Genomic DNA, 48,106 nt, shown 5'->3' with positions numbered 1-48,106 from the left:
GCCAGAAGGCGTAGAGATGGTCATGCCAGGTGACAACATCAACATGGTAGTTAACCTGATTGCCCCAATCGCAATGGACGAAGGTCTGCGTTTCGCCATCCGTGAAGGTGGCCGTACTGTAGGTGCCGGTGTTGTTGCTAAAGTGATCGCATAATTTTTTTAATGTGTTCATTTTAGAAGGGCATCGATAGATGCCCTTTTTATACGTTGTCTTAAGAAGAACCTATCTCATCAATAGTTGTTCATTATTGGGCAATTAATAGCAGATAAATTGCTGTTTGATTGCTATTCTTAATTATTGGTGAGATAGGCTCTGATACAACGGATGGGCTTAAATATCATTAAGATACAAAAGTCCTGCTGAATTTTGGTGCCGAGTCAGATACAATTACAATTATCTTTGGGTTCGGTCTGATTTGTTTTGCTCTTGCGAGGCAAGCTGGCTATCTATTTACATCATAGTTACTTACATATAGTTACAGGTTGGTTTATGAGTGCGAATAGCGATGCTCAAGAAAGCGGGCGTGGTCTTGATATAGCAAAGTGGCTATTGGTGGCGATGCTACTGGTGGTTGCTATTGTGGGTAATTACTATTACCGAGAGTATAACCTGCCTCTGCGCGCGATAGCCGTGGTTGCTATTGTGGCCCTTGCAGGAGCAGTTGCATTGTGGACTGTAAAAGGTAAAGCTGCGTTAGCATTTGCCCGTGAAGCCCGCATTGAAATGCGTAAAGTCATTTGGCCAACTCGCCAGGAAGCACTGCATACGACTTTGATTGTTGCAGCTGTGACGGCTGTCATGTCTCTTATTTTGTGGGGGCTTGATGGTATTCTGGTGCGTTTAGTTTCATTTATTACAGGCCTGAGGTTTTAAAAATGTCTGAATCCCCAAAAAAGCGTTGGTATGTCATCCAGGCATTTTCTGGGTTTGAAGGTCGCGTCGCTCAATCTCTGCGTGAACATATCAAATTACAAGAGATGGAAGATTTTTTTGGCGAAGTGATGGTGCCGACAGAAGAAGTTGTTGAGATCCGTAGTGGTCAGCGCCGTAAAAGCGAGCGTAAATTCTTCCCTGGCTATGTCCTGGTACAGATGGTAATGAACGATGCGACTTGGCATTTGGTTCGTAGTGTACCTCGCGTAATGGGTTTTATCGGTGGCACCTCTGACCGCCCAGCACCAATCAGCGATAAAGAAGTTGATGCGATCATGAATCGTCTTCAACAGGTTGGTGATAAACCACGGCCAAAAACTCTGTTCGAACCAGGCGAAATGGTTCGAGTCAGTGATGGTCCGTTTGCAGACTTCAATGGTGTGGTGGAAGAAGTCGATTACGAGAAGAGCCGCTTGAAAGTCTCGGTTTCTATCTTTGGTCGTGCTACACCTGTTGAGCTGGATTTCAGCCAGGTAGAGAAAGCCTAATCTGGTGATTAAGTAAGCGCTTATGCTTGCAAAGGGTGTGAAATTAGCATATAATTTCGCGCCTTTTGTTTTTTATCCAGGCATCATTTTGAGATGATACTGAGATAATATTAGGTTAATTAAAGTTTTTAGTGACCTGGTCTTTAATAGACGGGGTTCAAATCGTCAGGGGAGCCTCATTTTGAGGCGATAAGACCCGCATAGAGGAAAAATAAATGGCTAAGAAAGTACAAGCCTACGTTAAGCTGCAAGTTGCAGCGGGTATGGCTAACCCAAGCCCACCAGTTGGTCCAGCTCTGGGTCAGCAGGGTGTTAACATCATGGAATTCTGTAAAGCGTTCAATGCTAAAACTGAAAGCATTGAAAAAGGCTTGCCAATTCCAGTTGTTATTACTGTTTACGCAGACCGTTCTTTCACTTTCGTTACCAAAACCCCACCAGCGGCTGTTCTGCTGAAGAAAGCAGCAGGCATCAAATCTGGTTCTGGCAAACCGAACAAAGAAAAAGTTGGTAAAGTAACCAGCGCTCAGATTCGTGAAATTGCTGAAACTAAAGCTGCGGACATGACTGGTGCTGACGTTGACGCGATGATGCGTTCAATCGAAGGTACTGCTCGTTCCATGGGCCTGGTAGTGGAGGGTTAATCAATGGCTAAACTGACTAAGCGCATGCGCACTATCCGTGAAAAAGTTGATGCAACTAAACAATATGACATCAACGAAGCTATTACTCTGCTGAAAGAATTGGCTACTGCTAAATTCGTAGAAAGCGTTGACATAGCTGTTAATCTTGGCATTGATGCTCGTAAATCTGACCAGAACGTTCGTGGTGCAACTGTACTGCCACACGGTACTGGCCGTTCAGTACGTGTTGCTGTATTTACTCAGGGTGCAAACGCTGAAGCGGCTAAAGCTGCTGGTGCTGAACTGGTAGGTATGGAAGATCTGGCTGAATTGGTTAAGAAAGGCGAGATGGACTTCGACGTTGTTATCGCATCTCCAGATGCAATGCGCGTTGTTGGCCAACTGGGTCAAATCCTGGGCCCACGTGGTCTGATGCCAAACCCGAAAGTGGGTACTGTAACGCCTAACGTTGCTGAAGCTGTACAAAACGCTAAAGCGGGTCAGGTTCGTTACCGTAACGACAAGAACGGTATCATCCACACGACTATCGGTAAAGTTGACTTCGAAGCTGACAAACTGAAAGAAAACCTGGAAACTCTGCTGGTTGCGCTGAAAAAAGCGAAACCATCTTCAGCTAAAGGTATTTACGTTAAGAAAGTTAGCCTGTCTACTACCATGGGTGCAGGTGTTGCGATCGACCAGTCTAGTCTGAACGCATCAGCTTAATGATTTAAGCTGAGAATAACGCTTTACCTTAGCGTCAGATTTGTCTAAAATCTGACGCTTCAAATTTGCCTGATCAGTGTGTTTTATCACACAGCCTTCGGAAAATAAGGCAGTATCGGCAAATAACAAGTTTTCGGTTGGAGCTTGGCCTGATCCAAGCCCCGTCCAAGACCGCAGGCGTAAGTAATTACTTAATATCCTGCGTAGACGGTGACAGAGCCAAATGAAATTTATTTTCTGGATTCTGCTCACCGTGTTTCAGCGCTCAGGCACAATTTGGTGTTTTGAGTGAAGTGAGTCCCGGGTTTGCCCGGTTAATCCAGGAGCAAGAAGCTAATGGCACTAAATCTTCAAGACAAACAAGCGATTGTTGCTGAAGTCAGCGAAGTAGCCAAAGGCGCGCTGTCTGCGGTTGTTGCGGATTCTCGCGGCGTTACCGTAGATAAAATGACTGAACTGCGTAAAGCAGGTCGCGAAGCTGGCGTTTATATGCGTGTTGTTCGTAACACTCTGATGCGCCGTGCTGTTGAAGGTACTGAGTTTGAGTGCCTGAAAGAAGCGTTTGTTGGTCCAACCTTGATTGCTTTTTCTAACGAACATCCGGGCGCAGCTGCTCGTTTGTTCAAAGATTTCGCGAAAGCGAACCCAGCATTCGAGATTAAAGCAGCAGCCTTTGAAGGTGAGTTTATCCCAGCGAGCAACATCGATCGTCTGGCAACACTCCCAACTTACGAAGAAGCAATCGCACGCCTGATGGCAACCATGAAAGAAGCCTCTGCAGGCAAACTGGTTCGCACTCTGGCTGCGCTACGCGATCAGAAAGAAGCTGCTTAATTGCTTATTTCCTTCGTTGCTTTTTAACGTATAAATTTTTTCTGAATTTTAGGAACACTTGTTATGTCTATCACTAAAGAACAAATTCTGGACGCAGTTGCAGAAATGTCTGTAATGGACGTTGTTGAACTGATCAGCATGATGGAAGAAAAATTCGGCGTTTCTGCTGCTGCAGCTGTAGCTGTAGTTGGTGGTGCTGCTGAAGTTGTTGAAGAAAAAACTGAATTCGACGTCATCCTGACTGGCGTTGGTGCTAACAAAGTTGCTGTAATCAAAGCAGTACGTGGCGCAACTGGCCTGGGTCTGAAAGAAGCGAAAGACCTGGTTGAAAGCGCACCAGCAGCACTGAAAGAAGGCATCAGCAAAGACGACGCTGAAGCTCTGAAAAAATCTCTGGAAGAAGCAGGTGCTTCTGTTGAGATCAAGTAAGATCTGTTTGAAGTTCGCAGCCTGATTTTATAAGGCTGGCGGCTGGCGATTTTTTAATCGCCAGCCTTTTTGCGCTGTAAGGGCATTGTCTGAAAGTCAGATTTGTCTGAAAGGCATCAATAGGGAATTAGTAGCATTTCACACTGTTTGGCTACTAATAAACCCAAAATACTTCATCCTATTGACGACTTAATATACTGCGTTCTCAGCTACTATCCACTCGGTAGCTCGGTAGTAAGGTAACGCAATGAAATGATGTAAGAGTAATAGTCATGAGTATTACGGAAAATATTCTGTTTTCTGTTCGAAAAAATAGTGTTGCAGCGTGCTGTCCTTAAGGGCGGACAGAGTGGGTCACTTATCAGCGAGCTGAGGAACCCTATGGTTTACTCCTATACCGAGAAAAAACGTATTCGTAAGGATTTTGGTAAACGTCCACAAGTGTTGGATGTTCCATACCTTCTTTCTATCCAACTTGACTCGTTCCAGAAGTTTATCGAGCAAGATCCTGAAGGCCAGAATGGACTGGAAGCGGCCTTCCGTTCAGTGTTTCCAATTCAGAGCTACAGCGGTAATTCAGAGCTGCAATATGTAAGCTACCGTCTTGGTGAACCTGTCTTTGATGTCAAAGAGTGTCAGATCCGTGGAGTGACTTTCTCCGCACCTCTGCGCGTTAAGCTGCGTCTGGTGATCTATGAGCGCGAAGCGCCAGAAGGCACAGTTAAAGACATCAAAGAACAAGAAGTCTACATGGGTGAAATTCCACTCATGACTGATAACGGGACTTTCGTTATCAACGGTACTGAGCGCGTTATTGTATCTCAGTTGCATCGTAGCCCAGGCGTTTTCTTTGATAGCGATAAGGGTAAAACCCATTCATCCGGTAAGGTACTGTATAATGCACGTATCATTCCTTACCGTGGTTCGTGGTTAGATTTCGAATTTGATCCAAAAGATAACCTGTTTGTGCGTATCGACCGCCGCCGTAAGTTGCCGGCTTCGATTATTCTGCGTGCGATGGGTTATTCCTCTGAAGACATCCTGAATCTGTTCTTCAAAAAAACCGTTTTCGAAATTCGCGACAATAAATTGCAGATGATCCTGGTTCCAGAGCGTCTGCGTGGCGAGACTGCTTCATTTGATATCGAAGCAAACGGCAAGGTTTATGTTGAAAAAGGCCGTCGTATCACAGCTCGTCATATCCGCCAGTTAGAAAAAGAGCAGGTAGACCGTATTGAGGTGCCTGTTGAATATATTGCGGGTAAAGTTGTAGCAAAAGATTACATCGACCAGAACACAGGTGAAGTCATCTGTACCGCTAACATGGAACTCTCTTTGGATCTACTGGCCCGTTTGAGTCAGTCTGGTTACAAATCTATCGAGACCCTGTTTACCAATGATCTGGACCACGGTGCTTATATTTCCGAAACCCTGCGTGTTGACCCAACCAATGATCGCCTGAGCGCACTGGTTGAAATCTATCGCATGATGCGTCCGGGTGAACCACCAACACGTGAAGCCGCAGAAAACCTGTTTGAGAACTTGTTCTTCTCTGAAGATCGTTATGATCTGTCGGCGGTTGGTCGTATGAAGTTCAACCGTTCGCTAGATCGTGAAGAGATTGAAGGTTCCGGTATCCTGAGCAAAGAAGACATCATTGACGTGATGAAGAAGCTCATCGATATCCGTAACGGTAAAGGTGAAGTCGACGATATCGACCACTTGGGCAACCGTCGTATCCGTTCCGTTGGTGAAATGGCTGAAAACCAGTTCCGCGTCGGCTTGGTTCGTGTAGAACGTGCAGTGAAAGAGCGTTTGTCTCTGGGCGATCTGGATACCCTGATGCCACAGGACATGATCAACGCCAAACCAATTTCTGCGGCGGTGAAAGAGTTCTTTGGTTCGAGCCAGCTGTCCCAGTTCATGGATCAGAACAACCCACTGTCTGAAATCACCCATAAACGCCGTATTTCTGCGTTGGGTCCAGGCGGTCTGACCCGTGAGCGTGCAGGCTTTGAAGTTCGAGATGTACACCCAACTCACTACGGTCGTGTATGTCCAATCGAAACGCCTGAAGGTCCAAACATCGGTTTGATTAACTCATTGTCCGTTTATGCGCGTACCAATGAGTATGGTTTCCTTGAAACGCCTTATCGCTTGGTTCGTGATGGCGTAGTGACTGATGAAATCCACTACTTGTCTGCAATCGAAGAAGGTAACTACGTTATTGCTCAGGCGAGCACCGTATTGGATGAAGAAGGCCATTTCGTTGAAGAATTGGTCACGTGCCGTCATTACGATGAATCCAGCTTGTTCAACCGTGATCAGGTTCAGTACATGGACGTTTCGACACAACAGATTGTGTCCGTCGGTGCTTCTCTGATCCCATTCCTTGAACACGATGACGCCAACCGTGCATTGATGGGTGCGAACATGCAACGTCAGGCGGTTCCAACTCTGCGCGCTGATAAGCCGCTGGTCGGAACAGGTATGGAACGTGCGGTAGCGGTTGACTCCGGTGTAACCTCAGTAGCTAAACGCGGCGGTGTGGTTCAGTACGTTGACGCATCCCGTATTGTTATCAAGGTTAACGAAGATGAAATGTACGCAGGTGAAGCGGGCATTGATATCTATAACCTGACCAAATATACCCGCTCAAACCAAAACACGTGTATCAACCAGACACCATGTGTTTCTTTGGGTGAATTGGTAGAACGCGGTGACGTACTGGCTGATGGTCCATCCACTGACTTGGGTGAACTGGCACTGGGTCAGAACATGCGTGTGGCGTTCATGCCTTGGAATGGTTATAACTTCGAAGACTCCATCCTCGTCTCTGAGCGTGTTGTTCAGGAAGACCGTTTCACCACTATTCACATTCAGGAACTGGCTTGTGTGTCTCGTGACACTAAACTGGGACCTGAAGAGATTACGGCTGACATCCCTAACGTGGGTGAAGCTGCACTGTCTAAACTGGACGAATCCGGTATCGTTTATATCGGTGCGGAAGTGAAAGGCGGCGACATTCTGGTTGGTAAGGTGACACCAAAAGGTGAAACTCAGCTAACTCCAGAAGAAAAACTGTTGCGTGCGATCTTCGGTGAGAAAGCGTCTGATGTGAAAGACTCCTCACTGCGCGTACCAAATGGTGTTTCTGGTACTGTTATCGACGTACAAGTCTTTACCCGTGATGGTGTAGAGAAAGACAAGCGTGCGTTGGAAATCGAAGAGATGCAGTTGCGTGAGGCTAAGAAAGACCTGACAGAAGAACTGCAAATTTTCGAAGCTGGCCTGTTTGCACGTATTCACTCTGTACTGGTTGCCGGTGGTGTTGAAGCGGAAAAACTCAGCAAACTTCCTCGTGGGCGTTGGCTGGAACTGGGCCTGGCTGATGAAGAAAAACAAAATCAGCTAGAGCAGTTGGCAGAACAGTACGACGAACTGAAAGTAGAGTTCGAGAAAAAACTGGATGCTAAACGCCGTAAGATCACTCAGGGCGACGATCTGGCACCGGGCGTACTGAAAATTGTCAAAGTGTATCTGGCTGTGAAACGTCAGATCCAGCCTGGTGACAAGATGGCAGGTCGTCACGGTAACAAAGGTGTTATCTCCAAGATCAACCCGATCGAAGACATGCCTTACGATGAAAACGGCACACCAGTGGACATCGTACTGAACCCGCTGGGCGTACCATCACGTATGAACATCGGTCAGATTCTGGAAACTCACCTGGGTATGGCGGCAAAAGGCATTGGTGACAAGATCAATGCAATGCTGAAACAGCAGCAGGAAGTTGCCAAACTGCGTGAATTTATCCAGAAAGCTTATGATCTGGGTGATGATACCCGTCAGAAAGTTGACTTGGGCACCTTCACTGATGAAGAAGTGATGCGTCTGGCAGAAAACTTGAAAAAAGGTATGCCTATCGCAACGCCGGTCTTTGATGGTGCAAAAGAGACCGAAATCAAAGAGTTGTTGAAACTGAGTGGCTTGCCGACTTCCGGTCAAATCACGCTGTTCGACGGCCGTACAGGTGAACAATTCGAGCGTCAGGTAACCGTTGGTTACATGTACATGCTGAAACTGAACCACTTGGTTGATGACAAGATGCACGCCCGTTCTACCGGTTCTTACAGTCTGGTGACTCAGCAGCCGCTGGGTGGTAAGGCACAGTTCGGTGGACAGCGCTTCGGTGAGATGGAAGTTTGGGCATTGGAAGCATACGGTGCGGCGTACACCCTGCAAGAAATGCTCACCGTTAAATCCGACGATGTTAACGGTCGAACCAAGATGTATAAAAACATCGTGGATGGTAACCACCAGATGGAACCAGGCATGCCGGAATCTTTCAACGTATTGCTGAAAGAAATCCGTTCGTTGGGTATCAACATCGAGCTGGAAGACGAATAAATCGTTTTCCCGCTGGTACTGCCCGGCCGTATGTTGAAACATAAGAATGTCGGGCAGTTTACCCGCCAGAGGTTGCACTGGTCCCAGTGGTTATACTGGTTATAGAGGGGAGTGGCATGGGCCACTCACCTAACAGGTCTAACTCCGACAGGAGCCATTTCGTGAAAGACTTATTGAAGTTTCTGAAAGCGCAAACTAAGACCGAAGAGTTTGATGCGATCAAAATTGCTCTGGCCTCTCCAGATATGATCCGTTCGTGGTCATTCGGGGAAGTAAAAAAGCCGGAAACTATTAACTACCGTACGTTCAAGCCTGAGCGTGACGGTCTTTTCTGTGCGCGTATTTTCGGGCCAGTAAAAGATTACGAATGCTTGTGTGGTAAATACAAGCGTTTGAAACACCGTGGTGTGATTTGTGAGAAATGTGGCGTTGAAGTAACCCAGACTAAAGTTCGTCGTGATCGTATGGGTCACATTGAGCTGGCATCTCCAACCGCTCACATCTGGTTCCTGAAATCTCTGCCATCCCGCATCGGTTTATTGCTGGATATGCCTCTGCGCGATATTGAACGCGTACTATACTTCGAATCCTATGTGGTTGTTGAAGGGGGGATGACCAATCTTGAGCGTAGCCAAATCCTGACTGAAGAACAGTATCTGGATGCACTGGAAGAGTTCGGTGATGAATTTGACGCCAAAATGGGTGCAGAAGCAATCCAGGCCTTGCTGAAAAGCATCGATCTGGAAAACGAATGCGAAACCTTGCGCGAAGAGCTGAATGAAACCAACTCTGAAACCAAGCGTAAGAAGCTGACCAAGCGTATTAAACTGCTGGAAGCGTTCATTCAGTCTGGCAACAAACCAGAGTGGATGGTTCTGACCGTTCTGCCAGTTCTGCCACCGGATTTGCGTCCACTGGTTCCACTGGATGGCGGTCGTTTCGCAACTTCAGACCTGAACGATCTGTATCGTCGCGTTATTAACCGTAACAACCGTTTGAAGCGCCTGTTGGATCTGGCTGCACCAGATATCATCGTACGTAACGAAAAACGTATGTTGCAGGAAGCGGTGGATGCGCTGCTGGACAATGGTCGTCGCGGTCGTGCGATTACCGGTTCTAACAAACGCCCTCTGAAATCCCTGGCAGACATGATCAAGGGTAAACAGGGTCGTTTCCGTCAGAACTTGCTGGGTAAACGTGTTGACTATTCAGGCCGTTCCGTCATTACCGTAGGTCCATACCTGCGTCTGCATCAGTGTGGTCTTCCTAAGAAGATGGCACTGGAACTGTTCAAGCCATTTATTTACGGCAAACTGGAACTGCGTGGCCTGGCGACGACTATCAAAGCCGCCAAGAAAATGGTTGAGCGTGAAGAAGCTGTGGTATGGGATATCCTGGATGAAGTCATCCGTGAGCACCCTGTTCTGCTGAACCGTGCACCAACCCTTCACCGTTTGGGTATTCAGGCATTTGAACCCGTTCTGATCGAAGGTAAAGCTATTCAGTTGCACCCACTCGTGTGTGCGGCATATAACGCCGACTTCGACGGTGACCAGATGGCTGTTCACGTACCGTTGACACTGGAAGCTCAGTTGGAAGCGCGTGCGTTGATGATGTCTACCAACAACATCCTGTCTCCAGCGAGCGGTGAACCCATCATCGTTCCATCTCAGGACGTTGTATTGGGTCTGTACTACATGACCCGTGACTGTGTTAACGCGAAAGGCGAAGGCATGGTTTTGACCGGCCCTAAAGAAGCAGAGCGCGTATACCGCGCAGGTCTGGCTTCTCTGCATGCCCGTGTCAAAGTGCGTATCACTGAAGAAGTGAGAGATGGCGAAGGTAATGTCACCACCAATACTGGGTTGGTTGACACCACTATCGGTCGTGCCATTCTGTGGATGATCGTACCAAGAGGCCTGCCTTACTCACTGATTAACCAGCCACTGGGTAAAAAAGCTATCTCTAAGATGCTGAATACCTGTTACCGCATACTGGGTCTGAAACCAACCGTTATTTTGGCTGACCAGACCATGTATACCGGTTTTGCTTACGCTGCCCGTTCAGGGGTATCCGTAGGTATTGATGACATGGTTATTCCTGAGAAGAAAGAAGGCATCATCGCGGAAGCTGAAGCGGAAGTGGCCGAAATTCAGGAACAGTTCCAGTCAGGTCTGGTAACGGCTGGCGAACGCTATAACAAAGTTATCGATATCTGGGCTGCGGCGAACGAACGTGTTGCTAAAGCGATGATGGAAAACCTGTCTTCTGAAACAGTGATTAACCGTAACGGTGAAGAAGAACAACAGGTTTCTTTCAACAACATCTTTATGATGGCCGACTCCGGTGCGCGTGGTTCTGCGGCTCAGATCCGTCAGTTGGCGGGGATGCGTGGTCTGATGGCAACGCCAGATGGTTCCATCATCGAAACCCCAATTACCGCGAACTTCCGTGAAGGTCTGAACGTACTTCAGTACTTCATCTCAACCCACGGTGCTCGTAAAGGTCTTGCGGATACCGCATTGAAAACGGCGAACTCCGGTTACCTGACCCGCCGTCTGGTTGATGTTGCCCAAGACTTGGTAGTGACTGAAGATGACTGTGGTACTCACGATGGCATCCTGATGACTCCAGTTATCGAAGGTGGTGATGTTAAAGAGCCACTGCGTGAGCGTGTATTGGGTCGTGTGGCGGCGGAAGACATCCTGAAACCAGGTACAGGTACAGCGGATATTCTGGTTCCACGTAACACGTTGCTGAATGAAAAATGGTGTGATCTGTTAGAAGAGAACTCCGTTGACAGCGTGAAAGTACGCTCCGTAGTAAGTTGTGAAACTGACTTTGGTGTTTGTGCGAACTGTTACGGTCGTGACCTTGCTCGTGGTCACCTGATCAACAAAGGTGAAGCGATCGGTGTTATCGCGGCACAGTCAATCGGTGAACCAGGTACACAGTTGACGATGCGTACGTTCCACATCGGTGGTGCGGCATCTCGTGCGGCAGCAGAATCCAGTATTCAGGTACGTAACAAAGGTCATCTGAAACTGATCAACGCGAAATTCGTGACGAACTCAGCAAGCAAACTGGTTATTACCTCTCGTAATACCGAATTGCGCCTGATCGACGATTTCGGTCGTACCAAAGAGAGCTATAAAGTCCCTTACGGCTCGGTATTGACCAAAGGTGATGGTGAGACAGTAACCGGCGGTGAAACCGTTGCGAACTGGGACCCACACACTATGCCAATCGTGAGTGAAGTATCCGGTATTATCCAGTTCTACGACATGGTTGATGGTCAAACCATTACCCGTCAGACGGATGAGCTGACCGGACTGTCTTCACTGGTGGTTCTGGATAGCGCAGAGCGTACCGGTAGTGGTAAAGACCTGCGTCCGGCACTGAAAATCGTAGACGCCCAGGGTAACGACGTTCTGATCCTAGGTACAGATATGCCTGCTCAGTACTTCCTGCCGGGTAAAGCGATCGTTCAGCTGGAAGATGGTATGTCCATCTCTGCGGGTGATACATTGGCGCGTATTCCTCAGGAATCTGGGGGTACTAAAGATATCACCGGTGGTCTGCCACGTGTTGCGGACCTGTTCGAAGCTCGTCGTCCGAAAGAGCCTGCTATCCTGGCAGAAATCAGCGGTATCGTTTCTTTCGGTAAAGAAACCAAAGGCAAGCGCCGTCTGGTCATTACTCCGTTGGTTGGTGATGAACCTTACGAAGAGATGATCCCTAAATGGCGTCAGCTCAACGTGTTCGAAGGTGAGGTTGTTGAACGTGGTGACGTGATCTCCGATGGCCCAGAATCTCCACATGACATTCTGCGCCTGCGTGGTGTTCACGCGGTTGCTCGTTACATCACTAACGAAGTACAGGAAGTTTACCGTCTGCAAGGCGTTAAGATTAACGATAAACACATTGAAGTTATCGTTCGTCAGATGCTGCGTAAAGCAACTATTGCGAATGCGGGTAGCTCCGAATTCCTTGAAGGTGAGCAGGTTGAATACGCACGCGTTAAGGTTTCGAACCGCAAACTGGAGCAGGATGGCAAAGTACCCGCTCTCTTCCATCGTGACCTGTTGGGTATCACCAAGGCATCATTGGCAACAGAATCCTTCATCTCTGCGGCATCGTTCCAGGAAACAACCCGCGTTCTGACTGAGGCCGCTGTTGCAGGTAAACGTGATGAACTGCGTGGCCTGAAAGAGAACGTCATCGTTGGTCGTCTGATCCCTGCGGGTACAGGTTATGCTTACCATCAGGATCGCATCCGTCGTCGTCAAGAAAACGATGTGGTTGAAGCGCCACAATTTAGCGTTGACGAAGCCTCTGCAAATCTTGCTGAGTTGTTGAATGCAGGTTTTGGTAGCAGCAGCGATAACGAATAATCGCGATGCGTAGCATACCTATAGCTAAATATAGATATAGCTAATCGTGAAAATGCCCTCTCTGGTAGAGGGCATTTTTTATTGGATGGAAAATTGAAATGAGACGAATTGTTTATATTATTGCAATGGCTTGCTTGGCGCTGTTGATCTGTTTTTCCAATTCGGCTTTATCGTAATATCACGATAATTGAATGTAGGATGTAAAATCATTTAATTTATAAATAGCAAGAGAATACTCTAATATGATATTTTTTACTGAGGATAGATGTGATGGATTTCCTGGGAATAATATTGGAAGTTTTTTATAACATTATAAAGTGCATTATCAGGTTTTTTGCATGGATATTTAAGGTTGCCATGAAGGAAGCTGTTGTTTCATTACTTTCCATAGGGATTTTATTCTGCATTATATTTTCATTAATAATTCCTAGGTTGATTTTGGGTGTTTTACTGTTACTAATGTTTATATGTTTGTTTTATAAATTCTGTGTAAAAATAAAGGATTATCTGAATAAGAAAGGGTTTATGGATTACTTTAAGTAAATATGATGTTAGTAATGCTATGCAATGAAAATTCATCTGATAAGGATAATGAACTAGTATACCAATCCAACTTCAAGATGCGTGTTATATTTCCCTGCGCAGCGGGGAAATATAAGGCCTCGCGTCGTCTTGTGGATTGCAACTTGAAGTTTATCGCGTATATCTTTTAAGAGCCTATTCCCTTAGGCTCTTAAGTTAAATATCTCGCTATAATGATTTGATGAATAAATTTATTTTTTGTATTTTATCGTCTTGATAAAAGTATCCCGTGCAGTTGGAGACCCAAGTCGTTCTGCTTCATCTAATAGTTTCAATGCCTTATCAACATCATCATGGTTAATAGCTCTTTTGATAGCGTCATTGAAATACCGTTCGGTGTCGTTCAGTACAGGTTTAACTACTGGGGCAGTAGTTTGTGGTACATCGGCCGGGGTTGTTCTTACCGGTGATGTAAATACTGTTTGTGTAGAACCAACTGTGATCGGTTTAGGTGCAGGTGGAGAAAATACCTGGCCTATCAGAACGTTGCCTGCATTGCTTTCTGATTGTACTTTTAACGTTAATGTACCTGTTGCTGTATGGCGAGCGATCGGATCTGGAATATCTGGCACAGAATTACCGACACCTTTAGCATAAGCTTTAGCAGGATCGACCATTTGTGTCGAAGTTTGTAAATCAGAACGGGTGGTATAAATCAGCAAATAAATTCGTTGTTGTCCCAATGCCGGTGTCAGCTTTAACACACCCTCAAGTCTATCGGTGGACATAATACTCGGTTGTTGATAGCGGAAGTAGTGGCTTGGATAGAAAGCCGCAGGGTGGAGTTGTTCATCAAAGACTAAAACATTCGGTGAGTATACTTGCTTGTCTTTTATCAGACTGTTCAGAGTGATTTCCAATGAACCCTGATTGGCCGGTAAAGCAAATGTGGCTACCGCACCTTGGATATGACCATCATTAAGCTGCTGTGATGCGCTATCAAGAATAAAAGTCTGTGTACTATGAGTATTAATGGGCTGCCACTGTAATTTCTGCAAGGTTGGCAAAGATAACGTTGGGGCAGAGTTGGTTGTCTCTATGCCTGATTTTGTTGTGTCAGACAGTGCAGTATCTGATGTAGCATAACTCGCCGGAATTAAGTTGCAGAGCAGGGCACTGAGACAAAGTGAGAGTAATTGCTTTTTCATTACCACCAAGCCTCAAATTGGGCACCAAATGTAAACTCATCGCTGTTCCCACGACTGAATTGATGTGCTGCTGTATCTTTGGCGGCAATGCTGTCGTCATAACCCCATTTTTCATTCCATTTGGAGTAAGAAGTAAATAAACGGATAGCCGGGCGTGACCAGATGCTGTCACCCGCTTGCCACTGTTGAGCCAGAGTGACCTTGAACTGGTTATTGTTTTCCTTAGTGCGTTGTGATTTCACGTGGTCATAACCCACCTCCATTAAGGTACTCATTATCGGAGTCCACTTATACATTGGGCGAACACCCACGGTGTACCATGTGTTGCCATTGTTATTGTCGAGGTCAATGTCTTGATACATGGCGGCATACATGAGATCCCATTTCTTGGTGATACTAATGGCTCCATGATTCAGGATGCGCAGCATATGCCCGTCATTATTCACATTAGCACCTTCGGCACGCCCATTACCGCTGGAAGTCATGGCATCAGTTGCGTACTGTAAGACAAATTTGTTGAAACCACCTAACAGGCTTTGGGTATGTTCGGCAGTCAGCATCACACCATCTTTGGATGCTTGCTTATCAAGCTGGTATCCCTTACGTGTATTAGCACGCCCATAATCGATACCAAATTCTAGTGTGCCACCGGCATTGACAGGTAAGTTGGCTAACCGTATATCAAAAATGTCATTTGAAGTATTTGGGGCCTCCGTGCGGTTATTATTAATCCACCCGTATGAACCGCCTGCTTCTGTATTACGGGTCACCGCGAAGGAAAGCTTACCAAACCCAAGGTCAATATTTTCCAATCCTGCGCCAGGACCGGAAATATCCCAGTAATAGAAGTCAATCATATGTACATCGTGACGCTGGTAGAAACGTTTACCCGCCCACAGTGTTGAACCAGGCAGCCAATCAATAATATTGGTTGCTTTCACGTTGACTTCACGAAAACCAGGGTTTGTATCTTCCCAGTCTTTTTGCTGACTGACGGAATAGGCTAAATTGGTATCAAAATAGAAACTTTTATTCCCTTCTTTCCATAACTCTTGCCCTAACTTAAGTTCGGCGTAGGTTTCACATTCGTTGCCGAGACGGTATTTACTTGCTGCACCAGTGGCTTTGGCACACTTTTGCTCACCGCCACTACCTGTCCAACCAATACCTGAACGGGCATAACCGTGGAAGTCAACAGCAAGGGCTTGCATCGAAAATAAACCGGTTAGCATAGCCAATGAGAGAGACAATATACGCATAATGATTCTCCTGTTATTTTTTATAGCCGCGGATCTAGATTCCGGGTTCTTTATGTAAACGCTGACATGCAGTTCCATCTTCACGGAAAAGATGACATCGGTGGGGAGCGAGTCCGATAGAGAAATCTGCACCTTCTTTAACGAGAACAATATCAGGTTGGCGGTAAACCAAATTTTGATGAATGGCAGGTATGCGGATGTGAATCTGAGTTTCGTTCCCCAGTTGTTCCACGATCTGTACTGTCCCCTCTAACGTAACATCGGCTACATCATTAGGCAAAAGATGCTCGGGGCGAATTCCCAAAGATACATTGCTACCGACAGTTAGCCCTTTGCTTTCAACTGGCAACCAGACTGGCTGACCGTTAGGCAGGATGATCTGTACCTGATCAACAGCAATCGCTGAGACTTTGACTGGCAGGAAATTCATTTTCGGTGAACCAATGAAACCTGCGACAAAGCGATTGGCAGGATAGTGATAAATTTCAAGTGGCTTACCGACCTGAGCTATATTGCCTCCATCCAGAACCACAATTTTATCTGCCAGAGTCATGGCTTCGGTTTGATCATGGGTTACATAGACCATTGTACGTTGTAGTCGTTTGTGTAGACGTGAAATTTCAATTCTCATCTGTACACGCAAAGCCGCATCCAGATTAGAAAGCGGTTCATCCAGCAGAAAGATATTGGGTTCAGCAACGAGAGTTCGGCCAATGGCGACTCGCTGGCGTTGGCCGCCGGACAGTGCCTTAGGACGGCGTTCCAGTAAATGGGCAAGCTGGAGGGTTTCTGCAACTTGTTGCACTCGTTTGTGGATATCGCTTTTTTTGACACCCGCCAGCTTCATGCCGAATGACATATTGTCTGCAACAGAAAGATGGGGATACAGTGCATAAGATTGAAAAACCATGCCGATGCTGCGTTTGGCGGGTGGAACATCATTCATTCGTTTTCCGTCTATCAGCAAATCACCGGACGTAACGTCTTCCAATCCTGCGATCATCCTTAGCAATGTCGATTTCCCACATCCCGATGGGCCGACAAATACGACGAATTCCCCTTCCTGAATATCAAGATTAAGATCTTTGGAGATGATAGTTTCACCATATGATTTAGATACATTGCGGAATGTGACGCTAGACATTTGTTCCCTCCCTCGGATTTGCCACCTCAGTTTTTTGTTCGTTTCCGATTCGTCTTCGTTTTCTATTTGTCGCAGCGAGAAACTTAATGAAAAACTGATGGCTGGATTGTGTATAAAATAACAGGCGCGAAAATCCTCCATCCCAGCATTTTTAGTGGTGGAGGAGCCAGGATGACGAGATTAATGCGATTGAGAAAGAAAGAAGAAAATTGTCAGGTAAGATGTGATTTAAATCGCAAAAAAGGATGCTGTCTTGATGTTAACGTTCTGATTTTAATTATTTTTGTAAGCTAGTTCACACTCATACGGTATGAGGCGTAGGACTGGGGAGGATGAGTCTTTTTTACATTGATTGCACACTGGTGACATTTTATCGCGATGTAACAAAGATAATTATCTTGAACTAACAAATGAAAAAGGCGGAATGATGACCAAGAAAATTTTAAAAGTGGGGACTCGTACCCTGATGCTTTCCGTTTTAACAACATGTGTATTGTCTGCTTCGGTTTTTGCAAAACCGGAAGAAGGAAAGTTGGTCATTTGGATCAATGGTGATAAAGGTTATAACGGACTGGCACAGGTTGGTGAGAAATTTGCAAAAGAAACGGGGATTCCTGTCACCGTTGAGCATCCTGACAAACTGGAAGAGAAATATACCCAGATTGCAGCCAGTGGAGATGGGCCGGATATTATTTTCTGGGCACATGATCGCTTTGGTGGCTATGCACAGTCAGGGTTAGTTGCTGAAATCACGCCTGATAAGTCATTTATTGATAAGCTATTTCCCTTTACATGGGATGCCGTTCGTTATGACGGAAAATTAGTAGGATACCCTGTCGCAGTTGAAGCCCTTTCTCTTATCTACAATAAAGACTTGATTAAATCTCCGCCTAAAACATGGGAAGAAATCCCTGCCTTGGATAATGAGCTGAAAAAGCAAAATAAAAGTGCACTGATGTTCAATTTGCAGGAACCGTATTTTACTTGGCCGCTGATTGCTGCTGATGGTGGATATGCCTACAAGGCAGAGAACGGTACTTATAATGTTAAAGACAGCGGAGTGAATAATACGGGTTCTAAAGCGGGGCTGAAATTTCTGGTTGATTTAGTCAAAAATAAACATCTCAATGCCGATATCGATTACTCCATCGCTGAAGCTGCCTTTAATAAAGGTAAAGCAGCAATGACGATTAATGGTCCTTGGGCATGGGCGAATGTCGATAAAAGTAAGATCAATTACGGTGTTACCCTATTACCAACCTTTAAAGGAAAACCCTCTAAACCTTTTGTTGGCATTTTAACTGCGGGAATTAATGCGGCCAGTCCTAATAAAGAGTTAGCCAAAGAATTTTTGGAAAATTATCTGCTTACCAATGAAGGGTTGGCAACGATGGACAAAGATAAACCACTGGGAGCGGTGGCTTTGAAATCCTATCAGGAGATCCTGGCGAAAGATCCACGTATTGCGGCCACGATGGCAAATGCCCAAAACGGCGAAATTATGCCGAATATTTCCCAAATGAGTAGTTTCTGGTACGCAATGCGTAGCGCTGTTCTTAACACGGTCAGTGGGCGTCAGACAATAGATGCTGCCCTTAATGATGCTGAAGCGAGAATGACAAAATAAACGAGTGACAGGCTCCTGAGTTTAAGGAGCCTTAGCTCTTATTGTGATGATGTTGGATAGTCACAATTGTTGGTAACAGGAAGTGCAAGATGTCAGCGACATTAGAAAAAACAGTATGGTGGCAGCATCCTGCCCTGAAATGGTTTGCTGTAGGTATTTGCCTACTTTTTACAGGTTATCTGGTTGTGCTGATGTATGCACAGGGAGAGTACCTGTTTGCTATGGTGACACTGGTATTACTGGGAAGCGGTATCTATGTTTTTTCTAACCGGAAAGCATATGTTTGGCGCTATACCTATCCTGGGATTGCTGGAATAGGGATATTTATACTGTTTCCGCTTATCTGCACGATTGCTATTGCTTTTACAAATTACAGCAATACCAACCAGTTAACTTTTGAACGTGCTCAAACGGTATTAATGAGTCGCCACTATCAGACAGGGGAACCATTTAATTTCAAACTCTATCCGGTATCTGAACAGTGGGTTTTGGCTTTGAGCGCTCCTGATAGCACCCACTTATTGGTATCTGAGCCTTTTTCTCTTGCGGGAACGGAAGAAATTATTCTGTCTCTTCATGAACAGGAGAAAAAACTTGAAGGCAATGCTGCGACATTGCGTACTATTACTCAATATCGGCAGGCATTGAATCAATTGGTAGTCGTTCTTCCTGATGGCAGTAAACTGAGAATGAGTTCCTTACGTCAGTTCTCTGCTATAAATCCTCTTTATTCCCTTGATGAAGATGGGATTACACTGACCGATAAACAAACTGGTATACGATACCAGCCGAATATGGATACAGGGTTCTACCAATCCATTAATATTGAAGGAGAATGGACTAAGGAAACGTTAAGTCCTGGATTTACGGTTTCTATTGGTTGGAAAAACTTCTTACGGGTGATACAGGATGAAGGTATCCAAAAACCTTTTCTGTCCATTTTTGTCTGGACAATGGTTTTCTCCCTGGCGACAGTGGTATTGACGGTTACCCTGGGGATGGCTCTCGCGTGCATTGTACAGTGGGAAGCGCTTAAGGGACGAGCGATTTACCGTGTACTGCTTATTTTACCTTATGCTGTTCCTTCGTTTATTTCCATTCTGATTTTCAAGGGATTGTTTAACCAGAGTTTTGGTGAAATTAATCTGGTGCTAAATGGGTTGTTTGGTTTTAAACCGGATTGGTTTACAGATCCGACATTGGCTCGAACCATGTTGATTATTGTAAATATGTGGTTGGGTTATCCCTATATGATGATTCTTTGCATGGGCTTGCTGAAATCTATCCCTGATGATCTTTATGAGGCATCAGCACTTGATGGCGCAGGGCCGTGGCAGAATTTCACCAAAATTACTTTTCCATTATTGATTAAGCCATTAACGCCGTTGATGATTGCCAGTTTTGCTTTTAATTTTAATAACTTTGTCCTGATTCAATTGCTAACCACGGGTAAACCTGATCATATTGGTACATCGACCCCAGCGGGTTATACCGATCTTTTAGTGAATTATACCTACCGTATCGCATTTGAAGGTGGTGGTGGGCAGGATTTTGGTCTGGCCGCAGCAATTGCAACATTGATCTTCTTATTGGTGGGTGCATTAGCCATCATCAATTTGAAAACTGCCCGCATGAAATTTGATTAAGGAGAAAAGAAGATGGCGATGGTACAACCCAAATCGCAACGATGGCGGGTATGGGGAACACATGTATTAATGCTGGCTTTTATTGCCACGATTTTGTTTCCTCTGCTGATGGTCATTGCTATTTCTTTGCGTCCGGGTAATTTTGCTACAGGCAACCTGATTCCAGACACCGTTTCATGGGAACACTGGAAGCTGGCACTTGGTTATAGCGTGGAGTCTGCTGATGGACACGTCATGCTTCCCCCATTTCCGGTCATGCAATGGCTTTGGAATTCTGTAAAGGTTGCCTTGATTACTGCCACTGGCATTGTGGCATTATCAACGACGTGTGCTTATGCATTTGCTCGAATGCGCTTTCGTGGAAAAAGTACCTTACTCAAAGCGATGTTGATTTTTCAAATGTTTCCGGCGGTACTTTCTTTGGTGGCACTATATGCCTTGTTTGATAGATTAGGAGAATATATTCCTTTCCTTGGTCTCAATACCCACGGTGGTGTGATTTTTGCCTATTTGGGCGGAATTGCTCTGCATGTATGGACGATAAAAGGTTATTTCGAAACGATAGATCGTTCTCTGGAAGAAGCGGCTATGTTGGATGGGGCGACATCGTGGCAAATTTTTCGTTTGATACTGTTGCCACTTTCTGTACCTATATTGGCTGTCGTATTTATTTTGTCGTTTATTGGCGTGATTACCGAAGTACCTGTTGCATCTCTATTATTACGTGATGTGGATAATTACACGCTGGCAGTGGGAATGCAGCAATATCTTCACCCACAGAACTATCTCTGGGGGGATTTTGCTGCTGCGGCTGTGCTTTCTGCTATCCCTATCACGGCGGTTTTCTTACTTGCCCAACGTTGGTTAGTCGGTGGGCTAACGTCGGGAGGCGTGAAAGGCTGATCCTCTCCCCCAATCATATTTATCTATATATGATTGGGGCGTTTTCTGGCTACTTGGCTACATATATACCAATCCAACTTCAAGATGCGTGTTATATTTCCCCGCGCAGCGGGGGAAATATAGGGCCTCGCGTCGTCTGGCGGATTGCAACTTGACGTTTATCGAGTATAGCTGTTAGCTCAGTAAGTTGTTAACCCTGTTTTCGGCACTCTCCGATTGTTTGTAACAAGTCATTGATATGAGCATCCACAAACATAGTTTCCAATGTTGCGGTAAGTTTTCGTCGCCAGTTGGGATATTCCTCTGTTGTGCCAGGAATATTAACGGGGCGTTCCATATCCAGCCAATCTTCAGGTTGTAATCCTAATAAGGCACAGGCGCTATGAGCTATATAGCGGTGTATGCTTTGATTTATAACATGTGACATCGGATATTCTGTTTGTTTCAGTGATGCCGTTCCCTGCAACGAGGAGAAGATATCTGTCTTGAGCGATTCTACTGATAAATAGCCGTGACGGTTTAAACTGGTTAATAACGCTTGCTTGCAGCGTTTACGTTCCGAATATAAATCAACAAGAAGAGTTTTATCGGGGTATAAACCGATATCTTCTCCTAAGGTTAAATCTTTATTTTGCCAGAATCCGCGTAAAGTAGGTAAGTCATGGGTAGTAATGGTTGCCATCGCTTGCTCGGGATATTCATCGGGAGAACGGTATTCACCTTGCTCATTGCGTTCGAAATAAAATACCTTATAGGAATAAACACCCCTGTCCCGTAACTTATCGACAATTTCTTCTGGCACAATACCTAAATCTTCGCCTATCACCAGGCAATGATTGCGCTGGCTTTCCAACGCCAATATTGCCAGCAGATCGTCAACCGGATAATGGACATAAACGCCTTTGTCGGCAGTTTCTCCTTGTGGTATCCACCAGAGTCTGAGCAGTGACATCACATGATCGATGCGTAATGCACCGCAATGACGCATATTGCTGCGCAATAATTCAATGAAAGGTTGATAGGCCTGAGTTTTTAATACATGGGGATTCATTGGCGGAAGTCCCCAATTTTGCCCCAATGGTCCCAGAATATCGGGGGGCGCTCCGACGGATGCTTTAGTGCAATAGATGCTTCGGTTACACCAGGTTTCTGAACCCCCTTGTGCAACACCAACGGCAAGATCACGGTAAATACCAATTGGCATGTGATGGGTTTGGCTGGTAGTGAAGCACTCAGCAAGCTGGGTATCAGCTACCCACTGTAGCCAAAGGAAAAACGCTATCTCCTGTGGATATGAATGGCAGAATGCCTTAACCGCGTCATTTTCTGGTTCACGGTATTCTTCCGGCCATACAGGCCAGCCCCAATAGACATTATTTTCCCCATATAACTTATGGTGTAGGGCATCATAAGCAGCTTGATAATAAAGATTTTTGCCTCCTTTGGTCACAAACTGTTGGAAAGCGATCTGTTGGGGATCATCGCCAGAGCGGCGCTTAAATTGCGGATAAGTCAGATGCAATGCAGCCATTTTTAGAGATATTACTGTGGTGTAATCAACCCATTCTGCCTGACGGGCTTGCTGGAGTTTGGATTGTGTTTCCGCTGAATGCCACCACTTTTGTGCTTCGGCGCTACAATTAAAGTCGTCTATCTGATTTACAGCAATATAGATGATATTGAGCCAGTGGCGGGAAGACGGACTGTAAGGGCTGGCGTTTTCAGGCATTGCCGGGTAGATGGCATGAAGAGGGTTCAGGCCAACAAAGGCACCACCACGCAGTGCCAGTTCTTGCAGCATATATTTCAGGTCGCCAAAATCACCAATTCCCCAGTTATTTTCTGATCTCAGGGTATAGAGCTGGACACAAGCCCCCCAAAGTTTTTCTCCACGTGTTATGGCATCGGGTTCGTAACAACGTTTAGGGGCAACAATAAGTTGTGTCGAGTATTGCCAAGCGCCAGTTTCTGGTTTCGCCTCCGATATCAAGTTCAGCGTGTGGTATCCCAGGGGGAGATTGGCAGGCAACGTGAGCTGATGTTGGCAGTAACCCTGAAATATCTGCCCTTGTTCAGTGTGTATCTGCCACTGGTAATTATTTGTATCCTCCAGAGGCAGGATTATTCTTTGTTCCTGAATAACCACCTTAACATTAGGTAAGGGGGAAGCGCGTAAATGAGAAACCGGCCTCCCGACCGGTATATCTGTACTCATGGTTTCCAATATCCGATACCTGATTTCAGCAGGGATCGCCTGAGGTTTCCCATAGGCATTAATATATTCGCTGACAATGCCGGCCTCAGTTGCCAAATCATTGAGGCATTTTTTTTCCATACAAAACCCCTAGTTAGTTTGCCAGATACGTTGTTGATAATCCTGAATAGCGCGGTCAGAACTAAAGTTACCCATTCGGGCGGTATTGAGTACAGTACTGCGTGTCCAGCTTTGGGCATCGCGATATCGAGTGTCAATTTGCTGGTGGGCGTGGCAATAAGAGGCAAAATCAGCCAGCACTAAATAAGGGTCACCGCCGTCAGTCAGGCTATGTAACATAAGATTAAATGCGTGCGCATCTCCATGGCTGAACTCACCCTTGGCGAGAGAGTCAAGGATAGCTTTTAGATGGTGATCCTGCTGAAGGATATCTTGCGGATTGTATCCGCTGTTCAGTAAGGCCTTAGCTTCTTCCACGGTCTTGCCGAAAATAAAGATATTGTCATTTCCGACGTGTTCGGCGATTTCGACATTCGCACCATCCAGTGTTCCAATAGTGAGTGCGCCATTTAAGGCTAACTTCATATTGCCTGTACCGGAGGCTTCTTTGCCTGCGGTAGAGATTTGCTCTGATACATCAGCCGCTGGGATCATCAGTTCCGCAGCGGAAACATTGTAATCGGGGATAAAAGCAATTTTGATGCGATCACGGACGATTGGATCATGATTGATCTTTTCAGCGGCATGATTGATGGCCGAGATGATGTTTTTAGCCAGATAGTAGCCGGGAGCTGCTTTGGCACCGAACAGGAAAACACGAGGATGAATATCTAAGGCCGGATTTTCCTGAATCTGCCGATAAAGTGACAAGATATGGAGCAGGTTCAGGTGTTGACGTTTGTATTCATGCAGACGTTTTATCTGAATATCGAAAATGGCATTAGGATCAATTTTCAGCCCCATGACCTTATTGACATAGTTAGACAGGCGAATTTTGTTATCTTGTTTAACCGCGCGATAAGTTTCGCGGAAAGCTGAATCATCGGCATAAGATTCGATTTGTTCTAAGGCCGCCAGATCATTTACCCAATCATGGCCTAATGTTTGGTCAATTAATGAAGAGAGTGCAGGGTTACACTGTTTTAACCAACGACGAGGAGTTACACCATTAGTCACATTGTGGAATTTAGTTGACCACAGTTGATGATACTCAGGGAACAGATCTGTCACGATCAAGGATGAATGCAGGGCTGCAACTCCGTTGACGGCAAAGCAGGCGACAACACACAGATTAGCCATTCTGACTTGATTGTCATGGATAACTGCCAATTTTTCCCAGATTTGTCGGTTATCAGGCCAAACTTGTTCCACGGTTGTCTTAAAGCGTCGGTTGATTTCCTGGATGATGCGATGATGGCGTGGCAGAAGTGCACTCATCAATTGTTCATCCCAACGTTCCAGGCCCTCTGGCAGCAAAGTATGGTTGGTATAGGCGAAAGTTTTTCCTGTGATGTCCCATGCGGTTTCCCAACTTAACTGGTATTCATCAAGCAGAAGACGCATCATTTCAGGGATTGCGATAGTGGGGTGGGTATCATTAAGCTGGATAACTTCGTATTGTGCTAGCTCTTCTATTTTTCGCCCTGCCTGCTGATGGCGGCGCAGAATATCTGCCACGGCACAAGCACACTGGAAATATTGTTGCATCAGGCGCAGTCGTTTACCTGCCTGATGATTATCATTCGGGTAGAGAACTTTGGTCAGGCTGGCGGCTTCAATGCCTTGTTGTTCGGCATACAGGAACTGTCCGTCATTGAAAAGTGACAGATCAAAGGGGGTATCGTAGGTTGCCTGCCACAAACGAAGTGGTTGGGTTACCCCATTGTTATACCCAATTACGGGTAAATCCCAGGCTTCACCAATCAGGCTAAATGCGGGAACCCAGGTTTCATGACCATCGGCCGTTGTCACGATTTCGCCACCAAAACTGACGCTGACTTTTAATTGCGTGTTATGGCGAAACCATGGGTAGGACTCGCGTTCCCAATTATCAGGTGTTTCAATTTGTTGCCCATTTTCAAAGGATTGGCGGAAAAGACCATATTGATAATTGAGACCATACCCCGTAGCAGGTTGATTGAGCGTAGCCATTGAGTCGAGAAAACAGGCTGCTAGCCTTCCTAACCCACCATTGCCCAATGCGGGATCGGTTTCTTCTTCCAGCACGTCACTCAAAATGATGCCATTTTCTGCCAGATAAGACTGAATATCTTTATACCAACCAAGATTCAATAAATTGTTGGCTGTCAGTCGGCCTATCAGAAATTCCATCGAGATATAGTTCACGTGGCGTTGATTGTCAGAGGATGGATTGGCACGGTTTTGCTGATGGGATAGGGGGAGTAATTCTGATACGGCTGCGCTAATGGCCTGCCACCACTGATGTGGCGTCATTTCCTGAGCTGCGTTGAGACCGAAATATTGCCACTGGCGTGTGAGTGCGGCCTGAAATAAAGCGTTATCGAGTTTCGGGTTTTTATCTAATGTGGGTTCTTGATTTAATGTCGATGATTTTAATGTGGATAGTTGCATGGCGTTGCATCCTGTCACTGACTGAGGAAAGTTTAGATAATTATTTACAGGGATATGCTGAAGGTTAGTGGCTTGGGAAACATCATCCCGTGAAAATATTCGCAGGGAGGAGCGCAAGGGCGTAGCTATTTCTTTCGAGCTTTTTCGTAATTTCATAGAAAAATAGAAAGGTTGCACCCAAAGAATGTGACAAGGTGCAATTTAACACAATGAAATTAATCAACTTGTTTGCAAAAGATGGGCGTTTCTCTACATTTGTTGGTCGTAAAGGAATGTTAATGTGTAAGTGACTTAATCGTGTCAAACAGAATTCAGGTATCAGTTTTATTCGTTGCTTTTATTCGTTGCTTTTATTCATTGCGTGTGAGGGGAGAAATTTAATGCTTATCCCATCGAAACTCAGTCGCCCCCTTCGACTCAATAATATGGTTATGCGGGAGCGTCTGTTGGAAAAGTTCAATGAAATTCAGGATTATCGACTGGTATTGATAACCAGTCCCGCCGGGTATGGCAAAACGACCTTGATGTCACAATGGGCTGCCGGACAGGATCATCTAGGGTGGTATTCTCTTGATGATAGTGACAACCAGCCAGAACGTTTCGCTAGCTATCTGATTGCGGCCATTCAGCAGGCAACGCAGGGACACTGTGTGAAAAGTGAGATACTGGCCCAGAAACATCAATATGCCAGCTTATCTACACTGTTTGCGCAGTTATTTATTGAGCTTAACGAATGGCAGCAACCGATTTTTTTGGTGATTGATGATTATCATCTGATCGTGAATGGGATTATTCATGAAGCAATGCGCTTTTTTCTCCGCCACCAACCCGAAAATTTAACATTAGTGGTGCTATCACGCCATTTGCCCTCGTTGGGAATTGCCAACTTACGCGTGCGTGAACAGTTATTGGAGGTTGATAGTCAGCAGTTGGCTTTTGATTATCAGGAAACACAACAATTTTTTGCCAAGCGGTTAGCCAGTCCATTGGCGCCTGAACACTGCGAACAGTTATGTAATGACGTAGCTGGGTGGGCAACGGCCTTGCAACTGATTGCCCTTTCTGCCCGTCAATCCGGTAATACGACGGAAAGTTCAGCAAAGCGCCTTGCGGGAATTAATGCCAGCCATCTTGCTGATTACCTTGTAGATGAAGTTTTAAACCGAGTGGATCAGAAGACGCGGAATTTCTTGTTGCATAGTTCTATCCTGCGCTCCATGAATGATGGGCTGATAACCTGCCTGACGGGAGAAGAAAACGGTCAGCAACGTCTGGAAGACATTGAGCGGCAGGGGTTGTTTATTCAGCGAATGGATGATTCTGGTGAGTGGTTCTGCTTTCACCCTTTGTTTGCTTCATTTCTTCGCCAACGTTGCCAATGGGAAATGGCGGCAAAATTGCCCGAATTACATCGAGCCGCCGTGCAAGGATGGCTGATGCAGGGATATCCCGGGGAGGCTATTCATCACGCCCTGGCAGCGGGAGATACTATTTTGTTACGGGATATTTTGTTGCAACATGCCTGGGAGTTATTTAACCACAGTAAACTTTCCCTGTTGGGAGAGTGTATGAATGCACTGCCGTATGAACAGCTGCTGGAAAGTCCTCGCCTGGTACTGTTGCAAGCGTGGCTGGCACAAAGCCAGCATCGCTACTATGAGGTCAATGCATTATTGAATCAGGCAGAGCAATCACTAAAGCAGAAGCAAATCGCCATCGAACCGGAATTGTTGGCAGAGTTTGATGCTCTGAGAGCCCAAGTGGCGATGAATGATGGACGGCCCACCGATGCTGAGGCGTTGGCCGAAAAGGCGTTGGCGAACTTACTGCCAAATAATCAATATGGTCGTATTGTAGCGATGTCAGTAAAAGGGGAAGTATTGCATTGCAATGGTCAGTTGGTCAGTGCATTGACATTAATGAAGCAGACGGAGCAGCTTGCCCGCCTTTGTCATGTTTATCACTATGCTTTATGGGCGTTATTGCAACAAAGTGAAATTTTACTGGCACAAGGTTATTTGCAGGCGGCTTATGATACCCAGTCCCATGCTTTTGATTTAATCCGTGAGCAGCATCTGGAACAGTTGCCGATGCATGAGTTTTTGCTGAGGATACGTTCACAACTTTTGTGGTGTTGGGCCCGTATTGATGACTCAGAAGAGGCGGCGCGTCAAGGGTTGGAAGTGTTGGACAATTACCAGCCACAGCAGCAATTACAATGTCTTACCCAACTGGCGAAATGTTCTTTGGTCCGGGGTGATATTGATAACGCTCGCCGTTACTTGACCCGTTGTGAAAATTTACTGAGTAATGGGCAGTATCACCGCGATTGGCGAACGAACACTGACGAGTTGCGTGTCATTATTTGGCAGACTTTAGAAGATAGTGATTCCTTGACTCAATGGTTGGTACAGGCAGAGCAACCAGAGAGCTTTTGTAACCATTTCAATCAAAATCAATGGCGCAATATTGCACGGGCTAAAATCTTACTGGATCAGCATGAGGAAGCTGAATCTATTCTGGTGAAACTGAATGAATATGCCAGAAAATTGGCATTGGTCAGCGATTTGAATCGTAATCTTCTGTTGTGTAATTTGCTTTATTGGCAGCTTGGACGTAAGGCTGAGGCTCAGGATGTTTTGATGGAAGCGTTGAATTTGGCTAACTGCACAGGGTTCATCAGCCATTTTGTTATTGAAGGTGAGTTGATGGCTTTGCAATTGCGCCAGCTTATCCAACTGAATATCTTGCCTGAAATGGAACAGCATAGAGCCCAGCGTATTCTCCGGGAAATCAATCGACAGCACCGGCATAAATTTGCCCATTTTGACGAAACGTTTGTAGAACAACTACTCACTCATCCTGACGTGCCTGAGCTTATCCGTAATAGTCCACTCACTCAGCGTGAATGGCAGGTGCTGGGGTTAATTTATTCTGGTTACAGTAACGATCAAATTGCGACAGAACTGGATGTGGCAGCGACCACGATAAAAACGCATATACGTAATTTATACCAAAAAATGGGAATTGCTCATCGACAAGAGGCCATTCAACAGGCCCGGAAATTAATGCGAATGATGGGATTGGGGGTTTAAATTGCTAATTTCTAAACGTGATTTTTTCTGTATTTAATACATTTAATAAGTATTAATAAATAACTGCATGATTTTAAAAATTTAAATTAAATTTTAATTTTGCATAATGTTTTTTATGGCATTTATGTGATCGAAATAAAATTTCAATGAGCATAATCTAGTCTCATCACAGTCGGTATTTTTTGTTGTTAAACTTAACTTGTTGTTTAATATAACTAATAGTGGTGAGTCATTATGGAAAATAGAAATCATCTTGAAAGCATGCTTTCTCGTTTTATTGGTCATGGCCCTTATTTGATCATTGATGGTGAAACATATATTGATGCGGCATCGGGAACTTTTAATTTGCCGCTCGGCTATACGAATGATCGGATTACAGAAAAACTCAAACAACAGATTGATAGATGTACACATTTGAGTTCGGCTTATACCCGTGAAATGTCACAATATATTTTGGGTAAATTAATTAAATATACACCTGAAGGAGTCGATCGCATCTGGTTGCGAGATGTTTCTGGATCGGGTGCGGTTGAATGTGCTATCCGCATAGCGCAAAAATCAACGGGACGCTCAGGCGTTATTTCACTCTTTCTTGCCCATCATGGACAATCTCTTGCAACCGCACAAATTTCTGGCAATGCATTCAGGATTAAAGACTTCCATATCAATATTGATGGTTCAATAAAAATTCCTACGCCAGCCAGTGTCTTGGCAGGGCAGTCACAGCCGAGTGAAGAACAATTTGTCGATTTAGAACAATTTATTCAATTAGGCTCTAATGACAATATTGCCTGTCTGATTATTGAACCGATTCAGGGGAATGGCGGCAATATGGTTTTCCCTGTGGCTTTCTACCGGAAACTCAGAGAAATCTGTCGCCAGCATGGCATCATCATTATCGCGGATGAAGTACAAACAGGTTTTGGTCGCACAGGTACGTTCTTCGCATCGACGGGTTATGCCAAAGAGCTGGAGCCAGATATCATCGTTTTCGCCAAAGGAGCGGGGGGTATCGGTATTCCAACGGGGGGGGTGTTGATGCATCATTCACTGGATATCCTGGAATCATTCGAACATTCCAGTACGTCTGGCGCTAATCCGCTCTCTTTGGTCGCCCTCAACGAAATTATCGATATTATTGAAGATGATCACGTTTTAGAAAATGTGCAACAAAATGAAGCCTATCTGCGTGATGGTTTGTTGAAATTACAGGAGCGGTATCCAGAGATCACAGGAGTGAGAGGGGTGGGGTATATGTATGGCTTTGACACACCAAACCCAGATTTTGCCGCGCAGGTGATCGCGACGGCTAACCGCCATCATTTGATCTTGCGTGGTTCCCGTTATGGTAAAGGCAGGGCAATCAAAGTGCGTCCTCCACTGATTTGCACACAGGAACATTTGGCAGAAATTCTCCATAAACTGGATCTGACTTTCTCAGAATTAACGACCAGCGCACAAGTACGTACGGAGGCTGTATCATGTTAGCACTTAAATATCATCAAACTTGGGATGTTGAAATCCAGCAAGTTGAACCTTTGTCTTGTATTGAACCCGATGATGTTGTTGTTGACATTGCAGTGTGTGGTATTTGTGGCACGGATGTGGGAATTATCACGGGTGCTTATCCTGTTGCTATTCCGGGAACCACTTTGGGGCATGAAACCGCTGGCGTGGTATCCCAAATTGGCAGCGGTGTTACTCAATTTCAGGTGGGGGATCGTGTTGTCGTCAACCCGACTTACTTTTGTGGGCATTGCCGGATGTGTCAGACAGGCAGCCCTAACCATTGTGAGAGAAAACTGGGAACAGAAGCTGGAGTTTCCTATGATGGCGCTTTCGCAGGGCAATATTTGGCAAAAGAAAATTTGCTTATCAAGCTGGATGATCATGTCAGTATGGAGGAGGCTTCATTGACTGAACCACTAAGCTGCACAATAACCGGCGTGGATAAGCTTGGGATTACTCACACGAATATTCGTGCGGCAGTGGCAGGTGCTGGCCCGATGGGGATGCTGTACATTTGGACGCTGCATGAGCGGGGCGTAAAAGCCTTTATGGTCGAAAAGAATGAGAACCGAACTCAGTTTGCAATAAATAATTTGCCACCGGAATGCCAGTTGTATTCTGACTTTAATGAAGCATTAATACAGGAATATGGTGATACGTCAGCCCTGATTGATTTATGTGTGGATACAACGGGGCAGTTGACTGAATATATTTTTGATCATCTGGCACCGGGTGGAAAATTATTAAATGTTGCCCTGAAAGATAAACAGGCCAATTTGGACATTATGAAAATTGCAGATAAAAGTCTTTCAGTCATAGGCTCCATTGATTCGCTGAATAATAGTTTTGAACGTGCCTATACTATGATCCGTGACGGCGCAATCCCTGTTAAGCGTTTTATCAGCCAGATTTTTGATTTCAAAGATTACCAACAGGCTTTTCTTACTGTCGGTTGTGATATTGCATCGAAAACGCAAGTTCCTCTCAATACACCAAACTGTAAGGTATTAATTCGTATTTCTGACCTAAAATAAGTGAATATTTTGAAGGACGACGGCGATGAATAGATGTAATGTCATTTTTGATATCGACGGTGTTATTGTCGATAGTGAACAACTGCATTTTGACGTATTGCTTGATGTATTAGGTAATGAATCAGGTAACGTATTGGAAGAACAGACACATATTCAATTAAGTGATATCCAACCTCAGCAATTGATTGGGCTAAGTCTGGCGGAAACCTTAAATAAGGTTGGTCTTCCGCCATCAATGCAACAAGACATTACCGAAAAAATCATTTTGCATTATCAAGAAAAATTGTCTGCGCATTATTTGCGACCGGGGATCACTGATTTGATTGCGGCTTTGCAACAAAATGGTACTAACTTTGGGTTTGTTTCCACTGCGCCGCGCAATGTGTGTCTGGCCAATCTTAGTTTGTTGGATCTCCATGAACCACCTGCTTTGATTTCTGGCGATGATGTGGAAAGAACTAAACCCTTCCCTGATCCTTATTTGGCTATGCTGAAATTGAAAAAGATGGATGTTCAGCAAACGTTGGTCATTGAAGATACCGATTTGGGGATTGCGGCGGCAAAGCAGGCGGGTATTGCGTGGATATATGCCTGGCCTCATGCATTGTCGGTAGCAGAGCAGTATGAGCAGGCTTCCCGTGTTATTGAGAAGCTAACGGATATTCCCCAGTTTTCAGGAATAAATATAAAGTGATCTTTTATTGAAGACCAATAATTGACGCCTTCTGCCAGTTCTGGCGGAAGGCGTTGTTTAAAAGATATGGTTTAAAAGATATGGTTTTTTGAAGGATATTGATTGGAGGATTCAAATTGTCTGAGGAATATACAGTTTCTTCAATAAAGCAGCCTGTTATAGCAACGCGCGTTTCATTTTTTATTGCGGGATTCAGTATTGCCAGTTGGGCACCGCTGATCCCATTGGTAAAGGAACGGTTTGGGCTGGATGATGGTTCAATGGGGCTTCTGATACTGGTGTTTGGTATCGGTTCTTTTATTATGATGCCAATAGCGGGAATGTTGGCAACTCGCTTTGGCTGCCGGAAGATTTTTACCTTTTTCGCATTATTGGCTATTTTAATATTGCCGGGGCTAAGTGTGCTCTCTACCCCATTGACACTGGCTTGCGCTTTGTTTGTATTTGGTATGGGAATTGGGGCGACAGATGTGGTGATCAATATCCATGCGGTTAATATTGAGAAAAGAGTCCACCAACCAATTATGTCGGGCTTTCATGCATTGTTCAGCCTGGGGGGAATTGCGGGAGCGGGTACGGTCAGCTTATTGTTGTTTTTGGGGATCTCGCCATTTCAGGCCACAATTGTCGTAGTGGCACTTGTTATTCTGCTATTGTTGCCAACGTGGAATGGTATGCTGGATAACGCCGAAACGGAAGAAACGCCATTTTTTGCCTTACCTCGCGGCATTGTTATCTTGATTGGTTCGCTTTGTTTTGTGGTTTACTTGATGGAAGGCTCCATGTTGGATTGGAGCGGGATCTTATTAAGTAGTGTGCACAACATGAATAGTCATCAGGCGGGTTTTGGCTATACGCTGTTTGCCATTACCATGACTGCGGGGCGATTTTTGGGTGACAAGATCATTGCGGCATGTGGATATCGACGCGTATTTTTAGGTAGTGCGATTTTGGCGTCGTCAGGGTTTGTGCTGATCTATCTGGCAACCAGCCCAATTCAGTTGGGCATTTCTTTCCTGATGATAGGCGCGGGATTATCCAATCTGGCGCCGATGTTTTTCACCGCTTCAGGTCAGCAGAAAGTGATGCCTGATGCGTTAGCAGTTTCTGCCGTTTCTACGATGGGATATTCAGGGATTTTGCTTGGGCCGGCAATTATTGGTGGTTTGGCTCATCTGGTAACATTACATGGTGCTTTTGCTTGTATAGCTGTGCTTTCCCTTTCATTGTTAGCGGGATATGGTTTGGTTAATCCCACCAGGAAATAACAGGGTAAATATTGATGAATTTGCAGCAATGCTATTGGTTGAATGAACCTGCTTTATGGCGGTGTCAGGATAATGAGCTTCATGTCACGACAGACAATAAAACCGATTTCTGGCGTGATACATGGTATGGTTTTCAGCGTCATAGTGGTCATGTATTTGGTGGCTATATTGATGATTTTAAACTTGAAGAAGGTTTTACCTTCCAGTTTTGTATCGAAGGCCAGTTTGAACAATTATATGATCAGGCTGGTGTGATGTTATTGGTGGATGAGCAACATTGGCTAAAAGCGGGCGTTGAACATTCTGATGGGCAGGCAACCATCGGCAGTGTATTGACAAATGGATGTTCTGACTGGGCCATGGGGATTTTTCCCGGTACTCCGGAGAAATTCTGGTTACGGCTGACTTACCATGATGGGGCTATCCGGTTGCAGTATTCCACGGATGGCGTGATATGGCCGTTACTGCGATTGTCTCCTTTTACCGTTGGCAATCAGCGGATTTTTGTCGGGGCGATGTGCTGCTCACCAGAACGTGAAGGCTTACAGGTGAGGTTTTCAAACTTTAGTCTCACGTCATCGTTGAAAAAGCACCTGCATGATTTAAGTTAGCTCTCTACTAATCATAACCATTAATGTGCATGTTCCTGCACATTAATGGTTCTTTTACTTATTATGATTCTATTTTTGCGCATTATAAGAAGGTATGCCGCGATTGCAGCATACCCAAATAAAAACTGTCTACTAAAAATTATCGACCTAAGTAATTGTCCCAATCTTTCCAGACGGGCTGTAAACCCGATTTAATCAACGCTTCGGCGACCTGAAAAACAGAACGATTGTCGTGGGGAGCGAATTGTTCCAATTCGTGGTGTCCATCGGCATAACCGCCCGGCTGGGTTTTTGAACCTGCACTGATATTGTTGATCGCAAGAGGAACAACGTGATCACGAAAAAAGGGTGATTCACGGGTAGACAGGGAAAGCTCTACATCGGGTGCCAGCAGGCGGAAAGCGCAAATCAGTTGCACCAGTTCGGCTTCATTCATTAAAGAAGCGGGTTCTATACCGCCTGCGCAGGGACGTAGTCGAGGAAAAGAGAGGGAATAACGGCTTTTCCAGAACCGTTTTTGCAGGAAGAAGAGGTGTTCAGCCACCATATAACAATCTGTCCGCCAATTGTGGGATAGCCCAATCAAAGCGCCTAGCCCAATCTTGTCTATGCCCGCTCGACCAAGGCGTTCCGGTGTTTCCAGTCGCCAGTGGAAATCCTGCTTTTTGCCTTTCAGATGATGCAGTTGATAGCTGGGCTGATGGTAAGTTTCCTGATAGACCATCACGCCATCCAATCCCAATGTTTTCAGTTCAGCATATTCCTCTTGCGCCAGTGGCTGAACTTCCATTGAGACAGAGCTGAAATGGCGGCGGATCAGGGGAAGATAGCGACGAAAATAAGCCATGCCAACTTTGTTTTGGTGTTCCCCGGTCACCAGCAGAATATGCTCAAATCCCCGTTTTTTCAGCGCAAGACATTCTGCCTCAATCTCCTGTTCATTGAGTGTCTTGCGCTTAATGTGATTGCTCATGGAAAAACCACAATAAGTGCAGTCGTTGGCACACAGATTGGAAAGATAGAGTGGGATAAAAAATCCCACGGTATGACCAAAACGTTGGCGAGTCAGTTGTTGTGCGCGTTGGGCGAGCGGTTCAAGATAAGGCAGTGCCGCAGGGGAGAGCAGGGCCATAAAGTCATCCAACGTCAAGCGAGTACTGTTTAGTGCCTGTTCAATGTCCCGCGATGTTTTACTGTTGATGCGTAGGGTGATGTCATCCCAATCCAGTTGTTGCCAGCGTTGGCTGAATGTTCGGTTTGTCATAATACCCCCAGAAAATCGGTCAGTGGGCTGGAGGCCTCAGCATAAGATTTCTGGCTTGCTACGCCTGCCTGATGTGAAAGTTCGCCAGCTTCAATGGCCGTTTTGAATGCCTGCGCCATTTTAACGGGATGGCGGGCAACCGCGATGGCGGTATTCACCAGCACAGCATCCGCCCCCATTTCGATAGCGGCCAGCGCATGGCTCGGTGCGCCGATCCCGGCATCCACCACCACGGGTACGTTAGCCTGTTCGATGATGATTTGTAGAAAATCGCGGGTCAGTAACCCCTTATTTGAACCGATAGGGGCACCCAATGGCATAACAGCAGCACAGCCGACTTCTTCCAGGCGGCGGCACAGGACAGGATCCGCGCCACAATAGGGTAGAACGATAAATCCTTCTTTGACCAGCTGTTCCGCTCCTTTTAAGGTTTCAACCGGATCGGGCAGCAGGTATTTTACATCGGGGTGGATCTCCAATTTAATCCAGTGAGTTCCCAACGCTTCCCGTGCGAGTCGAGCGGCGAAGATCGCTTCCTCCGCAGTTTTAGCGCCAGAAGTATTGGGTAGCAGTCTGACACCTAACTGTTGCAGTGGGGCAAGAATGCCATCGTCATTATTGCCGTGGAGATCGATGCGTTTCATTGCCATGGTGACCAATTGGCTGCCAGAAGCACGGATCGCGTCGATCATTAATTTTGCATTGGCAAATTTACCTGTTCCGGTAAATAGGCGGGACTGGAAGGTCGCATCTGCAATTTTTAACATAAAATTAACCTCCGACAATATCAGCCACCCGCAATGGCCTGAAACAGCAAGATAGCGTCCCCGTCATTAATCTGATGGGTTTGCCATTCTGAACGCGGAATAATGGTTTGATTGATAGCCAGAGCAGTACCTGATTGCGGGCGTTCTATCGGTTCCAGCAATTGATGTTCCAGAAATTGTTGCACTGTCATGGGGGCACTCAGTGTCATGGGTTGATCGTTGACGATAATGTTCATGCGACCTCTTTTCCTAACCGCTTTTTATCGGTTTGTCTGGTAGCACCACAAATTGGGCACTGTGATGAACGAGTAAGCTGTAATGTGCTCCAGCTTTGCTGCTTGCCATCAAACAGCCGGAGTTTTCCGTTTAAGGGAGAAGAAAGACCTGTCAGCATTTTTATGGCTTCCAATGATTGCAAGGTGCCGATGATCCCAACGATAGGACCTAAGATACCGGCTGTCCGACAATTTCGGTGAGGTTCTTCTTGATTAGGATAGAGGCAGGCATAGCAACCGTGCTGGTAGGGAGGAGTCAATACCATTAATTGTCCACTAAAACCGACGGCACTGCCGCTGATAAGTGGTTTGTTTTCTGCAATACAGGCGGCATTGATGGCATGGCGAGTTGCCATATTGTCGCAGCAATCCAAGACCAAATCGACTTGGCTGACAGCATTAACCAAAGATTTGCGATCTTGCCGTTCAGTGAGTGCAGTGATATGGATTTGTGGGTTTAGTTCAGCCAGTTGTTTTGCGGCTAATTGGGCTTTGTTGGCAGGAATATCTGCGCTGCGATAGATAATTTGGCGTTGCAGGTTTGAGATATGCAACGTGTCATCATCTGCCAGATAAAGGTTTCCTACCCCTGCTGCCGCGAGATAGAGCGCAGCCGGCGATCCTAATCCCCCCAAACCGACAACCAGCACCTTGCTGGCTTTTAATTTCTCTTGTCCTCCGGGACCAATGTCTTCCAGCAGTAATTGGCGGCTGTAACGCATAAATTCTTGATCGTTTAACATAAAAGCCCCCGATCTTGATACTCAACCAGATGAAGCAATCTGGCTGTTGTCTGTCGCCAATCTTTCGCTTTTGTAATCGCACTGACCAGTGCCACGCCACCGACTCCCGTTGCCACCACCTCCGGCACCCTCTCCAGTGAAATACCGCCAATGGCGACGGTAGGATATTCTGGGGTGATCTCCACTTGATGTTTGAGTGCTTCAAGGCCCTGTGGTGATGAGGGCATCTCTTTCGTGGTAGTGGGAAAAATATGCCCTAGTGCAATATAAGAGGGGCGCAGGGATTTTGCCCGCGCCAGTTCTTGTTGATCGTGGGTAGAAATGCCCAGACGCAATCCGGCTTGCTGGATGGCATGGAGATCCGCGATGTCGAGATCTTCCTGTCCTAAATGAACGCCATAGGCCTGATGTTTAATTGCCAGACGCCAATAATCATTAATGAATAATCGTGCATTATATTGGTGACCGAGCGCAATGGCGGACTGAATATCTTTCTCTACCTGTTCTTCCGGCTGGTCTTTGATGCGCAATTGCAGGGTTTTGACGCCGGCTTCCAGTAAACGCTCAATCCACGTCAGGGAATCCACCACCGGATAAAGCCCCAATCGGTGCATTGTTGGGGCAAAGGGGGCTTGTGGAAGCGTTGAGGTATCAGGCTGATTTTTCATGCGTCACCTCCTCAGCACTGTGATAGAGTTCGCTGCCACGGGAACGGAAGGCTTCTGACATCTGTTCCATACCCGCTTCCTGTTCCAGTTTTGCTGCATAATCGCGCACATCCTGGGTGATTTTCATTGAGCAGAATTTTGGCCCACACATGGAACAGAAGTGGGCAACTTTGCCGGATTCCTGCGGTAAGGTTTCATCGTGGTAGGCGCGGGCGGTGTCAGGATCAAGTGCCAGATTGAATTGATCTTCCCAGCGGAATTCAAACCGCGCCTTTGACATCGCATTGTCACGGATTTGTGCTCCCGGATGGCCTTTGGCGAGATCTGCCGCATGGGCTGCGATTTTGTAAGTAATCAGGCCTTGTTTGACATCCTCTTTATTGGGCAGCCCGAGGTGTTCTTTGGGCGTGACATAACACAGCATGGCACAGCCAAACCAGCCAATCATGGCAGCGCCGATGCCAGAGGTGAAATGGTCATAACCTGGGGCGATATCGGTCGTCAATGGTCCCAGGGTATAAAATGGGGCCTCGTGGCAGTGTTCGAGTTCTTCCGTCATATTACGGCGGATCAGTTGCATTGGGATATGCCCGGGTCCTTCAATCATGACTTGAACATCGTACTCCCATGCGATCCTAGTCAGCTCGCCAAGAGTATACAATTCTGCGAATTGGGCTTCGTCATTGGCATCCTGAATTGAGCCAGGACGCAACCCATCCCCCAAAGAGAGGGAGACGTCATAGGCCGCACAAATTTCACAGATTTCGCGGAAGTGGGTGTAGAGGAAATTTTCTTGGTGATGGGAAAGGCACCACTTCGCCATAATTGAGCCGCCACGGGAAACAATACCGGTCAGGCGTTTGGCGGTCATCGGGACATAACGTAGCAGCACACCAGCATGAATAGTGAAATAATCCACGCCTTGTTCGGCCTGTTCCAGCAAGGTATCGCGGAACATTTCCCATGTCAGGTTTTCTGCGATGCCGTTGACCTTTTCCAGTGCCTGATAAATCGGCACAGTACCAATGGGAACCGGGCTATTGCGTAGTATCCATTCGCGGGTTTCGTGGATGTAGCGTCCGGTGGAGAGATCCATCACGGTATCTGCGCCCCAGCGGGTAGACCAGATCAGTTTTTCCACCTCTTCTTCAATAGAGGATGTGACGGAGGAGTTACCGATATTGGCATTCACTTTCACCAGGAAATTGCGACCAATAATCATCGGTTCAGATTCAGGATGATTAATGTTGGCGGGAATAATCGCACGGCCGGCAGCAACTTCCTGACGGACAAATTCGGCTGTGATGTTTTCCGGTAAGTTGGCACCGAAACTTTGCCCTGCATGTTGCTGGCGCAAGACTTCACTGCGAATGCGCTCGCGCCCCATATTTTCACGCAAGGCGATAAATTCCATTTCTGGTGTGATGATCCCCTGGCGTGCATAGTGCAATTGGGTGACACACTTACCCTGCCTGGATTTCAGTGGATGTGGACGATGGTGAAAGCGCAGGTGATCCAATCCGGCATCAGCAAGGCGTTGTTGGGTAAAATCAGAACTGAGGGCTGAAACAGGTTCGGTATCATTGCGTTCATCAATCCACGGCTGGCGGATCTTAGGTAAACCCTTCCTTACATCCAGTATGGCAGCAGGATCGCCATAAGAGCCGGAAGTGTCATAAACCGGGACAGGTTCGTTTGCCTCAAATTGGGGATTTTCTTTCGTGCCCCCAATGAATGTGGGAGAAAGTTGGATTTCACGCATAGGAACCTGAATATCTTGGCGTGAGCCTTCAAGGTAAATGCGCTTTGAATTGGGAAATGTGACCCCTTGAACGGAATGGATAAATGCTTGTGCCGCATCTCTTTGAACCTTACGTGGCCTCGCTGGATGGGCTTTAGGCGAGATATCAGCCGTTGGAATAACCGTATTCGAAATAACGATATTGTTGGACTTAGACATAGCAAATTCCTGACTGTGTTATCGCCTGTCTCATTGTTGATCAGGCTTAAGTTGAGAAAATTGCTTGTCTGGAGCTCGCAGGGAGTAATGGTTGGGGCTGATTGGTATTTGTACATGATTGCATAAATGTACAAAATACTGGCAGCGTAGTGATTACTCTTGTTCCCTTCGCGGGTATTAGCCCGATCAGGTTCTGCGGATCCCGAATTAACGGTCTCAGCCTGTGTCCATCGTGATATACGTTGAACGCTAGGCACTCCGACAAGAAAAAACCCCCCAAAGTATAAAGGGGATTGTGAAAACTACAACCCCGTTTTTGGGCGTATTTGTTTTGACATTACTGTGACTCCTATTTAAGAAGAGTATTCACCAGTGCGGTTACTATAACGAGATTGAAGACGTCATAAATCACATAACCCATGATGGAACAGATTATGCAACAAAAACTGACAGGTAGAGAACAAGGCTGGTGGATTGTCAGTCTTGAGAATCGGGTTTGGCTACCACAAGGAGAGTTACCTTTAGGTACGGCCGGTCAATGGTCATTGCAAGGCCATATGGCAAAACCCATCGGTGAGTGGTTGGGGGAGACGGTCTGGTTGGTTCGTCAAAAAATGGCTTCAGATATGTCCTCTCCCCGTTTAATTGCTGATCGGGATGCTAAGTTATTTCAGTTGGTTGGGCGTGGTGTTCAATTGGCTGAGTTTTATCGTTCACATCACTATTGTGGTTACTGTGGTCATGAGATGCAGCATAGCCAGCGTGAATGGGCTTGTTTGTGCCACCACTGCCAGGAACATTATTATCCACAAATTGCACCCAGCATTATTGTCGGTATTCGCCGTGATGACCATATCTTGCTGGCACAACACCAGCGTCACCGCAATGGGGTCCATACCGTGCTGGCCGGTTTTGTTGAAGTGGGGGAAACGCTGGAGGAGACTGTGCATCGTGAAGTGATGGAAGAGAGCGGAATTACGATCCGTAATTTGCGTTATGTCGCCTCCCAGCCATGGCCTTTCCCGAATTCATTGATGGTAGGCTTTCTGGCCGATTATGAGAGCGGTGAAATCAATATTGACCCCGCTGAACTTATCAGTGCAGATTGGCACCGTTATGATAATCTTCCCTTGATTCCTCCTCCTGATACGATTGCTCGCCGTTTAATTGAAGATACGGTGGCGTTATGCCGTCATCAGTAATCATCACGTTATGGGAGGTTATGCCAGAAGTTCAATTTCAGGCATGTTAAACTGCGCCAGTTTTTTCGTGTGTTTGTCGTGCATAAATTAATCAAGGGAGCTTGTCATGAATGAGTTGAAAAACGACCGCTATCTGCGTGCCTTATTGCGTCAGCCCGTCGATATCACCCCGGTATGGATGATGCGTCAGGCCGGTCGATATTTACCTGAATATAAAGCTACGCGTCAGGCGGCGGGAGATTTCATCTCGTTATGTAAAAACACCGAATTGGCTTGTGAAGTGACTCTCCAGCCCTTACGCCGCTTTCCGCTGGATGCCGCTATCCTGTTTTCTGATATTTTGACTATTCCTGATGCGATGGGATTAGGGCTGTATTTTGAAACGGGAGAAGGGCCACGTTTTCATTCTCCGATTCAGAATCATGCTGATGTAGAAAAATTGCCTGTGCCTGATCCCGAACTGGAGTTAGGCTATGTTATGGATGCCGTGCGGGCTATTCGTAAGGCATTGGCAGGGCAAGTGCCTTTGATCGGGTTTTCTGGTAGCCCGTGGACATTGGCCACATATATGGTTGAAGGCGGAAGCAGCAAGGCTTTCACCAAAATTAAGGCCATGATGTATACGGAGCCTGCTACATTGCATATGTTACTGGATAAATTGGCAAACAGCGTTATTTTATATCTGAATGCGCAAATAAAAGCCGGCGCTCAATCTGTCATGATTTTCGATACCTGGGGTGGGGTTTTGTCTCATCGCGATTATCTGGCGTTTTCCCTGCAATACATGCATAAAATTGTTGATGGATTGATCCACGAACATGAAGGACGTCGTGTGCCTGTGACCCTGTTTACCAAAGGGGGAGGGCAGTGGCTTGAGGCGATGGCGGCGACAGGATGTGATGCGCTTGGTTTGGATTGGACAACGAATATGGCTGATGCGCGTCGGCGCGTTGGAGATAAGGTCGCCTTGCAGGGTAATATGGACCCGTCCATGTTATATGCCCCGCCAGCACGAATTGAAGAAGAAGTGTCGACAATTTTACAAGATTTTGGTGTGGGCAGTGGGCATGTTTTCAATTTGGGGCACGGTATTCATCAGGATGTTCCGCCAGAACACGCAGGCGCATTCGTTGAAGCAGTACATCGGCTTTCAGTAAAATACCATCAATGATTCTATGATTGATACAAAGGCATTACGTCAGGAACAGATAGAGAAATCACGGCTGGTTATCCGCCATGATGCTTTTTCTGCGTCTTTCACGCCAGATTTTACGCCGAAGTTCATTGCGGGTGCTGATGTTGGGTTTGAAAAAAGCGGTACGGTAACCCGTGCCGCCATTGCGGTATTGCAATATCCTTCACTGGAATTGGTTGAATACCAAATTGCCAGAATTGATACGGTACTTCCCTATATCCCCGGTTTACTCTCATTTCGTGAATATCCTGCACTGATAGCTGCATGGCAAAAATTAAGTTTGCGGCCTGATTTGGTGATGGTGGATGGTCAGGGCATTGCCCATCCTCGGCGTTTTGGTATCGCCAGCCATTTTGGGGTCTTCGTGGATGTTCCCACCATTGGGGTGGCAAAAAGCCGTTTGTGTGGTGAACATGCGCAGGTAGGAGAGGTTCTGGGTGATCGTCAGCCACTGATGGATCACGGTGAGCAGATTGGTGTCGTATTGAGAAGTAAAAAAAGATGTAATCCGCTCTATATTTCCCCTGGACACAAGATCAGTATTGATAGTGCGGTCTTTTGGGTTGAGCAGTGTATGGGGGGATATAAACTGCCTGAACCCACCCGTTGGGCGGACGGGATTGCCTCAAATAGGTTATTTTTTAAGCAAACAATGCAGAAAAATCTATAATTGTGGCGGAAAAGTGTGGATATTCTTGATTTTCAGGTAAACTTCGACGCAAATTAGGCATTATGAGTAACGACCAATGTTAAGAAACCCGATCCATCTGCGGTTGGAGAAACTCGAAAGTTGGCAACATTTGACTTTTATGGCTAGTCTATGTGAGCGGATGTATCCAAATTATCAGGCATTTTGTCTCCAAAGCAGATTTGCAGACCCTGTACAATATCGCCGCATTCTGGATCTTGTGTGGGAAATTTTGGTCGTTAAAGATGTAAAAGTGAATTTTGATAATCAGCTGGAAAAATTGGAAGCCATTATCCCATCATCGGAAGATTATGATATTTATGGTGTGTATCCGGCGATTGATGCGTGCATTGCATTGAGTGAAGTCATTCATTCTCGTCTGAGTGGCTCGACGTTAGAACATGCAATAGCCGTCAGTGAAACATCCATCCGTACTGTTGCTATGCTGGAAATGACGCAGGCCGGTAGAGAAATGACCGAGGATGAGTTAAAAGTATTACCTGCCATTGAGGAAGAATGGGACATTCAATGGGAGATTTACCGTTTGTTGGCAGATTGCGAAGAACGGGACATCGAATTAATTAAAGGATTAAGGACTGATCTCCGTGAGGCGGAAGTCAGCAATATCGGCATAAATTTGGCGCAATAACTTATAAAACGTGACTTAGTGCTTGATTTGCCGTATTTAAAGTCTTCACATTTGCCCTCACTCTGTTCTACATTGGAGGGCGAAAAGAAGTGGCTATCGGTGCGTGTATGCAGGGGTGCTGTCAAATCGGCATATCCGTCGCACTCGATGCTTTGCAAACGATAAACACACTGTAAGGATAATCTATGAATAAGACTGAATTAGTTGATGCAATTGCAGCAGGCGCAGACCTGACCAAAATCCAGGCTAAAGCTGCTCTGGAATCAACTTTGAATGCAATCACTGAATCTCTGAAAAATGGTGATGCAGTGCAGCTGGTAGGCTTTGGTACTTTCAAAGTTAATCATCGTGCAGAGCGTACTGGTCGTAACCCACAGACTGGTAAAGAAATTAAAATCGCAGCAGCAAACGTGCCTGCTTTTTCCGCTGGTAAAGCACTGAAAGACGCAGTTAAGTAATCGAATTGCGAAAAAAAATAAGAGGGGCAAATAAACCCCTTTTGTTGATTCTACAGGGGCTGTTAGCATTAGGGTTCATCTCTTTGCTCAGCGCCTGTTCGATTCAGCCAACAACACCTCTTTTCAGCGCCAGTGGTTTTGTGACTGATAACGGCGTGATTCGTTTATGGCGTTTAAACGATCAAAACAGTAAACCTCAGGTTATCATGAGTGTTTACAGCCCCTACCACAATAAAGCTCCCCATAATAAAGACACCGTTGTGACTTTCTACGAATATCGTCATGGCAGTTTGTGGCAAATCCGCCGCAATGTGTTTGATAATCCGCCCATCGTAGAGACATTACGTATCTCCCAAGATAATTCTGTCATTTTTAAGCTACGGCAATTGCAAAAACGCAATGAACCGTTGTCCGATGATGATGTGGCTCGTCTGAAATTTGATGCTAAACAGATAGAAAAAATCAGTGATACTTTAATTGCAGATAAGGTTAAGTTGCTACAAGGGCATTGGCAGAATGGGCGAGTTACCACCTGTTTAGGAAAACAATTATTCATTGAATTTGAGCCTTACGCACAGAGATGGCTCGAAGAAAGGCAAAGCAATCGTTCCGGTTTACTGACTATTGCATGGTTGGATTCGCCTGAAGGCAAAAAGTTATTGTTGGTCGCCAATGATGATTTTTGTCGTTGGGAACCGACGAAAGATAAGCTGTAATTCTGTTCCTTCCGCCGGCTTAGATTGAGCTATTTCAAACGGGCAATGGCTCGGTAGCCAATATCTTTACGATAAAAGCACCCTTCCCAGTTAATTTGTTCGGCTTTCAGATAAACTTTTTTCTGGGCGTCTGCAATATCGCGGCCTAAGGCAGTCACACATAAGACACGTCCACCCGCGGTGATAATATTTTCATCCTTAAGGGCTGTCCCTGCGTGGAAGACTTTTTCATTGATACCAGATTCATCGGCATCAGGCTTATCTAATCCACTGATAACGTCACCTTTGGTATAACTGGCCGGATAACCGCCCGCCGCCAGTACGACGCCTAAGGCAGGGCGTTCGTCCCATACAGAGTTTTTTTCACCTAACTGGCCTTTGGCTCCGGCAAGACACAGTTCGACCAAATCAGAACGTAGACGCATCATGATAGGTTGGGTTTCGGGATCACCAAATCGACAGTTAAATTCGATCACTTTCGATTCACCCTGTTTATCAATCATCAATCCCGCATAAAGAAAACCCACATAGGTATGGCCTTCAGCCGCCATTCCTTTCACGGTAGGGTAAATGATTTTCTCCATCACTCGTTGGTGGATCTCATCCGTGACGACCGGCGCGGGGGAGTAAGCCCCCATTCCTCCGGTGTTCGGCCCTGTATCGCCGTTACCTACGCGCTTGTGATCTTGACTGGTTGCCATAGGAACCACGTTTTTGCCATCCACCATGACAATAAAACTGGCTTCTTCGCCTGCCAGAAATTCTTCAATGACAATACGATGCCCGGCATTACCAAATGCATTACCTGCCAGCATATCTTTGACAGCGCTTTGTGCTTCATCCAGGGTTGTGGCAACGACTACACCTTTACCGGCAGCCAAACCGTCAGCTTTGATAACGACTGGAGCGCCTACTTTTTCCAGATAAGCCAGTGCGGGTTCAATTTCGGTGAAATTTTGGTAGGCCGCTGTAGGTATATGATGGCGGGCAAGGAAATCTTTGGTGAAAGCTTTGGAACCCTCCAATTGAGCAGCCGCTTTTGTCGGGCCAAAAGTCGTCAGACCTGCCTGTTGGAAAGCATCAACTACACCGATAACCAGTGGCGCTTCAGGCCCAACAATGGTCAGGCCAATATCATGATTTTGGGCAAATGCCAGCAACCCTTCAATATCTGTCGCGGCAATGTTCACATTTTCTAAATGAGCTTCCAATGCGGTGCCCGCATTACCTGGTGCGACATAAACTTTGTTTGCCAGAGGGGATTGCGCTGCTTTCCAGGCTAATGCATGTTCTCTTCCGCCACTGCCAATAACCAATATGTTCATCTGAGTCTCCTATTAATAAGACATAAATTGTTAATGGCGAAAATGGCGCATACCAGTGAAAATCATGGCGATACCGTGTTCATCGGCAGCGGCAATCACTTCATCATCACGAATGGATCCACCGGGTTGGATAATACAGCTCACCCCCACAGCGGCAGCGGCATCAATACCATCACGGAATGGGAAAAAGGCATCTGAAGCCATAGCGCAGCCCTGAACTTCCAATCCTTCATCGGCTGCCTTAATACCAGCGATTTTGGCAGAGTAAACACGGCTCATTTGTCCGGCGCCAATACCAACGGTCATATTATCCTTGGCATAAACAATCGCATTGGATTTGACGAACTTAGCGACTTTCCAGCAGAACAGGGCATCTTGCCTCTCTTGTTCCGTTGGCTGACGTTGGGATACAACAACCAGGTTATCTTCTGTCACCATACCTAGATCGCGATCTTGTACGAGTAAACCGCCGTTGACACGTTTGAAATCCAAGCTGGCAACAGACGAATGCCATTCGCCGCACACCAAAACGCGGACATTTTGTTTTGTTGCCAGAATCGGCAGTGCTGCTTCACTCACAGAAGGCGCAATGATGACTTCGACAAATTGACGTTCAATAATAGCCTGAGCGGTGTTGGTATCGAGTTCACGGTTAAAGGCAATAATGCCACCGAATGCAGAAGTAGGATCGGTTTTAAAAGCGCGGTCGTAGGCGGTATGGAGGTCAGAACCAATCGCAACGCCACAAGGATTGGCGTGTTTGACAATGACGCAGGCTGGTTCGGAAAAGCTTTTTACACATTCCAGTGCGGCATCGGTATCCGCGATATTGTTATAAGAAAGTGCTTTACCTTGTAACTGGGTTGCCGTAACAATTGAAGCTTCTGTGATTTGCTCTTCTATATAGAAAGCTGCATCTTGGTGGCTGTTTTCACCATAACGCATATCCTGCTTCTTAATGAAATTGAGATTCAGCGTGCGGGGGAAACGTCCTGATGGTTGATCAGTTTCACCATAATAGGGTGGAACCAATTTACCAAAGTAATTGGCAATCATGCTGTCATAAGCGGCGGTGTGTTCAAACGCCTTGATGGCTAAATTAAAGCGAGTGGACGGTGTCAGTGAATTTTGGTTGTTATCCATCTCCTCAATAATTTTGTCGTAATCCTGGCTATTGACAACAATCGCCACATCTTTGTGGTTTTTGGCAGCGGAGCGAACCATTGTGGGGCCACCAATATCAATATTCTCTACCGCATCGTCCAGAGAGCAGTCTGGTTTTGCTACGGTTTGGGCAAAGGGATAAAGGTTAACAACCACCATATCAATCTGTGAAATCTGGTGTTGTCCCATCACTTCATCATCCTGTCCACGTCGACCCAAAATGCCGCCATGAATTTTAGGGTGAAGTGTTTTGACTCGCCCATCCATCATTTCAGGGAAGCCTGTATAGTCAGAAACCTCGGTGACATTCAATCCTGCTTCGGCCAGCAGACGAGCAGTGCCTCCCGTTGAAAGCAGTTCGACACTGCGATTGGATAAAGCTTTGGCAAATTCAACAACCCCCGCTTTGTCAGAAACACTCAGCAGGGCACGACGGATTGGACGAAGCTGTTGCATTGGTGTGATCCCTTGAATTTCATAAAACAAGAATGTGTTATTGGGGAAAATCCACTGATTGGTAGAAAAAATGGTTTCTGCAATAACATTTCAAAACAATATTAAAAAAACACGTGGTGATTTTTCCTCCGCAGATTGTAACGAAAACGTTTGCGTAATGCTCGATAAATTTTATCAAAATATCGACGCGTGGATAAATCTGTGCATATCTAGGTATAAAGTGGCATTTTGCTGTGTAATTCATCAAACGATAACTATTTTCAAAAAAACTATTGTCAGCGCTGAAAAACACCCTATAATGCGCCCCCACAGACCGACGCCGAGCTGAAACAGGCCGCGAAGGACAGTGAGAGAAAAGCGAAAATAATCGCTTGACTCTCGAGGCGAAAGGCGTAAGATACGCAGCCTCGC

Annotated in this window: 36 protein-coding genes, 1 pseudogene and 1 riboswitch; of the genes and pseudogenes, 24 read left to right on the top strand and 13 right to left on the bottom strand. The window is 46.0% G+C overall.

Features of this window, described 5'->3' with window-relative positions; all coding sequences use genetic code 11:
* The 9 genes and pseudogenes from tuf to rpoC form a co-directional block, all read left to right on the top strand.
* Nucleotides 1-154 (top strand): annotated as a pseudogene (gene tuf, locus ABLA76_RS04430) (elongation factor Tu); the annotation flags it as partial.
* 336 nt (nucleotides 155-490) lie between these two features.
* A complete protein-coding gene (gene secE / locus ABLA76_RS04425) occupies nucleotides 491-874 on the top strand; it encodes a preprotein translocase subunit SecE (protein ID WP_047770769.1) in 384 nt (127 codons plus the stop codon).
* Nucleotides 875-876: 2 nt separating this feature from the next.
* Complete coding sequence (gene nusG, locus ABLA76_RS04420; RefSeq protein WP_047770770.1) at nucleotides 877-1,422, top strand: transcription termination/antitermination protein NusG; 546 nt, start codon at nucleotides 877-879, stop codon at nucleotides 1,420-1,422.
* Nucleotides 1,423-1,637: 215 nt separating this feature from the next.
* Entirely contained in the window at nucleotides 1,638-2,066 is a 429-nt protein-coding gene (gene rplK / locus ABLA76_RS04415) for a 50S ribosomal protein L11 (RefSeq protein WP_038260747.1), read from the top strand.
* Nucleotides 2,067-2,069: 3 nt separating this feature from the next.
* Nucleotides 2,070-2,771 carry a 50S ribosomal protein L1 gene (gene rplA, locus ABLA76_RS04410; RefSeq protein ID WP_348987009.1) on the top strand — a complete coding sequence of 234 codons (702 nt, stop codon included), beginning with the start codon at nucleotides 2,070-2,072 and terminating at the stop codon, nucleotides 2,769-2,771.
* A 336-nt stretch (nucleotides 2,772-3,107) separates the two neighbouring features.
* Nucleotides 3,108-3,605: a 50S ribosomal protein L10 gene (rplJ, locus tag ABLA76_RS04405; protein WP_047770772.1), complete on the top strand. Its 498-nt coding sequence runs from the start codon at nucleotides 3,108-3,110 to the stop codon at nucleotides 3,603-3,605.
* Between the two features lie 63 nt (nucleotides 3,606-3,668).
* Nucleotides 3,669-4,034, top strand: a complete 366-nt coding sequence (gene rplL, locus ABLA76_RS04400) for a 50S ribosomal protein L7/L12 (protein ID WP_047770773.1) — start codon at nucleotides 3,669-3,671, stop codon at nucleotides 4,032-4,034.
* 381 nt (nucleotides 4,035-4,415) lie between these two features.
* Nucleotides 4,416-8,444, top strand: a complete 4,029-nt coding sequence (rpoB, locus tag ABLA76_RS04395) for a DNA-directed RNA polymerase subunit beta (RefSeq protein ID WP_348987008.1) — start codon at nucleotides 4,416-4,418, stop codon at nucleotides 8,442-8,444.
* A 161-nt stretch (nucleotides 8,445-8,605) separates the two neighbouring features.
* Nucleotides 8,606-12,838 carry a DNA-directed RNA polymerase subunit beta' gene (gene rpoC / locus ABLA76_RS04390; protein ID WP_348987007.1) on the top strand — a complete coding sequence of 1,411 codons (4,233 nt, stop codon included), beginning with the start codon at nucleotides 8,606-8,608 and terminating at the stop codon, nucleotides 12,836-12,838.
* Between the two features lie 773 nt (nucleotides 12,839-13,611).
* On the opposite strand, the gene malM is transcribed toward rpoC, so the two are convergent.
* Genes malM through malK form a run of 3 tightly spaced genes read right to left on the bottom strand, consistent with a single transcriptional unit; the run spans nucleotide 13,612 to nucleotide 16,971 of the window.
* Nucleotides 13,612-14,568: a maltose operon protein MalM gene (malM, locus tag ABLA76_RS04385; RefSeq protein WP_348987006.1), complete on the bottom strand. Its 957-nt coding sequence runs from the start codon at nucleotides 14,566-14,568 to the stop codon at nucleotides 13,612-13,614.
* Nucleotides 14,568-15,827, bottom strand: a complete 1,260-nt coding sequence (locus ABLA76_RS04380; RefSeq protein WP_348987005.1) for a maltoporin — start codon at nucleotides 15,825-15,827, stop codon at nucleotides 14,568-14,570. Before ABLA76_RS04380 ends, malM begins: the two co-directional genes overlap by 1 nt.
* A 34-nt stretch (nucleotides 15,828-15,861) precedes the next feature.
* Complete coding sequence (malK, locus tag ABLA76_RS04375; protein ID WP_348987004.1) at nucleotides 15,862-16,971, bottom strand: maltose/maltodextrin ABC transporter ATP-binding protein MalK; 1,110 nt, start codon at nucleotides 16,969-16,971, stop codon at nucleotides 15,862-15,864.
* A gap of 427 nt (nucleotides 16,972-17,398) precedes the next feature.
* Between malK and malE the strand changes: the two genes are divergently transcribed.
* The 3 genes from malE to malG all read left to right on the top strand — a co-directional run bounded on the left by malE (nucleotide 17,399) and on the right by malG (nucleotide 21,147).
* Nucleotides 17,399-18,598: a maltose/maltodextrin ABC transporter substrate-binding protein MalE gene (malE, locus tag ABLA76_RS04370; RefSeq protein ID WP_348987003.1), complete on the top strand. Its 1,200-nt coding sequence runs from the start codon at nucleotides 17,399-17,401 to the stop codon at nucleotides 18,596-18,598.
* Nucleotides 18,599-18,687: 89 nt separating this feature from the next.
* Nucleotides 18,688-20,244 (top strand): maltose ABC transporter permease MalF, encoded by a 1,557-nt coding sequence (gene malF / locus ABLA76_RS04365; protein ID WP_348987002.1) that lies wholly within the window; start codon nucleotides 18,688-18,690, stop codon nucleotides 20,242-20,244.
* 12 nt (nucleotides 20,245-20,256) lie between these two features.
* Nucleotides 20,257-21,147: a maltose ABC transporter permease MalG gene (malG, locus tag ABLA76_RS04360; protein ID WP_348987001.1), complete on the top strand. Its 891-nt coding sequence runs from the start codon at nucleotides 20,257-20,259 to the stop codon at nucleotides 21,145-21,147.
* 190 nt (nucleotides 21,148-21,337) lie between these two features.
* Here malG and malQ read toward each other — a convergent pair whose 3' ends face one another.
* Both malQ and malP read right to left on the bottom strand, forming a co-directional pair.
* The gene (malQ, locus tag ABLA76_RS04355; RefSeq protein ID WP_348987000.1) at nucleotides 21,338-23,482 is read right to left on the bottom strand and encodes a 4-alpha-glucanotransferase; all 2,145 of its coding nucleotides are present in this window, start codon (nucleotides 23,480-23,482) and stop codon (nucleotides 21,338-21,340) included.
* 9 nt (nucleotides 23,483-23,491) lie between these two features.
* Complete coding sequence (gene malP / locus ABLA76_RS04350) at nucleotides 23,492-25,954, bottom strand: maltodextrin phosphorylase (protein WP_348986999.1); 2,463 nt, start codon at nucleotides 25,952-25,954, stop codon at nucleotides 23,492-23,494.
* A gap of 380 nt (nucleotides 25,955-26,334) precedes the next feature.
* Between malP and malT the strand changes: the two genes are divergently transcribed.
* From malT to ABLA76_RS04320, 6 genes are all read left to right on the top strand, one after another.
* On the top strand, nucleotides 26,335-29,049 hold the full coding sequence (gene malT, locus ABLA76_RS04345) for an HTH-type transcriptional regulator MalT (RefSeq protein WP_348986998.1): 2,715 nt from the start codon (nucleotides 26,335-26,337) through the stop codon (nucleotides 29,047-29,049).
* A 234-nt stretch (nucleotides 29,050-29,283) separates the two neighbouring features.
* Nucleotides 29,284-30,537 carry an aspartate aminotransferase family protein gene (locus ABLA76_RS04340; protein ID WP_348986997.1) on the top strand — a complete coding sequence of 418 codons (1,254 nt, stop codon included), beginning with the start codon at nucleotides 29,284-29,286 and terminating at the stop codon, nucleotides 30,535-30,537.
* Nucleotides 30,531-31,592 (top strand): alcohol dehydrogenase catalytic domain-containing protein, encoded by a 1,062-nt coding sequence (locus ABLA76_RS04335; protein ID WP_348986996.1) that lies wholly within the window; start codon nucleotides 30,531-30,533, stop codon nucleotides 31,590-31,592. The genes ABLA76_RS04340 and ABLA76_RS04335 overlap by 7 nt, the downstream gene beginning before the upstream one ends.
* A gap of 25 nt (nucleotides 31,593-31,617) precedes the next feature.
* Nucleotides 31,618-32,286, top strand: a complete 669-nt coding sequence (locus ABLA76_RS04330) for an HAD family phosphatase (RefSeq protein ID WP_348986995.1) — start codon at nucleotides 31,618-31,620, stop codon at nucleotides 32,284-32,286.
* A gap of 116 nt (nucleotides 32,287-32,402) precedes the next feature.
* Nucleotides 32,403-33,554, top strand: coding sequence for an MFS transporter (locus ABLA76_RS04325; RefSeq protein WP_348986994.1), 1,152 nt, complete (start codon nucleotides 32,403-32,405; stop codon nucleotides 33,552-33,554).
* Nucleotides 33,555-33,568: 14 nt separating this feature from the next.
* Nucleotides 33,569-34,165 carry a DUF1349 domain-containing protein gene (locus tag ABLA76_RS04320; protein ID WP_348986993.1) on the top strand — a complete coding sequence of 199 codons (597 nt, stop codon included), beginning with the start codon at nucleotides 33,569-33,571 and terminating at the stop codon, nucleotides 34,163-34,165.
* 139 nt (nucleotides 34,166-34,304) lie between these two features.
* On the opposite strand, the gene thiH is transcribed toward ABLA76_RS04320, so the two are convergent.
* The 6 genes from thiH to thiC are packed head-to-tail and all read right to left on the bottom strand — an operon-like array spanning nucleotide 34,305 to nucleotide 39,842.
* Complete coding sequence (thiH, locus tag ABLA76_RS04315) at nucleotides 34,305-35,429, bottom strand: 2-iminoacetate synthase ThiH (RefSeq protein WP_348986992.1); 1,125 nt, start codon at nucleotides 35,427-35,429, stop codon at nucleotides 34,305-34,307.
* Nucleotides 35,426-36,196, bottom strand: coding sequence for a thiazole synthase (locus ABLA76_RS04310; protein WP_348986991.1), 771 nt, complete (start codon nucleotides 36,194-36,196; stop codon nucleotides 35,426-35,428). Before ABLA76_RS04310 ends, thiH begins: the two co-directional genes overlap by 4 nt.
* A 20-nt stretch (nucleotides 36,197-36,216) precedes the next feature.
* Nucleotides 36,217-36,432 (bottom strand): sulfur carrier protein ThiS, encoded by a 216-nt coding sequence (gene thiS / locus ABLA76_RS04305; RefSeq protein ID WP_348986990.1) that lies wholly within the window; start codon nucleotides 36,430-36,432, stop codon nucleotides 36,217-36,219.
* Complete coding sequence (locus tag ABLA76_RS04300) at nucleotides 36,429-37,214, bottom strand: HesA/MoeB/ThiF family protein (protein ID WP_047771035.1); 786 nt, start codon at nucleotides 37,212-37,214, stop codon at nucleotides 36,429-36,431. Before ABLA76_RS04300 ends, thiS begins: the two co-directional genes overlap by 4 nt.
* Complete coding sequence (gene thiE / locus ABLA76_RS04295; protein WP_348986989.1) at nucleotides 37,208-37,882, bottom strand: thiamine phosphate synthase; 675 nt, start codon at nucleotides 37,880-37,882, stop codon at nucleotides 37,208-37,210. Before thiE ends, ABLA76_RS04300 begins: the two co-directional genes overlap by 7 nt.
* Complete coding sequence (gene thiC / locus ABLA76_RS04290) at nucleotides 37,866-39,842, bottom strand: phosphomethylpyrimidine synthase ThiC (protein WP_348986988.1); 1,977 nt, start codon at nucleotides 39,840-39,842, stop codon at nucleotides 37,866-37,868. The genes thiE and thiC overlap by 17 nt, the downstream gene beginning before the upstream one ends.
* Nucleotides 39,843-39,988: 146 nt before the next feature.
* Nucleotides 39,989-40,113, bottom strand: a riboswitch (TPP riboswitch).
* 163 nt (nucleotides 40,114-40,276) lie between these two features.
* Here thiC and nudC point away from each other — a divergent pair.
* The 6 genes from nudC (at nucleotide 40,277) to ABLA76_RS04260 (ending at nucleotide 44,750) form a co-directional block, all read left to right on the top strand.
* Nucleotides 40,277-41,044: an NAD(+) diphosphatase gene (gene nudC, locus ABLA76_RS04285; protein ID WP_348986987.1), complete on the top strand. Its 768-nt coding sequence runs from the start codon at nucleotides 40,277-40,279 to the stop codon at nucleotides 41,042-41,044.
* A gap of 106 nt (nucleotides 41,045-41,150) precedes the next feature.
* Complete coding sequence (hemE, locus tag ABLA76_RS04280; protein WP_348986986.1) at nucleotides 41,151-42,215, top strand: uroporphyrinogen decarboxylase; 1,065 nt, start codon at nucleotides 41,151-41,153, stop codon at nucleotides 42,213-42,215.
* A 4-nt stretch (nucleotides 42,216-42,219) separates the two neighbouring features.
* On the top strand, nucleotides 42,220-42,909 hold the full coding sequence (nfi, locus tag ABLA76_RS04275) for a deoxyribonuclease V (protein ID WP_285809207.1): 690 nt from the start codon (nucleotides 42,220-42,222) through the stop codon (nucleotides 42,907-42,909).
* Between the two features lie 76 nt (nucleotides 42,910-42,985).
* On the top strand, nucleotides 42,986-43,576 hold the full coding sequence (locus ABLA76_RS04270; RefSeq protein ID WP_285809209.1) for a YjaG family protein: 591 nt from the start codon (nucleotides 42,986-42,988) through the stop codon (nucleotides 43,574-43,576).
* 185 nt (nucleotides 43,577-43,761) lie between these two features.
* Nucleotides 43,762-44,034 carry a nucleoid-associated protein HU-alpha gene (gene hupA / locus ABLA76_RS04265; protein ID WP_047771029.1) on the top strand — a complete coding sequence of 91 codons (273 nt, stop codon included), beginning with the start codon at nucleotides 43,762-43,764 and terminating at the stop codon, nucleotides 44,032-44,034.
* A gap of 47 nt (nucleotides 44,035-44,081) precedes the next feature.
* Nucleotides 44,082-44,750 carry a DUF1481 domain-containing protein gene (locus ABLA76_RS04260; protein WP_348987010.1) on the top strand — a complete coding sequence of 223 codons (669 nt, stop codon included), beginning with the start codon at nucleotides 44,082-44,084 and terminating at the stop codon, nucleotides 44,748-44,750.
* A gap of 29 nt (nucleotides 44,751-44,779) precedes the next feature.
* Here the strand turns inward: ABLA76_RS04260 and purD are convergent, their stop codons facing one another.
* Both purD and purH read right to left on the bottom strand, forming a co-directional pair.
* Nucleotides 44,780-46,075: a phosphoribosylamine--glycine ligase gene (gene purD, locus ABLA76_RS04255; RefSeq protein WP_348986985.1), complete on the bottom strand. Its 1,296-nt coding sequence runs from the start codon at nucleotides 46,073-46,075 to the stop codon at nucleotides 44,780-44,782.
* Between the two features lie 30 nt (nucleotides 46,076-46,105).
* Nucleotides 46,106-47,695 (bottom strand): bifunctional phosphoribosylaminoimidazolecarboxamide formyltransferase/IMP cyclohydrolase, encoded by a 1,590-nt coding sequence (gene purH, locus ABLA76_RS04250; protein WP_348986984.1) that lies wholly within the window; start codon nucleotides 47,693-47,695, stop codon nucleotides 46,106-46,108.
* Nucleotides 47,696-48,106: the final 411 nt, after the last annotated feature.

It is taken from the genome of Xenorhabdus sp. SGI240, assembly GCF_040081915.1.
Classification (GTDB): Bacteria; Pseudomonadota; Gammaproteobacteria; order Enterobacterales; family Enterobacteriaceae; genus Xenorhabdus; species Xenorhabdus bakwenae.
This window is presented reverse-complemented; position numbering and strand designations above follow the sequence as displayed.

What these genes read in the sequence shown, in the direction of transcription:
- secE (WP_047770769.1), top strand. Translation starts at nt 491, where the DNA reads ATGAGTGCGAATAGCGATGCTCAAGAAAGCGGGCGTGGTCTTGATATA.
- nusG (WP_047770770.1), top strand. Translation starts at nt 877, where the DNA reads ATGTCTGAATCCCCAAAAAAGCGTTGGTATGTCATCCAGGCATTTTCT.
- rplK (WP_038260747.1), top strand. Translation starts at nt 1,638, where the DNA reads ATGGCTAAGAAAGTACAAGCCTACGTTAAGCTGCAAGTTGCAGCGGGT.
- rplA (WP_348987009.1), top strand. Translation starts at nt 2,070, where the DNA reads ATGGCTAAACTGACTAAGCGCATGCGCACTATCCGTGAAAAAGTTGAT.
- rplJ (WP_047770772.1), top strand. Translation starts at nt 3,108, where the DNA reads ATGGCACTAAATCTTCAAGACAAACAAGCGATTGTTGCTGAAGTCAGC.
- rplL (WP_047770773.1), top strand. Translation starts at nt 3,669, where the DNA reads ATGTCTATCACTAAAGAACAAATTCTGGACGCAGTTGCAGAAATGTCT.
- rpoB (WP_348987008.1), top strand. Translation starts at nt 4,416, where the DNA reads ATGGTTTACTCCTATACCGAGAAAAAACGTATTCGTAAGGATTTTGGT.
- malM (WP_348987006.1), bottom strand. Translation starts at nt 14,568, where the DNA reads ATGAAAAAGCAATTACTCTCACTTTGTCTCAGTGCCCTGCTCTGCAAC.
- ABLA76_RS04380 (WP_348987005.1), bottom strand. Translation starts at nt 15,827, where the DNA reads ATGCGTATATTGTCTCTCTCATTGGCTATGCTAACCGGTTTATTTTCG.
- malK (WP_348987004.1), bottom strand. Translation starts at nt 16,971, where the DNA reads ATGTCTAGCGTCACATTCCGCAATGTATCTAAATCATATGGTGAAACT.
- malE (WP_348987003.1), top strand. Translation starts at nt 17,399, where the DNA reads ATGACCAAGAAAATTTTAAAAGTGGGGACTCGTACCCTGATGCTTTCC.
- malF (WP_348987002.1), top strand. Translation starts at nt 18,688, where the DNA reads ATGTCAGCGACATTAGAAAAAACAGTATGGTGGCAGCATCCTGCCCTG.
- malG (WP_348987001.1), top strand. Translation starts at nt 20,257, where the DNA reads ATGGCGATGGTACAACCCAAATCGCAACGATGGCGGGTATGGGGAACA.
- malQ (WP_348987000.1), bottom strand. Translation starts at nt 23,482, where the DNA reads ATGGAAAAAAAATGCCTCAATGATTTGGCAACTGAGGCCGGCATTGTC.
- malP (WP_348986999.1), bottom strand. Translation starts at nt 25,954, where the DNA reads ATGCAACTATCCACATTAAAATCATCGACATTAAATCAAGAACCCACA.
- malT (WP_348986998.1), top strand. Translation starts at nt 26,335, where the DNA reads ATGCTTATCCCATCGAAACTCAGTCGCCCCCTTCGACTCAATAATATG.
- ABLA76_RS04340 (WP_348986997.1), top strand. Translation starts at nt 29,284, where the DNA reads ATGGAAAATAGAAATCATCTTGAAAGCATGCTTTCTCGTTTTATTGGT.
- ABLA76_RS04335 (WP_348986996.1), top strand. Translation starts at nt 30,531, where the DNA reads ATGTTAGCACTTAAATATCATCAAACTTGGGATGTTGAAATCCAGCAA.
- ABLA76_RS04330 (WP_348986995.1), top strand. Translation starts at nt 31,618, where the DNA reads ATGAATAGATGTAATGTCATTTTTGATATCGACGGTGTTATTGTCGAT.
- ABLA76_RS04320 (WP_348986993.1), top strand. Translation starts at nt 33,569, where the DNA reads ATGAATTTGCAGCAATGCTATTGGTTGAATGAACCTGCTTTATGGCGG.
- thiH (WP_348986992.1), bottom strand. Translation starts at nt 35,429, where the DNA reads ATGACAAACCGAACATTCAGCCAACGCTGGCAACAACTGGATTGGGAT.
- ABLA76_RS04310 (WP_348986991.1), bottom strand. Translation starts at nt 36,196, where the DNA reads ATGTTAAAAATTGCAGATGCGACCTTCCAGTCCCGCCTATTTACCGGA.
- thiS (WP_348986990.1), bottom strand. Translation starts at nt 36,432, where the DNA reads ATGAACATTATCGTCAACGATCAACCCATGACACTGAGTGCCCCCATG.
- ABLA76_RS04300 (WP_047771035.1), bottom strand. Translation starts at nt 37,214, where the DNA reads ATGTTAAACGATCAAGAATTTATGCGTTACAGCCGCCAATTACTGCTG.
- thiE (WP_348986989.1), bottom strand. Translation starts at nt 37,882, where the DNA reads ATGAAAAATCAGCCTGATACCTCAACGCTTCCACAAGCCCCCTTTGCC.
- thiC (WP_348986988.1), bottom strand. Translation starts at nt 39,842, where the DNA reads ATGTCTAAGTCCAACAATATCGTTATTTCGAATACGGTTATTCCAACG.
- nudC (WP_348986987.1), top strand. Translation starts at nt 40,277, where the DNA reads ATGCAACAAAAACTGACAGGTAGAGAACAAGGCTGGTGGATTGTCAGT.
- hemE (WP_348986986.1), top strand. Translation starts at nt 41,151, where the DNA reads ATGAATGAGTTGAAAAACGACCGCTATCTGCGTGCCTTATTGCGTCAG.
- nfi (WP_285809207.1), top strand. Translation starts at nt 42,220, where the DNA reads ATGATTGATACAAAGGCATTACGTCAGGAACAGATAGAGAAATCACGG.
- ABLA76_RS04270 (WP_285809209.1), top strand. Translation starts at nt 42,986, where the DNA reads ATGTTAAGAAACCCGATCCATCTGCGGTTGGAGAAACTCGAAAGTTGG.
- hupA (WP_047771029.1), top strand. Translation starts at nt 43,762, where the DNA reads ATGAATAAGACTGAATTAGTTGATGCAATTGCAGCAGGCGCAGACCTG.
- purD (WP_348986985.1), bottom strand. Translation starts at nt 46,075, where the DNA reads ATGAACATATTGGTTATTGGCAGTGGCGGAAGAGAACATGCATTAGCC.
- purH (WP_348986984.1), bottom strand. Translation starts at nt 47,695, where the DNA reads ATGCAACAGCTTCGTCCAATCCGTCGTGCCCTGCTGAGTGTTTCTGAC.